This window comes from Corynebacterium sp. SA-MJD20WY100, from assembly GCF_039822565.1.
In the GTDB taxonomy this organism is placed as follows: Bacteria; Actinomycetota; Actinomycetes; order Mycobacteriales; family Mycobacteriaceae; genus Corynebacterium; species Corynebacterium phoceense_A.
Genome location: NZ_JBCJKS010000001.1, coordinates 112,727 through 170,397 on the forward strand (window position 1 = coordinate 112,727; position 57,671 = coordinate 170,397).

Annotated in this window: 52 protein-coding genes and 1 riboswitch (2 of these 53 running past the window's edge); of the genes, 17 read left to right on the forward strand and 35 right to left on the reverse strand. The window is 64.3% G+C overall.

Features of this window, described 5'->3' with window-relative positions; genetic code table 11:
- The 5 genes in view from ABJ196_RS00565 to hemL are tightly spaced (at most 26 nt apart) and all read right to left on the reverse strand, a layout consistent with a single transcriptional unit that may run on beyond the window.
- Positions 1-871, reverse strand: the 5' portion of a protein-coding gene (locus tag ABJ196_RS00565; protein ID WP_347304762.1) for a cytochrome c biogenesis protein ResB. 761 nt of this gene lie to the left of the window's left edge; only the first 871 of its 1,632 coding nucleotides appear in the window; it begins with the start codon at positions 869-871; its stop codon lies beyond the left edge, outside the window.
- Between the two features lie 26 nt (positions 872-897).
- Positions 898-1,677 carry a cytochrome c biogenesis CcdA family protein gene (locus ABJ196_RS00570; protein ID WP_347304763.1) on the reverse strand — a complete coding sequence of 260 codons (780 nt, stop codon included), beginning with the start codon at positions 1,675-1,677 and terminating at the stop codon, positions 898-900.
- Entirely contained in the window at positions 1,678-2,265 is a 588-nt protein-coding gene (locus ABJ196_RS00575; protein WP_347304764.1) for a TlpA disulfide reductase family protein, read from the reverse strand.
- On the reverse strand, positions 2,255-2,863 hold the full coding sequence (locus tag ABJ196_RS00580; protein ID WP_347304765.1) for a histidine phosphatase family protein: 609 nt from the start codon (positions 2,861-2,863) through the stop codon (positions 2,255-2,257). Before ABJ196_RS00580 ends, ABJ196_RS00575 begins: the two co-directional genes overlap by 11 nt.
- A 14-nt stretch (positions 2,864-2,877) precedes the next feature.
- Complete coding sequence (gene hemL, locus ABJ196_RS00585) at positions 2,878-4,179, reverse strand: glutamate-1-semialdehyde 2,1-aminomutase (protein WP_347304766.1); 1,302 nt, start codon at positions 4,177-4,179, stop codon at positions 2,878-2,880.
- A gap of 727 nt (positions 4,180-4,906) precedes the next feature.
- Here hemL and ABJ196_RS00590 point away from each other — a divergent pair.
- A complete protein-coding gene (locus ABJ196_RS00590) occupies positions 4,907-6,145 on the forward strand; it encodes an HNH endonuclease signature motif containing protein (protein ID WP_347304767.1) in 1,239 nt (412 codons plus the stop codon).
- A gap of 6 nt (positions 6,146-6,151) precedes the next feature.
- Here ABJ196_RS00590 and ABJ196_RS00595 read toward each other — a convergent pair whose 3' ends face one another.
- Entirely contained in the window at positions 6,152-6,466 is a 315-nt protein-coding gene (locus ABJ196_RS00595) for an SMR family transporter (RefSeq protein WP_257069315.1), read from the reverse strand.
- Between the two features lie 9 nt (positions 6,467-6,475).
- Positions 6,476-6,540: riboswitch (guanidine-III (ykkC-III) riboswitch) on the reverse strand.
- A gap of 27 nt (positions 6,541-6,567) precedes the next feature.
- On the opposite strand from ABJ196_RS00595, the gene ABJ196_RS00600 reads away from it, so the two are divergent.
- The 3 genes from ABJ196_RS00600 (at position 6,568) to ABJ196_RS00610 (ending at position 9,442) form a co-directional block, all read left to right on the forward strand.
- Entirely contained in the window at positions 6,568-7,401 is an 834-nt protein-coding gene (locus tag ABJ196_RS00600; protein ID WP_347304768.1) for an NAD(P)-dependent oxidoreductase, read from the forward strand.
- 605 nt (positions 7,402-8,006) lie between these two features.
- The gene (locus tag ABJ196_RS00605) at positions 8,007-8,384 is read left to right on the forward strand and encodes a GntR family transcriptional regulator (RefSeq protein ID WP_347304769.1); all 378 of its coding nucleotides are present in this window, start codon (positions 8,007-8,009) and stop codon (positions 8,382-8,384) included.
- Complete coding sequence (locus ABJ196_RS00610) at positions 8,375-9,442, forward strand: DUF1648 domain-containing protein (RefSeq protein WP_347304770.1); 1,068 nt, start codon at positions 8,375-8,377, stop codon at positions 9,440-9,442. The genes ABJ196_RS00605 and ABJ196_RS00610 overlap by 10 nt, the downstream gene beginning before the upstream one ends.
- Here the strand turns inward: ABJ196_RS00610 and ABJ196_RS00615 are convergent.
- From ABJ196_RS00615 to ABJ196_RS00655, 9 genes are all read right to left on the reverse strand, one after another.
- Complete coding sequence (locus ABJ196_RS00615; RefSeq protein WP_347304771.1) at positions 9,399-10,763, reverse strand: protoporphyrinogen oxidase; 1,365 nt, start codon at positions 10,761-10,763, stop codon at positions 9,399-9,401. The two genes, ABJ196_RS00610 and ABJ196_RS00615, sit on opposite strands and share 44 nt — an antisense overlap.
- A gap of 15 nt (positions 10,764-10,778) precedes the next feature.
- Positions 10,779-11,801 carry a uroporphyrinogen decarboxylase gene (gene hemE, locus ABJ196_RS00620; protein WP_347304772.1) on the reverse strand — a complete coding sequence of 341 codons (1,023 nt, stop codon included), beginning with the start codon at positions 11,799-11,801 and terminating at the stop codon, positions 10,779-10,781.
- Positions 11,802-11,829: 28 nt separating this feature from the next.
- On the reverse strand, positions 11,830-12,306 hold the full coding sequence (locus ABJ196_RS00625; RefSeq protein ID WP_347304773.1) for a tellurium resistance protein TerC: 477 nt from the start codon (positions 12,304-12,306) through the stop codon (positions 11,830-11,832).
- Entirely contained in the window at positions 12,303-12,992 is a 690-nt protein-coding gene (locus ABJ196_RS00630; RefSeq protein ID WP_347304774.1) for a hypothetical protein, read from the reverse strand. Before ABJ196_RS00630 ends, ABJ196_RS00625 begins: the two co-directional genes overlap by 4 nt.
- Before the next feature lie 4 nt (positions 12,993-12,996).
- Entirely contained in the window at positions 12,997-13,983 is a 987-nt protein-coding gene (gene hemB, locus ABJ196_RS00635; protein WP_066489668.1) for a porphobilinogen synthase, read from the reverse strand.
- Positions 13,984-14,018: 35 nt separating this feature from the next.
- A complete protein-coding gene (locus ABJ196_RS00640) occupies positions 14,019-15,689 on the reverse strand; it encodes a uroporphyrinogen-III synthase (RefSeq protein ID WP_347304775.1) in 1,671 nt (556 codons plus the stop codon).
- Positions 15,690-15,828: 139 nt separating this feature from the next.
- A complete protein-coding gene (hemC, locus tag ABJ196_RS00645; protein ID WP_347304776.1) occupies positions 15,829-16,707 on the reverse strand; it encodes a hydroxymethylbilane synthase in 879 nt (292 codons plus the stop codon).
- A 12-nt stretch (positions 16,708-16,719) separates the two neighbouring features.
- Entirely contained in the window at positions 16,720-18,036 is a 1,317-nt protein-coding gene (locus ABJ196_RS00650) for a glutamyl-tRNA reductase (protein ID WP_347304777.1), read from the reverse strand.
- Positions 18,037-18,121: 85 nt separating this feature from the next.
- On the reverse strand, positions 18,122-18,361 hold the full coding sequence (locus ABJ196_RS00655) for a glutaredoxin family protein (protein ID WP_257035638.1): 240 nt from the start codon (positions 18,359-18,361) through the stop codon (positions 18,122-18,124).
- Between the two features lie 99 nt (positions 18,362-18,460).
- Here ABJ196_RS00655 and ABJ196_RS00660 point away from each other — a divergent pair, with 99 nt between their 5' ends.
- The gene (locus tag ABJ196_RS00660) at positions 18,461-19,474 is read left to right on the forward strand and encodes an HAD-IB family hydrolase (RefSeq protein ID WP_347304778.1); all 1,014 of its coding nucleotides are present in this window, start codon (positions 18,461-18,463) and stop codon (positions 19,472-19,474) included.
- A gap of 96 nt (positions 19,475-19,570) precedes the next feature.
- On the opposite strand, the gene ABJ196_RS00665 is transcribed toward ABJ196_RS00660, so the two are convergent.
- The 5 genes from ABJ196_RS00665 to ABJ196_RS00685 form a co-directional block, all read right to left on the reverse strand.
- Positions 19,571-19,672, reverse strand: a complete 102-nt coding sequence (locus tag ABJ196_RS00665) for an AURKAIP1/COX24 domain-containing protein (RefSeq protein ID WP_003855542.1) — start codon at positions 19,670-19,672, stop codon at positions 19,571-19,573.
- 321 nt (positions 19,673-19,993) lie between these two features.
- Complete coding sequence (locus ABJ196_RS00670) at positions 19,994-20,182, reverse strand: helix-turn-helix domain-containing protein (RefSeq protein ID WP_005527601.1); 189 nt, start codon at positions 20,180-20,182, stop codon at positions 19,994-19,996.
- Positions 20,183-20,399: 217 nt separating this feature from the next.
- On the reverse strand, positions 20,400-21,215 hold the full coding sequence (gene proC / locus ABJ196_RS00675; protein ID WP_257071546.1) for a pyrroline-5-carboxylate reductase: 816 nt from the start codon (positions 21,213-21,215) through the stop codon (positions 20,400-20,402).
- Between the two features lie 99 nt (positions 21,216-21,314).
- The gene (locus ABJ196_RS00680) at positions 21,315-22,220 is read right to left on the reverse strand and encodes a hypothetical protein (protein ID WP_347304779.1); all 906 of its coding nucleotides are present in this window, start codon (positions 22,218-22,220) and stop codon (positions 21,315-21,317) included.
- Between the two features lie 6 nt (positions 22,221-22,226).
- Positions 22,227-23,180, reverse strand: coding sequence for a Ppx/GppA phosphatase family protein (locus ABJ196_RS00685; protein ID WP_347304780.1), 954 nt, complete (start codon positions 23,178-23,180; stop codon positions 22,227-22,229).
- Between the two features lie 33 nt (positions 23,181-23,213).
- On the opposite strand from ABJ196_RS00685, the gene ABJ196_RS00690 reads away from it, so the two are divergent.
- Positions 23,214-24,104, forward strand: coding sequence for a hypothetical protein (locus tag ABJ196_RS00690; protein WP_347304781.1), 891 nt, complete (start codon positions 23,214-23,216; stop codon positions 24,102-24,104).
- Here ABJ196_RS00690 and ABJ196_RS00695 read toward each other — a convergent pair.
- From ABJ196_RS00695 to ABJ196_RS00705, 3 genes are all read right to left on the reverse strand, one after another.
- Positions 24,101-24,796, reverse strand: a complete 696-nt coding sequence (locus tag ABJ196_RS00695) for a response regulator transcription factor (protein WP_347304782.1) — start codon at positions 24,794-24,796, stop codon at positions 24,101-24,103. The genes ABJ196_RS00690 and ABJ196_RS00695 overlap by 4 nt on opposite strands.
- Positions 24,797-24,801: 5 nt before the next feature.
- Entirely contained in the window at positions 24,802-25,956 is a 1,155-nt protein-coding gene (locus ABJ196_RS00700; protein ID WP_347304872.1) for an ATP-binding protein, read from the reverse strand.
- 167 nt (positions 25,957-26,123) lie between these two features.
- Positions 26,124-26,870, reverse strand: a complete 747-nt coding sequence (locus ABJ196_RS00705) for a phosphoglyceromutase (protein WP_257035633.1) — start codon at positions 26,868-26,870, stop codon at positions 26,124-26,126.
- 209 nt (positions 26,871-27,079) lie between these two features.
- On the opposite strand from ABJ196_RS00705, the gene ABJ196_RS00710 reads away from it, so the two are divergent.
- On the forward strand, positions 27,080-27,541 hold the full coding sequence (locus ABJ196_RS00710) for a hypothetical protein (protein ID WP_347304783.1): 462 nt from the start codon (positions 27,080-27,082) through the stop codon (positions 27,539-27,541).
- A complete protein-coding gene (locus ABJ196_RS00715) occupies positions 27,499-27,831 on the forward strand; it encodes a hypothetical protein (RefSeq protein ID WP_347304784.1) in 333 nt (110 codons plus the stop codon). Before ABJ196_RS00710 ends, ABJ196_RS00715 begins: the two co-directional genes overlap by 43 nt.
- On the opposite strand, the gene mshA is transcribed toward ABJ196_RS00715, so the two are convergent.
- The gene (gene mshA / locus ABJ196_RS00720) at positions 27,789-29,054 is read right to left on the reverse strand and encodes a D-inositol-3-phosphate glycosyltransferase (protein WP_347304785.1); all 1,266 of its coding nucleotides are present in this window, start codon (positions 29,052-29,054) and stop codon (positions 27,789-27,791) included. The two genes, ABJ196_RS00715 and mshA, sit on opposite strands and share 43 nt — an antisense overlap.
- Before the next feature lie 87 nt (positions 29,055-29,141).
- On the opposite strand from mshA, the gene ABJ196_RS00725 reads away from it, so the two are divergent.
- From ABJ196_RS00725 to ABJ196_RS00735, 3 genes are all read left to right on the forward strand, one after another.
- Positions 29,142-30,857: a long-chain-fatty-acid--CoA ligase gene (locus tag ABJ196_RS00725; RefSeq protein WP_347304786.1), complete on the forward strand. Its 1,716-nt coding sequence runs from the start codon at positions 29,142-29,144 to the stop codon at positions 30,855-30,857.
- 109 nt (positions 30,858-30,966) lie between these two features.
- Positions 30,967-32,682: a long-chain-fatty-acid--CoA ligase gene (locus ABJ196_RS00730; protein ID WP_347304787.1), complete on the forward strand. Its 1,716-nt coding sequence runs from the start codon at positions 30,967-30,969 to the stop codon at positions 32,680-32,682.
- 207 nt (positions 32,683-32,889) lie between these two features.
- On the forward strand, positions 32,890-34,404 hold the full coding sequence (locus ABJ196_RS00735) for an AMP-binding protein (protein WP_347304788.1): 1,515 nt from the start codon (positions 32,890-32,892) through the stop codon (positions 34,402-34,404).
- Between the two features lie 285 nt (positions 34,405-34,689).
- On the opposite strand, the gene ABJ196_RS00740 is transcribed toward ABJ196_RS00735, so the two are convergent.
- Positions 34,690-35,229: an NAD(P)H-dependent oxidoreductase gene (locus ABJ196_RS00740; protein ID WP_347304789.1), complete on the reverse strand. Its 540-nt coding sequence runs from the start codon at positions 35,227-35,229 to the stop codon at positions 34,690-34,692.
- Positions 35,230-35,497: 268 nt separating this feature from the next.
- Here ABJ196_RS00740 and ABJ196_RS00745 point away from each other — a divergent pair, with 268 nt between their 5' ends.
- Entirely contained in the window at positions 35,498-44,482 is an 8,985-nt protein-coding gene (locus ABJ196_RS00745; protein ID WP_347304790.1) for a fatty acid synthase subunit beta domain-containing protein, read from the forward strand.
- A gap of 445 nt (positions 44,483-44,927) precedes the next feature.
- Here the strand turns inward: ABJ196_RS00745 and ABJ196_RS00750 are convergent, their stop codons facing one another.
- The gene (locus ABJ196_RS00750) at positions 44,928-46,088 is read right to left on the reverse strand and encodes an RtcB family protein (RefSeq protein WP_347304791.1); all 1,161 of its coding nucleotides are present in this window, start codon (positions 46,086-46,088) and stop codon (positions 44,928-44,930) included.
- Between the two features lie 410 nt (positions 46,089-46,498).
- Positions 46,499-47,290, reverse strand: a complete 792-nt coding sequence (locus ABJ196_RS00755; protein ID WP_347304792.1) for a (S)-acetoin forming diacetyl reductase — start codon at positions 47,288-47,290, stop codon at positions 46,499-46,501.
- A 261-nt stretch (positions 47,291-47,551) separates the two neighbouring features.
- Between ABJ196_RS00755 and ABJ196_RS00760 the strand changes: the two genes are divergently transcribed.
- The gene (locus ABJ196_RS00760; RefSeq protein WP_347304793.1) at positions 47,552-48,634 is read left to right on the forward strand and encodes an alpha/beta hydrolase family protein; all 1,083 of its coding nucleotides are present in this window, start codon (positions 47,552-47,554) and stop codon (positions 48,632-48,634) included.
- Between the two features lie 38 nt (positions 48,635-48,672).
- Positions 48,673-49,131 (forward strand): S-ribosylhomocysteine lyase, encoded by a 459-nt coding sequence (locus ABJ196_RS00765; protein WP_257053002.1) that lies wholly within the window; start codon positions 48,673-48,675, stop codon positions 49,129-49,131.
- A 104-nt stretch (positions 49,132-49,235) separates the two neighbouring features.
- Here ABJ196_RS00765 and ABJ196_RS00770 read toward each other — a convergent pair whose 3' ends face one another.
- Positions 49,236-50,351 (reverse strand): UDP-N-acetylmuramate dehydrogenase, encoded by a 1,116-nt coding sequence (locus ABJ196_RS00770; protein WP_347304794.1) that lies wholly within the window; start codon positions 50,349-50,351, stop codon positions 49,236-49,238.
- Between the two features lie 24 nt (positions 50,352-50,375).
- Here ABJ196_RS00770 and ABJ196_RS00775 point away from each other — a divergent pair, with 24 nt between their 5' ends.
- Genes ABJ196_RS00775 through ABJ196_RS00785 form a run of 3 tightly spaced genes read left to right on the forward strand, consistent with a single transcriptional unit; the run spans position 50,376 to position 52,549 of the window.
- Positions 50,376-50,870: a DUF2505 domain-containing protein gene (locus ABJ196_RS00775; protein WP_347304795.1), complete on the forward strand. Its 495-nt coding sequence runs from the start codon at positions 50,376-50,378 to the stop codon at positions 50,868-50,870.
- 15 nt (positions 50,871-50,885) lie between these two features.
- Positions 50,886-51,716, forward strand: a complete 831-nt coding sequence (locus ABJ196_RS00780) for a class I SAM-dependent methyltransferase (protein ID WP_347304796.1) — start codon at positions 50,886-50,888, stop codon at positions 51,714-51,716.
- A 20-nt stretch (positions 51,717-51,736) separates the two neighbouring features.
- Positions 51,737-52,549, forward strand: coding sequence for a DUF2993 domain-containing protein (locus ABJ196_RS00785; RefSeq protein ID WP_347304797.1), 813 nt, complete (start codon positions 51,737-51,739; stop codon positions 52,547-52,549).
- Here ABJ196_RS00785 and ABJ196_RS00790 read toward each other — a convergent pair.
- The 7 genes from ABJ196_RS00790 to ABJ196_RS00820 all read right to left on the reverse strand — a co-directional run.
- The gene (locus ABJ196_RS00790) at positions 52,546-53,085 is read right to left on the reverse strand and encodes a deoxyribose-phosphate aldolase (protein WP_347304798.1); all 540 of its coding nucleotides are present in this window, start codon (positions 53,083-53,085) and stop codon (positions 52,546-52,548) included. The two genes, ABJ196_RS00785 and ABJ196_RS00790, sit on opposite strands and share 4 nt — an antisense overlap.
- Positions 53,079-53,360, reverse strand: a complete 282-nt coding sequence (locus tag ABJ196_RS00795) for a DUF2516 family protein (protein WP_257035816.1) — start codon at positions 53,358-53,360, stop codon at positions 53,079-53,081. Before ABJ196_RS00795 ends, ABJ196_RS00790 begins: the two co-directional genes overlap by 7 nt.
- Before the next feature lie 54 nt (positions 53,361-53,414).
- Positions 53,415-53,810, reverse strand: a complete 396-nt coding sequence (locus ABJ196_RS00800) for a hypothetical protein (RefSeq protein ID WP_347304799.1) — start codon at positions 53,808-53,810, stop codon at positions 53,415-53,417.
- Positions 53,811-53,904: 94 nt separating this feature from the next.
- Positions 53,905-55,212, reverse strand: a complete 1,308-nt coding sequence (locus tag ABJ196_RS00805; RefSeq protein WP_347304800.1) for a DUF445 domain-containing protein — start codon at positions 55,210-55,212, stop codon at positions 53,905-53,907.
- Positions 55,213-55,341: 129 nt separating this feature from the next.
- Positions 55,342-55,716, reverse strand: coding sequence for a hypothetical protein (locus ABJ196_RS00810; protein ID WP_347304801.1), 375 nt, complete (start codon positions 55,714-55,716; stop codon positions 55,342-55,344).
- Between the two features lie 86 nt (positions 55,717-55,802).
- Complete coding sequence (locus ABJ196_RS00815) at positions 55,803-56,552, reverse strand: succinate dehydrogenase/fumarate reductase iron-sulfur subunit (protein ID WP_347304802.1); 750 nt, start codon at positions 56,550-56,552, stop codon at positions 55,803-55,805.
- On the reverse strand, positions 56,552-57,671 hold the 3' portion of the coding sequence (locus tag ABJ196_RS00820) for a fumarate reductase/succinate dehydrogenase flavoprotein subunit (protein ID WP_347304803.1). 896 nt of this gene lie beyond the right edge of the window; the window shows 1,120 of its 2,016 coding nt (coding positions 897-2,016); its start codon lies beyond the right edge, outside the window — the gene reads right to left on this strand; the stop codon is at positions 56,552-56,554. The genes ABJ196_RS00815 and ABJ196_RS00820 overlap by 1 nt, the downstream gene beginning before the upstream one ends.

The following is a 57,671-nucleotide window of genomic DNA, read 5'->3' on the forward strand; positions in this document are numbered from 1 at the left end:
GACGCAACGGGTGGTTGACCTGCAGCTGGTAGTCCGTCCACTCGGATTCGTCCTTGTAAATGTCCTGGCCCTCGGCATACGAGATATTTGAGGTGAACATCTCGGCCTGGCCATTGGACAGGTACTTCGCGGTGAAGTCGTGCGCGATGAAGCAGAAGGGGTTGAGACCTGTGCCGTCGAAGAGCGCGCCCGCACGGAAGGAGTCGAAGTTCGACGTTGAGGTGTTGCAGAACTCCGTGGACTGGTCGACCTTCGTCGCGTTCTCGTAGGAGCCGGACTGCGTCACGACGATGACCATGCCTTCGTAGGAGAAGAACTTGCCCAGCGCCACCGCGGCAAGGATCGCCACAAGCCCGATATGGAAGATAAGGTTAAACAGCTCGCGGGCATAACCGCGCTCGGCGGAAATGGAGTAGGCACCCGCGCGATCCTCGTCCGGCTGGACCTCCGTGAAACGCCACGTGCCCAGCATCTTCTTTGCGGAGGCCTGCAGCTCGTCGAAGGAGCGTTCCGAGGTCGCGGCCGCATGAAGCGGCATCTTCTCCAGGTAGCGCGGGGCACGCGTGGGCTTGGAACGCCACGCCTTGTAGTGCTCCCACGAGCGCGGAATGATGCAGCCGATAAGCGAAATGGCCAGCAACAGGTAGATGGCTTGGAACCACACGGATTCGAAGACATCGAAAAGCTGGAGCTTGTCGTAGATCTCCGCGACCTTGCCGTTGGAGGCGATGTACTCGTTGACGTTCGTCTCGTTGAGCGAGCGCTGTGGCAGCAAGGAGCCCGGAATGGCGGCGGCGGCCAGCAAGAAAAGCAGGGCCAGTGCCGTGCGCATACTGGTGAGCCAGTGCCACGCCTTGCGCAAATATTTCACGAAGTCTCCTTACATAGACGCGACTGCTAGATAAGCGTCGCGCCGTAGTTGAAAGTCCACTGCTGGATGAGGTTAATAAACTCTGCCCACAGCCCCGTCACAAGGGAGAGGCCGACGAGGATCATGAGCACGCCGCCGAAGATCTGCACGCCGCGGGCGTGGCGGCGCAACCAGTCAACGGAGCGCACCGCCTTCGCCGAGCCCAACGCCACGAGCACAAACGGCAGGCCCAGGCCGAGGCAGTAGGCAACAATGAGGAACGTGCCACGCACCGCCGTCATGCCCGCGGTGCCGGCGCTCACCGAAATGATGGCGGCGAGCGTCGGGCCCAAGCACGGGGTCCAGCCCAGCGCGAAGACGCCGCCGAGTAACGGCGCGCCGAGCCACGTAGTCCAGCGCTTCGGCGCCATGCGGGTGTCCTTCTGGAGAACGGGCACGATGCCCATGAAGACGATGCCCATGAGAATCGTGATGACTCCGCCCACGCGCATCAAGGAGTCAGCATTGAGCCGGAGCGCCGAGATCGCGCCGAAGACGGAGACCGTCGCGAGCACGAAGATGACGGTAAAGCCGAGCACGAAGAGGAGCGCCGCGAGCGTCACGCGGCCACGACGACCCGACACGCGCACGCCCGCTGCGTCGTACTCCACCGAGCCGCCGACGACAGAGGCAAGGTATGAGATATAGCCCGGCACGAGCGGCACGACGCACGGCGACGCGAAGGACACGAGTCCGGCCGCGGCGGCGGCGAGCAGGCCCAGCAGCAGCGGGCCGCTCGCCGCGGCGTCAGCGAAAGCCTCGCCCATTTATTCCTTCTCCAGTTTGTCGATGATTCCCAGCAGCTCCTGGTCCGTCGTCTCCTTGAGGAGGACCGCAGCCGGGCGATGCTGCTTGTCGAGCACGATGGTCGTGGGCACGACGGACGTGGGCACACCGCCGAGCGCGGCGGCCGTCTTGAACGGCGGATCGTAGAGGGACGGGTAGGTAATCCCGTTGTCCTTCACAAAGTCGCGCGAGATGTCCGGGTTGTAGTCGCGGACGTTGATGCCCAGGACGGTGCCGGTGCCACGCTTGTCCAGCTCCTCCTGGACGCGCTGTAGGTCATCCGACTCCGAGCGGCAGGGCGCGCACCACTGGCCCCACGAGTTGAGCACGACGATCTCATCTTTGAAATCCGAGAGCGAAATCGTCTTCCCCTCTTCTTGGAGGGACTCGCCCGAGAAGTCCTGCAGCGGCTTGCGCTCTTCCACGGGATACTCGATGACGGTCTGGCCGCCGGGCGAGATGAACTCGAAGGTTCCACCCTGGGCGACGGCTTGGTCTGCGTTCTCCGAGGTGCAGGCGCTCAAAGAAAGGCCGGCGACGACGACAGCGATAGCGATCTTAAATTTCATGTGCCGGCGCGGAGTAGAAGATATCAGTGATTTCGGAGCCCTTAAACACGAGCGAGGTCACGGAGGCGAGATCGCACTCGCGGTTCCAGGGGGCATGGGCCAGGCGCTTGCCCAGCACTGTGCGCTGCACCATGACGATGGGCAGCTGGTGCGACACCAGAATGGCTTCGTGGCCCTCGGCGGCGACGCGGCCACGCTCGACGGCGGCCATCATGCGATCCGCGATGACGTCGAAGTGCTCGCCCCACGACGGCTCCAGCGGGTTGCGCATGAGCGGCCAGCGCTTGGGGTTCCACAGCTGCGAGTTCCAGCCCTTGGTGCGCAGACCCTCAAACTGGTTGCCGGACTCGATAAGGCCCTTGTCCGTCTCCACGTCGAGGCCCACGACCTTGGCGATCTCACCCGCGGTCTCCTGGGTGCGCTGCAGAGGCGAGGCCACCAAGTGCTCCACGTCGTGACCTAGGAAGGACTGCGCGGTGCGCGCAGCCTGGGAGAAGCCGCGCGAGGACAGGTGGTAGCCCGGGATGCGCCCGTAGAGCAGCTTCTCCGGGTTGTGGACCTCCCCGTGGCGTACCAAGTGCACGATGGTCGTCGACATAGTGTGTTCTCCTTTTAGGATGCCGGCTGCGCAGCGGCCGCGGCCTTCGCCGCCACACTGGCAGCCTTCTCGATTACCTCAAAATCATCGTCGGTGAGCGCGTCAGATACAAACCACGTCTCGAACGGCGACGGCGCAGCGTAGACGCCGTTGTCCAGCAGCGCGTGGAAGAACGGGGCAAAGCGGTACGTCTCCGCGGCCTTCATCTCCTCGAAGTTGTGGCCCTCGCCCTCCGCGAAGCGCAGGGAGAACATCGTGGACGCGCGCTGGATATGGTGCGCGACGCCCTCGGCGGACAAGGCAGCCGACAGGATGCCGGTGAGACGGTCCGCATGGGAAGCCAAGCGGTCGTAGAGGGGGGCATCGGCAAGCTCCAGCGACTTGAGGCCAGAGGCCATCGCCACGGGGTTACCGGAGAGGGTGCCCGCCTGGTAGACGGGGCCCAGCGGCGAAAGGTAATCCATGATCTCGGTGCGGCCGCCAAAGGCCGCGGCGGGCAGGCCGCCGGAGATGACCTTGCCGAAGGTGACGAGGTCGCCTGCAACGCCATCCACGCCGTACCAGCCCTTGTAGGAGGTACGGAAACCGGTCATGACCTCGTCGAGGATAAGCAGCGCGCCGTCCGCGTGCGCAATCTCCTTGAGCGCCGCGTTGAAGCCCTCGGCCGGAGCGACAGTGCCCATGTTGCCGGCGGCGGCCTCCGCGATGATGCAGGCAATCTCGCCCGGATGCTCAGCAAAAGCTTTTTTCACGGCCTCCAGATCGTTGTAGGGCACGACGATGGTATCCGCCGCCGTCGCACCCGTCACGCCCGGGGAATCCGGGAGCGCAAACGTCGCAACGCCGGAGCCCGCGGCGGCAAGCAGCGCGTCCACGTGGCCGTGGTAGCAACCATCAAACTTGAGGACCTTAGAACGGCCCGTAAAACCGCGGGCCAGACGCACGGCGGACATGGTGGCCTCCGTGCCGGAGTTGACCATGCGGACCTTCTCCGCAGCGGTGCGCTCGACGATAGCCTCGGCGAGCAGGGCCTCACCCTCCGTGGGCGCGCCGAAGGACAGGCCATCCACGGCCGCCTTCTGCACGGCCTCGACAATCTCCGGGTGTGCGTTGCCGTGAATCATGGGGCCGTAAGAGCTCACCAAATCGACGTACTCGTTACCGTCCACGTCCCACAGGCGCGAGCCCTTGCCCCGTGCGATAACGCGGGCTTGACCGCCCACCGAACCGTACGCGCGGACCGGCGAATTCACGCCGCCGGGGATGACTTGGGAGGAACGCTCGAACCACTGCTGGGACTGGGAGATATTAGGCATGGGAATCATTGTAACTATTTAAGCGCCATACGAAAGTCTGATATTGCCGCCGCGTCTCACCTCGCTTAATCTGGGGTCACACACTGTCACATACCCGGGGGGATATCGTGCTCACACGCACCGTCACTTTTTCTGCCGTTACCGCTCTCACCTTGTCCTTGTGCGCCTGCGCTGCACCTGCGCCGTCGCTCGCACCGCGCCACACCACCACGCCCGTCTTCGCCGAATGGACGCCCTCTCTTTCTCCCACTCCCCTGCGCCCGCGTCCTTCCGCACCCCCACCCACGCTTTCCGATGCCCCTTCTCCCACCCTCGCGCACACATCCACGTCTGCACCGGTCCGCACATCTGCGCCGGCCCTTTCGACGCCTCCGCCCGCCCCGGCTCCGGCTCCGGCTCCTGCGCCGAAGCCCGCACGCCCCAAGGCTCCCGCGCTCCCTCACATGCCCGAACTTCCTGCCCTGCCCACCGTCCCCACCTTGCCGCCGCCACCTCCCGCTCCGACCCTGCCGCCGCTTCCTGCGCCGCCCACCCTGCCGCAACCTACTCTGCCGCCACCACCCCAAATGCCGAACATCCCTGCGCTTCCTGCCCCCCGCATGCCAGACCACCTGAACTTCACATAACCGCTGTTCAACGCATATACATGCGTTCATGTTGACCCCCTATTTTAGAGTGGCATTCGTACGTTAGTTCCCCTCCTTCATATCTCTCCCGGAGCCGAATCATGACGACCGCCACCACTACTTGCACCCCGCCCACCCGTTTCTACGCTCCCACCAACCCCGACTGCCCCGAGACCCGCGAAGCCGCCCGCATGCGCCGCGAAGAATTCGCATTCTGGGAAAAGCATCTCCCGGAGCCCTCTCTCGACATCGATCTCGTCCTGCGCCGCCTTCAGGCCATCACGGGCAAGGATCTCACCGAAATCAATAACTACATCTCCGCCCTCTACCGCCTGCGCGAGCTGCCCAAGCTGGCTGCCCTCCAGGCAAAGTATTTCTTGCTCGACTTCAATCGTCTCATCGGCATTGACAAGGCGCTCGACCGCCTCGGCGTCGCACCGCAGTTCCTCTACGACCAGGTCGATCAGGCGCTCATCGACTACCTCACGCCCCGGCGCGCCAACCAACATCTGCCCACGCGCGCCAATATCGTGCGCCGGGTCCGCGAAATCATCACGGCGCTCGATGACACCATCGCCATGCGCAAGGGGCACAAGAAGCGCCGCTTCCGCTCCGATTCCGAATTCATCTCCCTCGAGGTCGAGGAAGAAACCCGCGCCATCATCGACCAGCAGGTCCGCGAGATGGCCAAGGAGCTCGGCGTCCCGCTTGCCGATGCCGCCGTGGCGCTGCTTACTGGCGCCGTCAAGCCCACCGCGCACGTCATCCTCCACACGTACCGCGCGACGGACGTGGAATTCGCGCCCACCTTCATCGAGGGCTATGGCACGACGTTAGAAAATCTAACGCCCACCGTGGTTCGCGACGAGTCCCAGGTCGAGGAGTCTTGTTCGTACAAGACACCGGACGTCATGGCGAAATTCATCGAGGGCCGCGACGGCACGTGTCGCTTCCCTGGATGCAAGCGCCCCGCACACACGTGTCAGAAGGATCATTGCGTCGATTTTTCTGACGGTGGCCCCACGCACCCGTCGAACCTGTTCTCCTTTTGCCAGCATCACCACAATATGAAGACGGACGGGCGTTTCTATTACATCCCGCACCCGGAAACGGGCGACCTTGTCTTCCTCTTCGAGGACGGCACCTGGGAAATCACGGAGCCCTCGGGCCCGCTCTCGCCCAAGCAGAAGCACTGGGTCCAGTCCGTCTCCCAGAACATCCAGGCCCGCCGCCGCAGTTCCCGCGCCGAGGCCCAGGCCCTCAAGATCGAGCTCGACGGCCAGATTGTTGAAATTTACGAGGCCCCGCAGCCCGACCCGGAGGAGCCCGCGCCGTTCTAGTTCCGCCTAGCCGGTGACCTTCAACCCGATAATTCCGCCCACGATCATCGCCACGAACAGCAGTTTCACCGCGGTCATCGTCTCAGCACCCGTGAGGAAGGAGTAGCCCAGCGTCGCCACCGCGCCGATGCCTACCCACACGGCATACGCAGTTCCCACCGGGAGCGACTTGAGCGCCCACGCGAGCCCTCCCATGGACACCGCGAGCCCCGCAAAGAAAATGACAGTGGGCCAGAGCTTTGTCATGCCTACCGAGCGGTCGAGCGCCGTCGCCCACACCGCCTCAAACAAACCGGAGATTACCAACACGAGCCAAGACATAGCTATCCTTCTGGCCGTCTTGTCGCGTGGCCGGGTACGGCTCCCTCGTCCGGGGCGCAAACCTCTGCGCGCCTGCGGATCATTCTGGCACACTCGATTCCATGAAGATCGCATTTTTAGGGACTGGCCGTATGGGCACTGAATTGGCCCGTCATCTTTTGAAGGACCACGAGGTCACCGTGTGGAACCGCACCGCCGAGCGCGCGCAGCCGCTCGTCGACGAGGGCGCGACACAGGCCGCGACTCCGCAGGACGCTGTCAAAGACGCCGAGGTCATCATCACCTCGCTCTTCGGCCCTGACGATGTGCGCGAGGCCGTCATTAAAACTGACGTTATCCCCGCCAGCATCCCGTGGATCGACACGACGACGGTCTCCCCTGCTGCCGCCCGCGAGTTCGCAGAGGCCGTGCCCACGTACGTCCACGCGCCCGTCGTGGGCTCGCTCGGTCCGGCCCGCGCCGGCGAGCTGGGCGTCTACGTGGGCGGCGCGAATCGCGAGATCAGGGATCTCGCCGTCGAGATCGCCCGCCCCTGGGCCCACCCAGACAAGCTCATCCCCGTCGACTCCGGCGCGGCCGCCGCGACCGGCAAGCTGCTCGCCAACATGGCGCTCTCTGTCATGGCCGAGGGCGTCAAGGAAGCCCTCGCGCTCGGCGACGCCGAGGGCTTCGGCGAGGCGGAGGTCCTTGACATGCTCTCCATCACGGGCCTCAACTTCATGGCCACCATGAAAGGCCCGTTCATCCGCGGCGAGCGTTCGACCGATCCGGGCGACTTCACGGTGGACGCACTGTGCAAGGATTCCAAGCTCATGGTCGCCACTGCCAACGAGCCGCTGCCCGCCGTCGAGGCCGCCATCGCGCGCTTCGAGCACCAGCAGAAACTCGGCCACGGCAACGAGGACTTCTCGTCCATCTTCGTCCACAAGGATTAAAAAGAACGAGTGCCCGACCGTCAGAAAAAGTGACGCCGGCAGTCACCTCACTACTAACCCTCGGCACAAGGCCACTGCCCCGACAAAGCTGTACCGTGTGCCGCGCGAGATGATCCCCCTCCAAATCTCAAGACGTCGGGCAGTGGTTCCGATCTCTGCAGCCTGCAACTTACCCATCTGACGGGCACTAGCCGTTGCCGATCGCTCGTCGTCCGGCAAACGATCGAGCAACCGCGCACCACTTCTTCGTCGCGGATGACGTGGCCGTCACCTGCGAGCCACGCGCATTCGCCAGCACGCTGGAATAAGAACGGTTCACCACGCGACAGATCGGCAATGCGACGTTGCGCAGCAGGATCGATATGGACGGCGTCAAAACTTCCACTCGGCAACGAGACCGGCCATCCCTCGAGAACCAGCGGTTGCAACGCTGACAGACACACCACTAGGAGCAACGATATCAACCGCAGCGGCAAGCGCATCTCCTGTTGTTAACACTTACAAAAATCGGACACTTGTTAATGTCAACAAACCCACTCTGTACCAGTTGAAGCAATACAGTCTGTACTATAAGGTGTGGCACAAAACAGATTGGGGAGTTTCGCATGTTTATTACCCTCGAACCCGACTCCGAGGTCCCGCTGTACCAGCAGATCCACGACCGCATCCTAGAAGCCATCGCAAGCGGCGAGCTTAAAGAGGGCGACAAACTCGATCCGGTGCGCCGCGTCGCCGCGGAGTTCGGCATTAACCCGGCCACAGTGAAAAAAGCCTACGACGCACTCCAAGCAGACGGCGTCATTGAGACCCGCGGTCGCTCAGGCAGCGTCATTAAAAAGCGCGTTCCTACTCCACAGCAGCGCGCACGTCTTGCGAGCGACGCACTTCGCTTGGCCACGAAGGCCCGCGCCCAAGGGTTGAGCGACGCCGATATTGAGGCCATCCTTGCCACCATCAAGAAGGGGTTCGTCCGGTGTTCGTAATCTCTATGGCCGCGCTCACCCTCGCGCTCACATTCATCCTTGCAGCAGCGCCGCGGTTCACCCCGACCGCCCCGCTCGGCGTTCGCGTCCCGCATGCCCAGCTTTCCGATGCCGCCGTCACCTCCGCGCTGCGCTCCTACCGCACCATCGTGTGGAGCGTTGGAATCGCAGCCACGGTGCTCACGGTAGTGCTGTGGGAGTACCCCGTTCTCGCCTCGCTGACCTCGATGCTCGTCGTGGCGGGATCGCTCGTTGCTTACGTCATCGAACGCCACACGATCCTCAAAGCTAAGGCCGAAGGCGGATGGTTCGAAGGCGTCGACACCGTCATCGCTGGCAGCGTCATCTCCGAGCCACGGTTGTCTTTTCCTTGGGCTGGCATCGCGGCGTCACTTTTTCTGACTGCGGCGGGTGCACTCATTGTGCTCGCGCGGTGGGACGAGATCCCGGATGTCGTCGCTACGCACTGGAACGGGGCCAACGAGCCCGACGCGTGGGCCGATAAGTCTGTAGGCTCCGTCTTCCTGCTGAGCTTCGTTGCTCTGGGAATGGTAGTGACGTATGCCCTGGTCGCGTTGCTCATTCGCTCCTCATTCGTGCACGTGCGCTCGGACCGCACGCCGGCTGGGCAGGCGCGCACGCACGCGATGCTCGCGGCGAGCATCGATGGCACGGGCCTCCTCTTCGTCCTACTCAACGCGGCGTTCGCGGTGGCGCAGGTTGTCACGGTGCTGCCACGGTACGCGGACTACACGTGGGTGGGGTTCACGTCGATTATGGCGGCGAGTGTGCTGGGCATCATCGGGATGCTCGTGGTCTTCATCAACGCGCAGAAAGACATGCCCGCCGCCGAAGCCGAATCCCCCGATAACGACCATCTCTACAAGGCAGGCATGTTCTACTACAACCCAGACGACCCAGCCGTGCTAGTGGAGAAGCGTTTCGGGGTGGGCATCGACTTCAACTACGCGCGCTGGCAGGCCAAGGCGTTCTTGGCCGCCATTGCGTTGCTCATTATTGGATCAATCGCGCTGCCGCTGCTCGTGAGTCAGCAATAACCGCGGGCACGCCCACGCCGCCGGCCCAGGCGCCGGTGACGTCAATGCCGGGAACCTCGGCGATGGCTGCGCGCGTGGCCTCTACCGTTGCAAGGTGGGTCTCGTCGTAGCGCGGCAGGCCACCGAACCAGCGCTGGGTGTAGATTTCGTTGACACCAGTCGCGCGGCCATCGAAGCCGGTAATCTTCTGCAGATCGTCGAGCGCGTAGTCGACGAGGTCGTCTTCCTCGGCGCGAACGAGGGCGTCATCACCGTAGCGGCCGAAGGACGCACGGACGATGAAGCCAGGGCGCTCGCCGATGTGCGGCCACTTGTTGGACGAGATGGTGAATGCTTTTGCATGCAGGTCGGGCTCGTCAGCGGCGATGAGGATACCGGTGGCGTCCGGAATCTTATTGCCCTCCGGGTCGACGTTGGAGGTGAAGTTGAAACCAACGACGGCGGAGCTGGCGAGCTTGATGGACTTGAGGGCATCGGCAGCCTTGGGAGCGACCTTCGGCAGCAGGCGCGCGGTGGTGGGAGCCGGGGTTGCGAAGAGGACGCGGTCGAACTCGCCCAGCTCAGCGGGGGCGCCGACGACCTTGAAGCCAGCGTCAGTTTTTGTGACACCCGAAATGAAGGTGTCGAGGTGGATCTCGGCGCCAGATTTCTCGGCGAGAGTCTCGTACAGCGTCGCGTAGCCGCCCGGGAACGCGGCGAAGACAGAGCCCTCGGCCGGCGAACGGTTGGACTCGATGTGCTTGATGGCAGCGGAGAGGGTGACGGGGCCCTCGGCGGAGAGGGTGTCGAGGGCATCGGCAAGCTGTGGCACCGTTGCGCGGACGCCAAGGTCATCAGCGGTGCAGGAGTACACGCCGCCAAGCAGCGCCGAAACCACGTGGTCGACAACGTCATCGCCATACTGCTGGCGAATGAGTGTGCCCACGGAGACGTCCTGGCCCGGGGTCCACTCGAAGGGCTGCTCGTTTTCGATGCGGGCGTTGGTCTCGTCAGAAACCAGGTCAATGGGCTGCGACGGGATACCCATCATGCCGCCCTTGGGCAGGAAGTGGAGCTCGCCGCCGGAATAGATGCGGGGGCGCAGCTCTCGATTCGGACGCGCAAAGTCAGTGAGGCCGAGTTCCTCGAAGAACGCGACGGCGTCCGTGCGGCGAGCGATGAAGGCCTCGGCGCCCATGTCCATAGGACCGTCGTTGAAGGGCACGGTGTGCAGCTTGCCGCCGATGCGCCCCGCCGCCTCGAACACGTAGACCTCGTGGTCGCGCAGCTCATAGGCTGCAGTAAGCCCGGCGACGCCGGCTCCAATGATGGCAATCTTCATTATTAGCCTTCTCCTCTAGCCTTCCTGGTGAATAATGGCGACGGCGCGAGTGATGGCGTCGGCGTCGGTGGTGGGCAGAACCCCGTGGCCGAGGTTCCAGATGTGGCCGACGCCGGCGGCGTCGACCTCGCTCTTGATCCTTTGTACCTGTGTGCGGACGGCATCGTCGCCGGCGAAGAGCACCGCCGGGTCGAGATTGCCTTGGAGGACCTTGGTGTTGACTCTCTGCGCAGCAGCGTCCATGGCGACGCGGTAGTCGACGCCCATGACCTCGGAGCCAGCCTCAGACATGGCCGTAAGCAGCTCACCGGTGCCGACGCCGAAGTGAATGCGGGGAATCCGGTCTGCGGCGGTAGCGAGAATGCGGGTCGAGTAGGGCAGGACAAACTCGCGGTAGTCCGCCTCGTTGAGGAAGCCCGCCCAGGAATCGAAGAGCTGCATGGCGTCGATGCCGGCAGCCATCTGCTGCTCGAGGAACGCGATGATGGTCGGCGTAAGGCGTTCCATGAGCGCATGCCACAACTGGGGCTGGGAGTGCATGAGCGCCTTGGTGCGCTCGTGGTTCTTGGACGGGCCGCCCTCGATGAGGTAGCTGGCGAGAGTAAACGGTGCGCCGACGAAGCCGATGAGGGCTTGGGTCTCGGTGAGTTCATCGTTGATGATCTGGATACCTTGGGCGACCTCGGTGATCTCGTGGTCAAGAATGGGCAGGTTCGCGATGTCGGCCTCGGTGCGCACCGGGGCGGCCATGACGGGGCCGCGGCCAGGGACGATCTCGACATCGACGCCCGCCGCCTTAAGCGGGACCACGATGTCCGAGAAGAGGATGGCAGCGTCCACGTCGTGGCGACGCACCGGCTGGAGGGTGATCTCAGCGAGTAGCTCCGGCATGAAGCAGGAGTCGAGCATGTCGATGCCCTCGCGCACCTTCTTGTACTCCGGCAAGGAACGCCCGGCTTGGCGCATGAACCACACCGGCGGGCGGGACGGCGTGCGGCCATAGGCGGCCTCGATGATCGGGGCATTGCGAGTGGTCATGCGGGGATCCTTTGTGTTGTGAAATGAGTTAATCGAGCGTCGGGCGGTTGTTTTCGCGAATGAACTCATTCGCGTCGGGACGGTACATGAGCACCGTCGCACCGAGGAGGAGGAACGGGATGGCGACGAGCAGCAGGCCGCCCGCGCCGATGGCGATGGCCGCGATATTGAAGAAGCAGGACAAGCCGACGACGGCTGCGAGAATGGTGCGCGCGTGCTTCATTGCGCGGGCGAGCTGCGGCGCGACGAGCGCGATAATGATAGCGGCGGCGAGATTCGTCCACGACACGAAATAGCGATTCTCGGCGAGGAACTGGGAGAAGGCGGTATTCGACGAGTCGCCCGGGCCGAAGAAGCCGGCGAGTCCGGTGAGCGCCAGGTAGACCGCGGCAACGACGAATACCCAATAGGCGTACTTCAGTGAGTTAGGCCAGACCTCAAGATCGACGGGTTTCTTCTGTCCGCGCGCAGCTCGGTTGTAGTCGTAGGGAAAGGCGTTCGTCATCGCGGGGCGTCGTCTTTCTGCTTCTCAGCGTTGCTTTTTTCAGCGTTGCTTTTCTCTTCGGCTTCGCGCCTCTTTTCTTCCTCGCGCTTCTTCTGCTCCTCCTCAAGTTCCTTCTGGAGCTTGCGGATTTGCTCGTACTCGCCGGTGTACTTGATGACCGGCTCGCGGGAACCGAAGTAGACGCCGAGACCACCGGCGACGCCAGCGACGATTTGGATCATGCCATCAATGGCAAAGAGCCAATCGGGGGCATCGGAGCCCGCGGGCGAGGTGACGAAGACGAAGACGACGCGCAAGGCGTAGTAGAGCCCGAAGATGAATAACAGGCGGCGCGCAGTGCCCGCCCACTTGTGCTTCGCACGGAAGAGGGTGAGCATCCAGGCGAGAACGCCCAAGATCACAAACGCGACGAGGGCGGAAAAGCCGATGGACAAGTACGCCGAGAGCCGCACGAGTCCGTCCGAATACGCGGTGGGGTCCTCGTCGCGCAGGAGCTTCGACATCTGAGCGACCATGACGTCACGGTTGAGAATGCCGAGGATGACCTGCAGGATCTGATGAACGACCTCCGCGCCGAGAGCGACGGCCCACACGCCCATGGCGTAGACCGCGGCCTCGGGCCACGGGGACTTCTCTTGTTTCTTGGCACGAGCCGTGTCTGGGGTCTGGTCTGGAGTCTCGCTCAAAGTGTTAAGCCTTCAGCTCGCGGGCGGCCTCGACGGCGTAGTACGTGAAGATTTGGTCAGCGCCCGCGCGCTTGATGGCGGTCAGCGACTCCATCATGACGGCGTGCTCGTCGATCCAGCCGTTCGCACCGGCTGCCTTGACCATCGCGTACTCGCCAGAGACCTGGTACGCGGCGACAGGCACGGAGGAGAACTCGGCGATGGCGGAGAGCACGTCGAGGTACGGCAGGGCGGGCTTGACCATCACGAAGTCGGCGCCCTCATCGATGTCGAGCTCGACTTCAAGCATGGACTCGCGGAAGTTGCGCGGATCCTGCTGGTAGGTGCGGCGGTCGCCCTGGAGGGAGGAGCCGACGGCCTCGCGGAACGGGCCGAAGAACGCGGAGGCGTACTTAGCGGAGTAGGCCATGATGGCGACGTCCTCGTGGCCACCCTCGTCAAGAGCTTCGCGGATCACGCCAATCTGGCCGTCCATCATGCCAGACGGCGAGACGATGTGGGCACCAGCGCGGGCCTGAGCACGCGCCATGTCGGCGTAAAGCTGCAGGGTGGCGTCGTTGTCCACGCGGCCGCGGTCGTCGAGGACGCCGCAGTGTCCATGGTCGGTAAATTCGTCAAGGCAGGTATCGGCCATGATGAGCAGGTCGTCGCCGAATTCCTCGCGCAGGGCCTGAATGCCGCGGTTCAAGATGCCATCCGGCTGCCAGGCAACGGAGCCCGTGGCGTCCTTGTCCTCGTCGAGCGGCACGCCGAAGAGATCGATGCACGGCACGCCCGCGTCGAGCGCTTCGTGGGCGGCGGCCTTGAGCGAGTCGATGGTGTGCTGGTAGACGCCCGGCATGGCGGAAATCTCGCGCTTTTCGGAAATTCCATCAGCAACGAACATCGGGAGGATGAGGTCGCTGGGGTGCAGGTGCGTCTCGGCAACGAGCTCCCGCATGGCGGGCGACTGACGTAGGCGGCGCGGACGACGGACAGGGAAGGTGCTCACAGCGTGAATGCTCCTTTTACTCAAGTAGTTAATGCCTAATCGACTTTAGTAGCCTTTTTGCGCGCGCGGCGCTTCTTCCGCGGCGCGGGAAGATTGCCGGCGGCGCGCAGGGCAGCGACGTGCTCCGCGAGGGCATCGATAAGCGCGGGCACTTCCGCAATCTCCGGGACGACGTCGACGCGCAGGCCCATCTCTTCCGCGGCGGCCTGCGTAGAGGGGCCGATGCAGGCGATGATCGTGCGGGCGTGCGGTTTGCCGGCGATGCCCACGAGGTTGCGCACGGTCGAGCCGGACGTGAACGCCACGGCGTCGAAAGCGCCGGACTTAATCATGTCGCGGATTTCCGCTGACGGCGGGGCGGCACGAACGGTGCGGTAAGCGACGACGTCGTCGACTTCCCAGCCGAGGGCCTCGAGGCCCTTGGGCAGTCCCTCGCCAGCAAGATCGGCGCGCGGCAGGAGGATGCGGCCCACGGCGTCGATGTCTTCCACGTAATTGGGGAAAACCTCGAGCAGGCCTTCGGCATTCTGCTTCGTGCGGTCCGGGAGCAGCTCGGGGACCATGCCCTTTTCACGGATGGCGTCGGCCGTCTTCTGGCCCACGGCGGCAAGGTGAACGCCGGCGAAATCGCGGGCGTCGAGGCCGAGCTCGAAGATCTTGTCCCAGACTGCTTTCACCGCATTAACGGAGGTAAAAATGATCCACTTGTAGCGGCCTTCGACAATGCCCTTGATGGCGCGATCCATCTGCGCCGGGTTGCGCGGCGGCTCGACGGAGATAGTGGGCACGGACTGCGGAATGGCGCCGTAGCCGGCGAGACGCGCGGACATCGCGGCGGCCTGCTCTTTGGTGCGCGGCACGAGCACGCGCCAGCCGTAGAGCGGGCGGTTTTCCCACCACGAGTATTTCGTGCGGTCATCGAAACTGCGGCCCAGGGTCACGACAAGCGGGCCGGGAAGTTCGGCGCAGAGCTTGCCCAGGGTGCCAAGCGTGGTCTCGTGAGTGCGCTGGAGACGCGTGGTGCCATGCACCGTAACGTAGGCCTCCGTGTCCGCGGGCATGCCGCGGGACTGCAGCTCGCGCGAGATATCCGCGAGCTGCTCCTGCGTGGTCTGCAGGACGAGAGGCTGGGTGGCGTTGGCCAGGGCGTCCCAGTCGGCACCGTCGCTGAGATCAGCTTCGGTGTAGGCCGAGCCGAGCGCGAGGCCAGCGAAGGAGGGCACAGTGGACGGCAGAGACATGCCCGGCACGACCTGGAATTCCATGCCTGCTGCGGCGACGCGGGAAATCTCGTCCTTAATGGACTCGCGGCCCAGCGGGTTGCCAGCCACGAGACGGATGACGTCCCCGCCTTGGTCGAGCGCGGACTGGAACTGCGCGAGGAGATCCTCTGCCGGGTCTTCGATGATGGCGGCAGTCGGGGCGGCGGGGCGCGGCGGCTTGCGACGCGCGCCGTTGGCCTTTGCCTCGGCGCAGATGCGGGCGTACTCCTCCTCGGCGGCATCAAGAAGCTCTTGCGGAACCGGGAGCGCGGACGCGATGGTCTCGCGAATACCGCCCGTGACCTCCGGATCGACGACGGCAAGCGCGTTATGCGCGAGCACCTCACGGGCACGAATGGTCAACAGGTCTGGGTTGCCTGGACCAGCGCCGACGAAGATGACTTTGCCCAGTGGCTCCGGGGAGTCAGAAATAGACGCTGACACGGGGTTGCTCAATGTGAAGGTTCTTTTCTATGTACGGGCTTCAAGTTCAGGGCGACACGCTCTTACACGGGGGTCATGCCGTGATCAGATCGCGGCATATGGTATCCACACTTTAATTTAAAACCTGCAGTAAGCGAAATTAGCTCAGGAGCTCTGCCGCGCCGCGCGCGAAGAGATCCTCGGCCACGCGGTGGCCCAAGGCGCTGGCGTCTGTGCCCGTCGCCTCGGAAATGAGCTGGCGAGATCCGTCGAGCGCGAAGACGCCGCCGCGGACCGTGAGCTGGTCGCCGTCCCAGTGGGAGGTCGCCGCGACGGGCGCGGTGCAGCCAGCCTCCAAGCGGGCAAGCACCTGGCGCTCGGCGACGGCGGCGGCGTAGGCACGCTCGTCCGCGATGGCGTCGAGGGCGTCCGCCCCCGCAGTCCCCACCTTGGCCTCAATCGCCAAGGCACCCTGCGCCGGGGCGGGCATGAACGTGTCAGGATCGAGGACCTGGGTTGCCGCGTCCGCACGACCGGCGCGGACGAGACCGGCATAGGCAAGGATGACGGCGTCGAGTTCACCGGAGGTCACCTTGCCCATACGCGTATCGATGTTGCCGCGGAGGGGGCGGATGTCCAGGTCGGGACGCAGGGCCTTGAGCTGCGAAATGCGGCGCGGGGCTGAGGTGCCCACGGTGGCCCCCTCGGGAAGCTCGGCGAGGGTAAGGCCATCGCGCGCGATGAGGGCTTCGCGGTTATCTTCACGCTGCGGCACGACGAGGCGGAAGCGCTCATCGGCCGCGGTGGGAAGATCCTTGAACGAGTGGACTGCGATATTACACTCGCCACGGTCGAGGGCCTCGCGCAGCGCCTGAGTAAATACGCCCACGCCAATACGCTCGACGGGCGCCATGTTGGTATCACCCGCCGTCGTCACGATGTGGAGCTGCGCCGGGTAGCCCGCCGCCGCGAGCCAATCGCGCACGTGGCCGGACTGCGTGGTGGCGAGCAGGGAGCCGCGGGTACCGATTTTGAACATGGTGTTTATCTCCTAAATTTCGGTGGGCAGCTCGGCAGCGTTGACAGCAACGCCCTCGGAGCCGGTGTCTTCGAGGTTGAGGCCAAAGAGCTGTTGCAAGGCAGTCTCGTGGCTCACGGTGCCGGACGTCGCGGCGAGCTGTTTGGCACGCACCGTCGGCTCATGGAGCAGCTTGTCCACCACGCGCTTGAGGGCGCGGTTGACGTCCTTGAGCTGTGCTTCTGTGAGTTCTGGGTGCTTCTGCTCGAGGCGCGCAGCCTCACAGTGCACGAGGTCCGCGGCATGCTTACGTAGAGCGGAGACCGCAGGTGCCACGTCGCGCACGCGCTGTGCCGAACTGTAGGAATCCAGCTCTTCACGCACGATATCGCGCGCCTGGGAGTGCGGCCCCTCGTGGACCTCGCCGCTGGTGAGGTCGTTGGACAGGCGGTCGATATTGACGAGCTCAATGCCGTCCTTCTCAGCGCAGGCATCATCAATGTCGCGCGGAAGCGAGAGATCGATGAGCATGAGTTCGCGGTCCGGCATGTCGGACGCAGCGATGGTAAAGCCCTGCGCGCCCGTGGCGGAGACGGCGACGTCGACGCGATCAAGGACAGTGGCGCGATCCGCGAAGTCGACGACCTCGGCCTTCACGCCAGCCTGAGCGGCGTGGTCGGCGACGCGCTCGGCGCGCTCACGCGTGCGGTTCGCGATGATGAGGTTCGCGCCCAGTCGACCCGCGTGCGTCGCGGCGAGCGAAGCCATGGCGCCGGCACCGAGGATGAGCACGGTCTTGCCTGCGAGATCCGAGGTACCCATGACCTCCAACGCACGCTCAAAGGAGAAGGAGACCATGGACGCGCCGGCGTCATCGATGGCGGTTTCCGAGTGCACGCGCTTGCCGGCGTGGAGCGCGGACTGCGCGAGCGCGTGAATGCGCGGGCCCACCGTGCCCTGCTCCGCGGCGTTCTGGTACGCCGTGCGCACCTGGCCAATGATCTGCTGCTCTCCCACGACCATCGAGTCCAGGCCCGAGGTGACGTTCATGAGGTGCTCCGCTGCCGCGTCCGCGTAGCGAACATACAGGTAGTTGCGCAGCTCATCAGCCGTCACGCCGGACTGCTTCTCCAGCACGTCGACGACATCCTTGACGCCCGTGTGGAAGGAATTGGTGACGGTGTAGACCTCCATGCGGTTGCATGTGGAAATGATCATCGCTTCACTGAGGGAGCCCTGTCCCACCAGCTTGCCGCATGCGTCGTTCTGGATCTCATCGGCCATACTCAGCCGCTCCAGCAATGCGACCGGCGCCGACTGGTAGGACATGCCTACGACCAGCACGCTCATGAACGCTCCTTATCAACCCTTTGGATGAGAAAAATCAACCAAAAGACTACTAGCTGTGCCCACCCTAGGGGTAGTAAGGGTGAGCTTAGTCTACCGCGAGTTCGGCAGCCAGCTCATCGTTGTCGACTTCCCAGCAGGCGAATTCTTCGCCATCTATCACCACAACAGGAACGCGGTCGCCATATTCCATGGCCAGCTCTTTGTCCTCGTCAACGTCGCGCGCGGTCAGGCTCGCGCCAGCGGCTGCGACCACGGGTTCTATCTGCGCATAGACGCGCTTGCACGATCCACATGTGGCGCGCACCATGAGTTCGACCTGTCGCATTATTCCTCACCCTTCGCGCTGAGCTGTTTCGTCCTAAGATGAACACGATACCGCCGCAGTCCAAGGAGCCCCGTGTCCGCCACCCCTACCCCACCATCCATGCCGCCCTCACCCCGCGATTTCCTCGCGAATTGGACGGCCAGCCGCGGCAATCTTCGCAATTTCCTCGAGAACACGGCGCTCGCCCCGCTTGACGATGCCGCCCAGCGTACGGCCGGCGAAGCCGCCGCGGCCGCCGCAGCGGATCTCTTCGACATCACGCTTGATAACTACACGGCCGGAGTGGACTCGGTCGAGGGTTCGTTCACTTCGGCCGGACGCGCCCGCATTACCCCGCCCGACCCCGATATCCCGCAGGATGCCGGGGCGGCCGCGTTCTTCGACGTGGATAACACGCTCATCCAGGGCTCCTCGCTCATCGTCTTCGCCATGGGACTGTTCCGCCGCCGCTACTTCCGCATCCGCGAAATCGCCCCCATCGCGTGGAAGCAGGCGAAGTTCCGCTTCTTGGGCCGCGAGAACGCCAACGACGTCGCCGCCGGGCGCATCCAGGCCCTCGAGTTCATCAAGGGCCGCTCCGTGGAGGAAATGGTGCAGCTCTGCGAGGAAATCGTGGACGAATCGCTCGCGCGCAAGGCCTACCCCGGCACACGCCAGCTCGCAGAAATGCACTTGGACGCCGGCCAGCAGGTCTGGCTCGTCACCGCGACCCCGGTCCAACTCGCACAAATTCTGGCACACCGCTTCGGGTTTACTGGCGCGCTCGGCACCGTCGCAGAGGTCAAGGATGGCAAGTTCACCGGCCGCCTCGTGGGTGACATCCTGCACGGCCCCGGTAAGAAGCACGCCGTTGCGGCGCTCGCGACGATGGAGGGGCTCGACCTGGATCGCTGCACCGCCTACTCAGATTCCGCGAATGACGTGCCCATGCTGTCCATGATGGGCACCGCCGTGGCGATTAACCCGGACGCCAAGCTGCGCGATATCGCGGAGGCTCGCGGATGGCTCATCCGCGACTACCGCAGCGTCCGCAAGGCCGTGCGTACCTACGGCGTGCCTGCACTGGCCACCGCGCTGTTTTCCTACGGCGGCTGGAAGGCTTTCAAACGCTAGACGCTAAGGAAACCTTTCAAGAGGAGGCATCGGCAAGCGCATGCGAAAGGTCCCGGCCACACCGAGGTGTGACCGGGACCTTTCGTCGACCAAGATTTACTTGCCGAGCTTACGGCGCTGGACGCGGGTGCGGCGCAGCATCTTGCGGTGCTTCTTCTTGGACATGCGCTTGCGACGCTTCTTGATAACAGAACCCATAACGGTTTCCTCACTTTCACGATCAGTACGTACTAGACCTGCCGGCGCCGCCTGGATTACTGGGCCGCGAAGGTGCACTCTTTGCGTCCACCGCCCGCCACCAGAACCGAAGTCCTTGAGACACAGGCGAAAGTCACAGGCATGCAGATGCCGACACGAATGGTCACCATCTTACCTACCGGCCCCAGTCCAACAAAAATGACCACCGACAACGCAGACGCGACCGTCACTTTTTTTGACGGCGAGATTCAGCACCAGCACGCATGAAAAAGGCGCCCACTGTGAGAGACAGTGGGCGCCTTCTGGCGGCTAAAAGTAACTCTAGGCTCCGTAGACGGAAGCCTCGAGGTACTCGTTGACGGCAGACTCGTGGACGCGGAAAGAGCGACCGACGCGGACTGCCGGCATTTCGCCAGCGTGAACCAAACGGTAGACCGTCATCTTCGAGACGCGCATAATTTCCGCGACCTCAGCGATGGTCAAGAAGGTTCCTTTATCTTCATTAGCCATAGTTGTATAACCCTTCAGCTCGTGGCGCGCTGCAAGGCTTCCCCTCCTGCAGGAGTACACGCACGTGCTTGTTCTAGCTTAGCGTGAAACCTGTGACTAATGCGACTCAATAGCCGATAATTTTCGCATTAGTTTCTCACGACAACTTCTTACCGGGCAGACGCATGCGTCACAGGCTTCCCGACCCCCCACGCGGGGGCTGTTCTTCGCGGCTGCACTAGCCCAATTCGGCCGCTCGGTTCGCGCAGGCCTCCGCGGCACGATAGAAGGCACCACGCAGGCCCGACTCCTCAAGCTCGCGGATGGCTGCGGCCGTCGTGCCGCCTGGGGAGGTGACGTTGGCGCGCAGCGTCGACGCGTCAGAACCGGAGTTGATGAGCATCTCGCCCGAGCCAGCCAACGCATAATTCACGAGCTTCGACGCCGTATCCCTCGGCACGCCGAGCGCGACGCCAGCGTCAATGAGGGCGTCGGCCACGAGGAAGAAGTAGGCGGGCGAGGAGCCCGACAGCGCCGTTGCGGCATCCATGTTCTTCTCCTCGACGATCGCGGTCTCCCCCACCGCATCCATAAGTTCGCGCACGAGGGCCAGCTGCTCGTCGCTCACGCGCGAACCCGGCGTCACGATGGACATGCCACGGCCCAGCAGCATGGGCGTATTGGGCATGACGCGCACCACAGGGTTGGCAACGGCGGCCTCCAGGGTCTCCAGACGCACGCCCGCCGCCAGCGACACCACAACAGCGTCCTGCGGCAGCGCGTCCGCAATCTCCGTGGCGACGTCGACGATGGCATAAGGCTTCACGCACAGGAAGACGACGTCGGCGTCTTTGACCGCCGCCGCGTTGTCGTCCGTCGTGGACACGCCGTAATGGTCTGCAAGCTCGGCGCGACGTTCCGCGCGGCGGTTAGTCACCGTCATGGCAGTCTCACCCGACGCGGCAAGACCCGAGACGAGGGCCTCGCCAATCTGTCCGCCGCCAATGACGGTGATGGTGTGCTGGGTAGTTGAAATTGATGCGTTTTCAGTCATGGTGCCACCCTATAGCGAAACCCCCGGGGCCGTACACATGGTGTCGGTCCCGGGGGTTAGCCGCGGCGGCGCTGTATGTCGCGACTTTATGCCGTGACGTTATGACGTAAGCAGCGCGCCGAACGTGAGCACCAGGCCCACGATGATGGACAAGACAATCGCCGCCTTGTCGCGATCCGTGCGCAGGGCGTGCACGACGCCAGCCATCGCGGCCGTCACAGCCACGGCGAGCGCGGCCACGAGGCCCTTGTTGAAGTTGGCCCACAGGATTTCGAAGCCCTTGTAGACCACGGCACCCAGCACGATGCCCACGAGTGCGAGCAGGATGATGGACACGGGGTTGAGCTTGCCGTCATCCTCGGCATCCTCGGCATCCTCGTACTCCGCAGGATCGGCGTCGTCCACTCGGTCGATTTCGGTGGTCGCAGCATCCTCGAGCTGCGTCTCCGGCTCGTCCTCAACCTTCTTGATGACGGTGGTATCCCCCGTCGACGGCGTGGACACTGCCTTCACAGCATCGCGCTCGCGCTTCTCGGCGAGAATGCGGCGGTCTTCCTCAGCCTTGGGGTCCAACGGTGCCTCGTCGATAGACGACGCAGCAGCCTTGTCCTCGGTCGCCTTCTTTTCGGCTTCCTTCTTTTCGGCAGCCTTCTTCTTGGCTTCCTCCGCCTTCTTCGCGAATTCGGCCTTCTTCAGGGCTTCGATGCGTTCAGCTTCGGACTGCGCCGGAGCAGACTTCGCAGTGTCCGACTGTGCGGCATCGGACTGCGCGGCCTCAGGCTTGGGCGCCGGGATGACCGGAGCGGTCTCGTCAATGTCGACGTTCGAGTGCTTCGCCTGCGCCGGAGTAGCCTCGACCTTCTTGAGCGAGCCGGTGAGCTCGGCGACGGAAACGCCGCCTTCTTCCAGGCTGCGGCGGCGACGGCGCGGCTTGTCGCCGCCCGTGCGCTCCTGCTTGTTGCGGGCAAGGAGCTCCGCAACAGTCAATTGCTTCTCTTCAGCCATGTCTTACTAAACCAATTCTTTCTCAGGGTCTGCGGCGAGACCTTTGTCGAGACGTCTCAGGATAACACCCTCGCGCAGAGCCCAGGGACAAATCTCCAGTTGTTCCAAGCCTAGAGCGCGCATGGACGCTTCCGCTACTAAGGCACCGGCAACAATCTGGTGCGAGCGGTTGGCGCTGACACCTTCGAGGTCCGCGCGGTCCGCAGCCGTCATGCGCGAAATGAAGGAAATGAGCTGGCGCAGACCCGCAGCGGTAAGGGTTCGCTTGACGAAAGGACCCGCTGAAGACGGTGCGGCGCCGGTAAGGCGGGCTAAGCTGCGGAAGGTCTTCGAGGTCCCCACGGCTAGGCGGGCGGAGCCCACGGTCTTCATTGCCGCGGTGGGCTCGGCAAGCTCGGCGTCGATGTAGTCGCGCAGGGCGTTGACGTCCTTCTTGCTCGGCGGATCCGTCTCAAACCAGTTGTGGGTCAAGCGGCCAGCACCCAGGTCGAGGGAGAACGCCATGTCCGGCTCCTCGTCCGTGCCGGTGGACAGCTCCAACGAGCCGCCGCCGATGTCGAGGTTGGTGATGCGGCCAGCAGACCAGCCGTACCAACGGCGCACGGCAAGGAAAGTAAGGCGCGCCTCATCCTTGCCGGAGAGGATCTCCAGGCGGACGCCGGTTTCCTTCTCCACGTGGTCGAGAACCTTGGCGCTATTGGGCGCCGAGCGCACCGCAGACGTCGCGAATGGAATAAGCTCGTCGCAGCCCAGCTTCTTGCCGAGCTCAGAGGCTTCTGCCACCGAGTCCGTGAGCGCCTTGAGGCCCTTGTCATGGATATTGCCCTGCTTGTCGAGCTGCTCCACGAGGCGCAGAGGGGTCTTCCAGTCGCTCATCGGGGTTGGACGGCCACCCAGTTTGGCGTCGACCGCCACGAGATGGACCGTGTTGCTTCCCACGTCTAATACACCTAATCGCACACATACAGAGTAATGGGTCTACCGTGGTTTAGTGTGAATCGCCCGAAAACAAAACCCGTGTATCTTGGCTTTCCTGCCACCTCACCTGCGGGAATATCGATTGCATCCGGTCGCGAAAAGGCTCCGGATTTTCCGCGCGAATGGTTCGAATTTACCGATCCGAACGATCCTGAGCACGTCTTTTCCATCGATCTCACGTGGCTCGAGTCCCATTACGCGTGCCAATTCGGCACCGAGCGCTGCCCCGGCATCGACTCCAACAATCCTGATGTCGGCTGCTGCGGGCATGGTGCCTACATGGCAGACGAGCAGGACCGCGACCAGCTTGCCGATGCCGTCTCGCGCATGCCCGCCACATACTGGCAGCGTCGCGAGGAGGTGACGGGCCGCACGCCCTCCGAAGAGATTGTGCTCGAGGGCGACGAGCTGGAGCCGTGGCTCATATGGGACGAACTCGATGGTGACGATGGCGAGCCGGAGCCCGCGTTGAAGACCCCAGTCGTCGAGGGTGCCTGCATCTTCGCCAACCGCGCGGGCTGGGAGACGGGTGCCGGTTGCGCCCTCCACCAATGGGCGCTCGCCGAGGGCGAAGACCTCACCGTGGTCAAGCCGGAAGTGTGCTGGCAGCTGCCGCTGCGCCGCTACGAGGACTACGAGGAGCGTCCCGACGGCGTGGAGATTCTCCGCACGCAGATCGGCGAATACGACCGCCGCGGCTGGGGAGGCGGCGGCGAGGACTTCGACTGGTATTGCTCGACGGACCCCGCCTGCCACAACAACCCCGAGCCCCTGTGGAAGTCACAGAAGAACGAGCTCGTAGCCCTCATGGGCGAGGACTCCTACGCGATCCTCGCCGAGCACTGCGCCAAACGCGCGGCCGCCGGGCTCGTCTCCGTGCACCCCGCCAGCGAGCGCTGGGTTTAAAGCTCGAATTTATACCCGAGGCCGCGCACCGTGACGAGGTGCTTCGGGCGCGACGGCGACGCCTCAATCTTGGAGCGCAGGCGCTTGACGTGGACGTCGAGCGTCTTCGTGTCGCCCACGTAGTCCGCGCCCCAGATGCGGTCAATGAGCTGGCCGCGGGTGAGTACGCGTCCGGCGTTGCGGAGCAGGTATTCGAGGAGGTCAAACTCCTTGAGCGGCATGTTGACGGGCTCGTCGTCGACTGTCACGATGTGGCGCTCGACGTCCATGCGCACGCGGCCGCCTTCGAGAATCTGCTCCTCGAATTCTTCCTCGTCCTCGTGGTGGCGGACGTCGCCACGGCGCAGGACTGCGCGGATGCGAGCGATGAGCTCGCGGGAGGAGTAGGGCTTCGTCACGTAGTCGTCTGCGCCGAGCTCCAGACCCACGACTTTGTCGATTTCCGAGTCGCGCGCGGTAACCATGATGATGGGCACGCTGGACTGTGCGCGCAGCTCCTTGCACACATCCGTGCCGGACATGCCAGGCAGCATGAGGTCGAGGAGCACAATGTCGATGTCCTCGGCCTCGAACTTGGCGAGCGCCTCAGGGCCGTCGTAGGCGATGACAGGCTCGAAGCCTTCCTTCCGCAGAATAAACGCGAGCGGATCCGCCAGGGATTCTTCGTCTTCAACGATGAGGATGGTAGTCATGTGCTTTACTCTCTAGTCCTTCCGGCCGTCGCGGAAGCGACGCCGTGTCCATTATCCCCCGCCGAGGCCGCATCTGTCTCGCTAACAGGGTGATGAACGGGCAGTTCAATGGTAAAAGTCGATCCCGTTCCCGGGCGCGACCACAGTTTAATGTTGCCGCCGTGGTTCGCCACGACGTGTTTGACGATGGACAGGCCGAGACCCGTGCCGCCAGTCTGGCGCGACCGCGCCTTGTCGACGCGGAAGAAGCGCTCGAACACGCGCTTTTGGTCTTCCGGCGCAATGCCCACGCCGCGGTCCGTGACGCGGATGAGCACGATGTCCCCACCTACGACCTTCTGCGATACGGACACCGGCGCCGCCTCCGGCGAGTAGTTGATGGCATTGGAGATGAGGTTGGTCACGGCCGTGACCAGCAGCGGCTTGTCAGCAAGCACCTCCACGCCGGTGTCCTCGCCGCGAATGAGCTCGATGCCATGCGAGTCCGCTGTGAGCTGGTTGCGCGAAATAGCCTCGGAGACGATGTCGTCGACGCGGACCGGCTCCATTCTGGGCAGACGCTCGGCGCCCTGCAGCTTGGACAGCGCGATGAGCTCCTGGACCATGTTGCCCATCCGCGAGGCTTCCTTCTGGACGCGCTCGCCGAAGTACTTGACGTGCTCCGGGTCATCCGGGTCCTGCAGGAGTGCCTCGGCGAGCAAGCCGATGCCACCCACCGGCGTCTTGAGCTCGTGCGAGACGTTGGCCACGAAGTCGCGGCGCGCGGCTTCCATACGCACCGACTCGGACTCGTCCGTGCCGTAGATGATGACAAAGCGGTCGTCGCTGGGGGTAAGCGGCCTGACCACCGCCTGGACTTGGGTGACGCGGTGACCGGTGCGGCGCTTACGAATGACAACGTCGAGGCGACGATCCTCGCCGTCCTCGAAGACCTCCTGAGCTACCTTCCACACGTCCGGGTTGAGGACGCGATCGTGCACGAGCGACATGCTGTGCGCCGAGCTATTGGACAACACGACGTCGCCCGACTGCGCCACGACGATAAGCCCCGTGGGCGATCCCTGCACGGCAAGGTGCAGCACCTGGCTGATGGTGGTGATCTGGTTCGGGGCGTCGACGACGCCTTGCCGCATGAGACGTGCGGTGACAAGACGCCACACCAGCTGCGCCAGCAGCGTCACAATCACGCCTGCGACCAGGCCAAAAAGAATATCCACTAGTTCTGTATAAGTTCGTTTCTCTTCTCCCGGCGTAGTGTGCCGGGGACACAAATATATCCCCAGGGAGTATAGGCCCCCTGGGGATAGTTCGCAGCGCGAGCTGTTATTTACTTGCCGCCCTGTGCCGCGACAGCGGCGGCGCCGGCAGCGGCTGCCTCCGGGTCGAGGTAGGTGCCGCCCGGGTTGACGACGGAGCCGTCTTCCGCGATTTCGTAGACCAGCGGGATGCCGGTCGGGATGTTGAGGCCCGCGATGTCATCATCAGAGATGTTGTCGAGGTGCTTGACCAGCGCGCGCAGCGAGTTGCCGTGCGCGGCGATGAGGACGGTCTCGCCCTTCTTTGCACGCGGGAGGATTTCCTCGGTGAAGTACGGCACGAAGCGTGCGACGACGTCCTTGAGGCACTCGGTGCGCGGGACCTGGTCGAGGTCCGCGTAGCGCGGGTCGTTCGCCTGGGAGTACTCGGAGGAGTCCTCGAGCTCCGGCGGCGGGGTGCCGTAGGAGCGGCGCCATGCCATGAACTGCTCCTCACCGTACTTGTCCTTGGTCTCAGCCTTGTTCAGGCCCTGGAGAGCGCCGTAGTGACGCTCGTTGAGACGCCAGTCGCGGACGACCGGGATCCAGTGACGGTCCGCGGCGTTGAGAGCGATGTTGGCAGTGCGGATAGCACGGCGCAGCAGGGAGGTGTAGACGACCTCAGGCAGGATGCCCTGCTCGCGCAGCAACTCGCCGCCGCGCTTGGCCTCGCCCTCGCCCTTGGCGGTGAGGTCAACGTCGACCCAACCAGTGAACTGGTTGGATTCGTTCCACTGGGACTGTCCGTGACGAAGAAGAATGAGTTTTCCGTTAGTCATGCCTCCCAGCATGCCAGGTTTTCATGCGGCGTGCGTGTCTGATCGGTTACTCTTTTGCCCGAACGTGCAGCCTGTAACGCACCTCACACAAGAAAGCTCCCCTGCCCCTTACTCGCATCTGCCCACCGCACCGCGACACTAACGACCAGCCGTCGACCGCCATTGCGCTCACTGGCCGCGATGACTTCGCAACAAGCGCCGATCGCGCCGTGGGCACGCTGCGCCCCGCCTCTCAGCGCCGCGCCGAGCTCTACGCGCTCACTGGCCGCGACGGTGCACTGCGCACCCAAGACGACGCAACGGGCCTCGGCTTCCGTGGTTTCCTTGCCCTTGCCTATCCTCTCGACAGCCGCACGGACGCCATGGAAGCAGACCTCTACCCCATCGCCGAGGGTGCCTTTCCCGAGCTGGTCCGCACAGTCGAGACCCTCGTCGAAGACCGCACCTTTCTGTCGCTGTGGGTGAAACTGCCTATCAGCGACAACCTGGATGACGGTCTGCACGCGCACGCCCTCCGTGCGGAAGGCTACGAGCTGGCGATGGTGGAGCAAGCGGCAGAACAGGGCATCGGAAAGCTCGGCACCCCGCGGTCCCGAAGGGACTGCGCGCAGAATTCTTCACCGGAATCATGCCACCCACAGACCTCATCGACTCCTTCCTGGAGATTATGACGGTCGCCGACACGGACGTGCCTTCGGCGGAGCCTGCCCCGGCGCGGGAGTGGACGCGCGAGAGGCTCGGGGAAGGCGCCGAGGCTGCGGTGCGCGCACAGAGAGCCGAACTCGAGGAGCAGCCGACCGCCCGCGAGAAATTCGCGCAGGCGAGCGCTGCCGTATCCGCTAAGGACGACGAAGCCTTCGCCTACGGACTCGTGTCCACCCTTACCGATACAGGGTTAGCGAAGGATCCGGCCGCTCATCAGTACCCAGTAGCCCGGCGCTCGTGGCAATCCGGGATCTGAATGCTCATGGCATCGGCGTAGATGGCTTCGAGCTGGGTCGCGGCGGCGGCCCAGCTAAAGGTCGCGGCATGATCCACGGCGGCCTCGCCCATCGCGATGCGCCGCTCATCGTTGTCGAGCAGCTCCTCCAACGCGTCCGCCCACGCGACCGGATCATGGCTGTCAACGAGCAGGCCGGTCTCCCCGTCGTCCACGGCAATGGGCAGCCCGCCCACGCGCGCGGCGATGACGGGCGTGCCGGACGCCTGCGCTTCCACGGCAACAAGGCCGAAGGACTCGTTGTAGCTGGGCACCGCCACGATATCCGCGGCCTGGTAGACAGAGACGAGCTCGGCCGGCGGGCGTGGAGCGATAAACCGTACGAAGCGCTCCACACCGAGGTCGCGCGCCATAGCTTGGTAGGTCTCCGGGGTGGCGTACGGGCCGGAAGGCCCGCCGCAGAAGATGACGCGCACATTACGGAAGGGGTCACGCTTGATGAGCTCGGCCGTGGCTTCCACGAGCACGTCTGGCCCCTTGAACTTCTGAAGGCGCCCCACAAAGGCCACGACTTTCGTGTGCAGCGGAATGCCCAATAGGCGGCGCGAGCGCTCCGTGTTGCGGTCCGTGCCGGGAGTAAAGAGCTCGGTATCAGCGCCGGGCGAAACGACGACGATACGCTCCGGCGGGGCATCATAATGCTCGATGAGATCCTGGGTCTCCTGGGCGGTGTTCACCACGAGTAAATCCGCGTTATCCACGATTTGTTGCTCACAAATGCGGCGGGCCTCAGACTCCTGCGTGTCGTCCGTGGTGCGGTGCGCATTCTTGACCGCGGCGAGCGTATGCGCGGTATGAACGAGTGGGACTTCCCACAGATCCCGCAGCAGCCAGCCCACCTGGCCCGAGAGCCAGTAGTGCGAGTGGATGACGTCATAGTCCAAGGCGAAGCAGCGCGCGAAGGTAATTATGCCGCCGGCGAACGCGGCGAGCTGCGTAGGCAACTCCTCTTTGCTCAAGCCTTCGTAGGGACCCGCCACGATGTTGATGACGCGCAGTCCCTCTTCGACCTCCACGATCTCGCCCTGCGAGGGCCGCGTGGCGAGGGTAAAGACGTCTACCTCGATGCCCCGGCGCGCGAGTTGGCGTGCGGTGTTGAGGACGTAGACATTCATGCCGCCCGCATCCCCAGATCCGGGCTGTTCCAGGGGCGAGGTGTGCATGGAGATCATCGCGATACGCATAGACTCCCATCCTAGCGCCCCGAGTCCGCCAAGCTTGCGCGTTATACTGGGAGGCCGCTAGAACCTACGCAACCGAAAGGTCATTTTATGTCGGCTTATGAGTCCAAAGCCTGGCTCCAGTACTACCCCGAGTGGACGCCGCACACCCTCGACTACGGCGACACAACGCTGTTGGACATCTACGACAACAACCTGGCCATCAATGCGGACAAGCCGGCCACCTACTTCTTCGGTAAGACCCAGACCTACGCGGAGCTCGACCGTCAGGTGCGTCGCGCCGCCGCGGGCCTGCGCGCCTTCGGCGTCCGCGAGGGCGACCGCGTCGCCATCGTCGCCCCCAACGCCCCGCAGACCGTCGCCGCGTTCTACGCCGTGCTCAAGCTGGGCGCCACGGTGGTGCTCCACAACCCGCTCTACACCGCCCACGAGCTCGAGGGCCTCTTCCAGGATCACGGCGCCCGCGTCGCCATTTCCTGGGATAAGACGGCCTCCACGCTGGAGAAGCTGCGCGCCACCACCCCGCTGGAGACGGTCGTATCCATCAACATGATCGACGCCATGCCCACAGTGCAGCGCCTCGCCCTGCGCACGCCGTTCCTCAAATCAACGCGCGAGCAGCTCACTGGCGATGCCCCCAATACCGTCCCGTGGGACACGCTCATCGGCAACGCCATTGGCGGCGACGGCTCCGACGTAAAGACGCCCGAGTCCATCACCAAGGACTCCATCGCACTCATCCTCTACACCTCCGGCACGACCGGCAAGCCCAAGGGCGCGCAGCTCAGCCATGGCAACCTCTTCGCCAATATTCTGCAGGGCAAGGCATGGGTCCCGGGCCTGGGCGACCAGCCCGAGCGCATGCTCGCCGCGCTCCCCTTCTTCCACGCCTACGGCCTCACCATGAACCTGACCCTCGCCCAGCTCATTGGCGGCGAGCTCGTACTTCTGCCCAAGCCGCAGATCCCGCTCATCATGGGGCTGATGAAGAAGCACACCCCCACCTGGATTCCGGGCGTGCCCACGCTCTACGAGCGCATCGTCGAAGCGGCGGAGAAGGATTCCGTGGAGATCAAGGGCGTGCGCGCAGCCTTCTCCGGCGCGTCCACTCTGCCGGTCCAGACCGTTGAGAAGTGGGAGGAGTACACCGCCGGCCGCCTCGTTGAGGGCTACGGCCTCACCGAGTGCTCGCCGATCATCGTGGGCAACCCCATGAGCGATGACCGCCGCCCTGGCTACGTGGGCATCCCCTTCCCCGATACCGACATCCGCATTGCGAACCCCGATAACCTCGACGAAACCATGCCGGACGGTCAGGAGGGCGAGGTCCTCGCCCGCGGCCCGCAGGTCTTCAAGGGCTACTTCAACAATGCTGAGGCTACCGATGCCGCCTTCCACGACGGGTGGTTCCGCACCGGCGACCTCGGCATCATGGAAGAGGATGGCTTCGTCCGCCTCGTGAGCCGCATTAAGGAAATCATCATCACCGGCGGCTTTAACGTCTACCCGGGCGAGGTCGAGGAAGTCCTGCGCACCCACCCTGACATCGATGACGTCGCCGTGGTCGGCCGCCCGCGCTCCGACGGTTCCGAGGACGTCGTGGCCTGCATCGATCTGGCTGACGGCGCCGCGCTCGACCCCGAAGGCCTCAAGGAATTCTGCCGTGAGCGCCTCACCCGTTACAAGGTCCCGCGCACCTTCTACCACTTCGAGTCCCTGGCCAAGGATCAGATGGACAAGATCCGCCGCCGTGAGGTTCAGGAGGACCTCATCAAGCGCCTCGAAGCCGAAAAGCAGCAAAAATAAGTCTGCACGAATAGGCCGCCCCAGCGCACAGAATGCGCAAGGGCGACCTTTGTCATGGCTATACTAATCGTGATAGATAGTTCACTTTAAGAAATAAAAGGGGATCGCCATGGGCGCCTACGAGTCCAAGGCCTGGCTGCAGCACTACGCAGACTGGACGCCGCACACGCTCGAGTACGACGACACCACGCTCATCGACACCTACCACGAGAACCTCGCGGCCCACGGCACGTGGCCGGCCACCTGGTTCTTCGGCCGCACGCAGACCTATGCCGAGCTCGACGCGGAGGTGCGCGCCGCCGCCGCGGGACTCAAGGCCCTCGGTATCCGCAAGGGTGACCGCGTAGCCATCGCGCTGCCCAACTGCCCGCAGCACATCGCGGCGTTCTATGCCATCATCAAACTCGGCGCAGTCGTGGTCGAGCATAACCCGCTCTATACGGCACGCGAGCTCGAGGAGCTTTTCATCGATCACGGAGCCCGCGTCGTCATCGCGTGGGACAACCGCTCCGAGGTTTTCGAGGAACTGCGCGAGACCACGCCGCTGGAAACCATCGTCTCCGTGAACATGACGGACGCCATGCCGCGCATGAAGGCGCTGCTGCTGCGCATTCCGCTCCCACCGATTGCGGAAAAACGCGCGCAGCTCACCTCGCCAGCCCCGAATACCGTGCCTTGGTCCACCCTGGCCAGCCCCGCAATGGGTGGCGACGGCCACGCCTTCATCGACGCCGAGGACGTCAGCAAGGATGACCCGGCCATCATCCTCTACACCTCCGGCACGACAGGCAAGCCCAAGGGCGCGATCCTCACGCACGGCAATATCGTGGCTAACGCCAAGATGGGCGTCGCTTGGGTGCCTGGCCTGGGCGAGAACCGCGAACGCATGCTCGCGGCGCTGCCCATGTTCCATGCCTACGGCATGACGCTCATCGCGGCACTCGGTGTTACCATCGGCGGCGAGCTCGTGCTCACCCCGGCGCCGAAGATGGATCTCATCATGGACATCATGAAGAAGCACACGCCCACCTGGATTCCGGGTGTGCCCACGCTGTACTCGAAGATCATCGCCACCGCGCATGAGAAGAACATCAGCATCCACGGCGTGCGCAATGCGCTCTCCGGTGCGGCCGCCCTGCCCACGGAGACCGTGAAGGAGTGGGAGGAGCTCACCGGCGGTCTTCTCGTCGAAGGCTATGGCCTCTCCGAGACCTCACCCGTCATCGTCGGTAACCCGATGAACAGCAACCGCCGCCCTGGCTACATCGGCCTGCCTTTCCCGGATACCGACATTCGCATCGGCAACCCCGATAACCTCGACGAAACGCAGCCCGACGGCACGCCCGGCGAAGTCCTCGTCCGCGGTCCGCAGGTCTTCGCAGGCTACCTCAACAAGCCGGAGGCCACCGCCGAGTCCTTCCACGGCGACTGGTTCCGCACTGGCGACATGGGCATCATGGAAGAAGACGGCTTCATCCGCCTCGTCTCCCGCATCAAGGAAATCATCATCACCGGCGGCTTCAACGTCTACCCCGCCGAGGTCGAAGAAACCATGCTCGCCCACCCCGACGTCACAGACGTCGCCGTGGTCGGCCGCCCGCGCGACGATGGCTCCGAGGACGTCGTGGCCTGCGTCATCCTCCGCGACGGCGCCGCACTCGATCCTGAGGGCATGAAGGAATTCGCCCGCACGCGTCTCACCCGCTACAAGGTCCCGCGCACCTTCTACCACTTCGAGGAGCTCGCCAAGGACCAACTGGGCAAGATCCGCCGCCGCGAGGTCCAAGCAGACTTGCTCAAGCTGCTGGAGAAGAACGAGAAGTAGTGTGGACTTACCCGCGCGACGCACGCCGGTGATGATCCGAACCAGGTCGCCGGCGAGTGGTCGCGTGAGTGTGCCGAAGTACGTCTCCCGCGGAAAGAGTGGTTCCGATAGCGCGGCATGTGCCATATCTGAAATCGTCTTTTAAGATCGTGCCCTAGGTTGCCCGCGCGTTAAGATACTTTCGTCCAACCACAAGAAAGGCGACGCGTGGAAACTCACCCCTGGCACCGGTTCTACGGTTCGTGGACGCCCGCGTCCCTCGACTACGGCGACGCAACCTTGGTAAGCCAGCTCGCCGAGGCCGTCGCCACCCACCCAGACCGCATCGCACTGCGCTACGTAGACCAGGTCGTCACCTACGCCTCATTGGATCACGAGATCGATCGTCTCGCCGCAGCACTCGCTCAACTGGGCGTCAGGCCCGGCGCGTTCGTCGCTCTCGCGCTGCCCAACCGCCCCGAGCATGTCATCGCCTTCTACGCCGTACTCCGCCTCGGCGCGACCGTTGTCGAACACAACCCCCAGTTCACCGCGCACGAGCTCGCCCCCATGGTCGCCGACCACGGCGCACGTGTCGCCATCACAGCGGGCCCCGCCGTGACCATCTTCCAGGATCTGGCTGAGATCGAGCACGTCATCAACGTCGACGATGACTGGAATGAGTTCCTCTCCCGCGGCACTGAACTGCCGGAACGTGTCACCGTCACTAAAACTGACGTTGCACTCATCCTCTATACCTCGGGCACGACAGGCACGCCCAAGGGCGCCATGCTCACGCACGGCAACCTCGCGGCCAATGCCCTCCAGATGGCGGCGTGGCGCCTGCCCGAGGAGCACCCACAGGCGCTGGCCGTCCTGCCGCTCTTCCATTCCTACGGCCTCACCATGTCACTCACCGTCGGAATCCTCTCCGGCGCAACAATCACCTTGTTGCCCGCGCCACGGATGGAGTTCATTCTCTCCGCGCTCTCTGCACACCCACCCACGTGGATGCCCGCCGTGCCGACCATCTATCAGCGCGTCATTAGCGCGGCGCCGCAGGCACACGGCATTAAGCAGGCCATCTCCGGCGCCGCCACGCTGCCCGCCGCGACCGTCGCCGAATGGGAAAAACTCACCGGCGGCATCCTCGTCGAAGGCTACGGGCTCACCGAGGCCGCACCCGTTGTCGCCTGCAATCCCCTCAATGAACACCGTCGCGCCGGATGCATTGGCCTTCCGATGCCCGATACCGAGGTCCGCATCTCTCCGGAGTCCGGCGAACTCCTCGTCCGCGGGCCCCAGGTCTTCGCGGGCTACCTCCACAACGAGGAAGCCACGCGCGCCGCGTTCGAGGACGGCTGGCTACGCACGGGCGACGTCGCCACGCAGGACGCGGACGGCTTCCTCACTCTCCACGCGCGACTCAAGGAGACCATCATTACCGGCGGGTTCAACGTCTACCCCGCCGAGGTCGAGAACGTCCTCACCGCACATCCCGCGCTTTCCGATGCCGCCGTCCTCGGCCGCCCACGCGAGGATGGGTCCGAAGACGTCGTCGCATGCATCGTCATTAAAAGTGACGGTGCACATTCCGCGCCCACCGATGACGAGTTGCGCGCGTGGTGCCACAGCATGCTCGCCCGCTACAAGGTGCCGCGATCTTTTGTGCGCGTCGACGATCTCGGCCGCGATGCCCTCGGCAAGCTGAGGCGCCGATCCGTCGCGGAGCGCTTTCTGTGATTCCGCCCAGATGAGGCCGTCAGAAAACTGACGGCGCCCAAACCCCACCCACAATTCGGAATTGTGTACAGGATTCCAGAGTTGTGGTGGGGTTTGGGCGCGACGTTGAGGGGCTAGCCTTCCACGAGCTCGCGGACGGCCACGGAGATCGCGTTTCAGGCCTACGCCGTGGAGGACGTTAGAAAAAATGACGGTGCCCAGGATCAGCACAACCCACCCATAACTCAAAGAATTTGACAGATTTCGGGAGTTAAGGGTGGGTTATGCAGATGTGAGCGGAGGCGCTTACTTGACGGCAGCCTCAACCGCAGCGAGGATGCTGTCCACGAGTCCCGCCTTGAAGTCGGCCGGGGTGAACTCGCCGTCGGTCATGTCGGTGATGAGGTTGACCTCAACCTGGGCACGAATCTGGTGCATGGAGAAGTTCGCGACGGCTAGGCGCCATGCCTCGACGGCACGGACGCCACCGGAGAAGCCGTAGCCGATGAAGGCGACGGTCTTGCCCTGCCACTCGGCGATGGAGTCGAAGGCGTTCTTGAACGGGCCCGGCACGGAGTGGTTGTATTCCGGGGTGACGAAGATGAAGCCGTCGCAGGACGTGATGGCGTCGGCCCAAGCCTGAACGTTGGCGTTATCGTACTGACCGTTGGCCATGCCCGGGACGATGGCGGACTCGAGCAGCGGGACGTTGAAGGACTTGAGGTCGAGCAGCTCGTACTCGACGCCGGACTCGCGCTTGTCAGCGATCTCCTTGACCCAGTTCGCGATGGCCTCGCCGGAGCGGCCTTCGCGGATGGATCCCAGGATGATGCCAATCTTTGCCATATCTCTAAAGCCTTTCAGTGCTTTTAACCTGCATAAATGCGCAGTTTCTAACTTGAATCCTTAAGTCTACCCCTCATGGTCGGGTTGCGCACACGACAACTAAGTTTCTAAAGATTTCCTGAAAGTTGAGTAAAACCTCACGTTTTAGGCCGTCATAGCTAGAAAGTTACGGAGCAGTAGGCTACGGTGGCGTAATTGCGATTTATTTGTTGTTGCTAACAATCCTTTTATCGCGCACGATCCCCGAGAATCACAGAGGTTTCCTTCCATGCCGCTTTCGTCGTTGACACCGCTCAACTCCATGCAGCGCCCCGCCCTCCTCTTCGCAGGACAGGGTTCCGCATGGCAGGCGTCGCTTGCCCAGGCCACCACAGCCCCGCACGTTGCCACGCGCTTGCGCGAGCTTCTCACTGCCGCCCGCGCCACCGCCGCTCCCATCGCCCGCCAGATCGCCTCGACCTGCCCGGGCGTTTTCGATCGCCTAGAGGAGCTCCTCGCTGGCGACGCAACGGTCAAGCCGGTGGACGTCTTCCCGGCGTACTCCATTCCCGGCATCGTCCTCGGCCAGATTGCGGCCATCGAGCACCTCGAGCAGCTGGGGCTCAAGCCAGAACTCGCCGCCGGCCACTCCCAGGGCTCCCTCGGCGTGCTCGCGCTCAAGGATCCGCAGGAAGCCCTGACTCTTGCCATCCTGATGGGGACGGCGGCATCGGCAAGCCATGGCGGCTCGGACGCACGCTCGCACATGCTGGCTGTGCGGGGCCTGTCCCGCGAATTCATCGAAGCCAATATCGCGGGCGATGCCGCCATCGCCGTCATCAATGGCCGCCGCGCGTTCGTGCTCGCTGGCGCGCCGGAGGACCTCCTAGCAACGCAGTCCGCGCTCGAGGCCGCCGCCCAGGCCTTCAACGACAACTTGGAAGAGCGTCCGGTGGGTGGCGACGAACTCGTCGCGACCTTCAACGAGCTGCCGGTAGCACTGCCCTTCCACCACACCTGCCTGCGTGACGCGGCCACGCTCACCGAAGAGTGGGCGAAGGCCTGCGGCATCAATGACCATGCGCTCGCACGCGCTATCCTCGTCGAGCCGCACGACTGGCCCGCACAGGTCCGCGCCCTCGACGCGGATTATTTCCTCTCCCTGGATCCCTCCCTCACTCGCCTCACCACTCCCCTCATCGCCGGCTCCGGCGCCGCCGTCGTCGAGGTTGCGTCCCCTGCACAGCGCGACGCGCTGGCCACGCCGGGCAACTGTCTGCCGGAAGCGGTGAACTACGCCGATTTCGCTCCCCGCCTCGTCCGCCTGCCGGACGGCCAGGAGTATACGCAGACCCGTTTCTCGGATCTCACGGGCCTGTCCCCCATCATGCTTGGCGGCATGACGCCGACCTCTGCCGACGGCGAGATCGTCGCCGCGGCCGCCAACGCCGGTTACTGGACGGAGATGGCCGGTGGCGGCATGTACTCCGACGAGGTCTTCACCAAGCACCGTGAAGTCATGGAGTCGAAACTCAAGCCGGGCCGCACCGCCCAGTTCAACACCATGTTCTTCGACCGCTTCCTGTGGAACCTGCAGTTCGGCCAGACCCGCATCGTGCCCAAGGCCCGCGCGGCCGGCGCTCCGTTCAACGGCGTGTGTGTGTCCGCCGGTATCCCGGAGGTCGACGAGGCCACCGAGCTCCTCGCACAGCTGCACGAGGACGGCTTCCCCTTCATCTCCTTCAAGCCGGGCACCGCGAAGCAGATTCGCGACGTGCTCAAGATCGCCGCCGCGAACCCGGAGGATCAGATCATCATCCAGGTCGAGGACGGCCACGCTGGCGGCCACCACTCGTGGGTCAACCTCGACGACATGCTGCTCGAGACCTACGCCGAGGTCCGCCTGCACCCCAACGTCTACCTCGCCGTGGGCGGCGGCATCTACTCCCCGGAGCGCGCCGCGACCTACATCACCGGCTCCTGGGCTTCCCAATATGATCTGCCCGCCATGCCTGTCGATGCCGTCTTCATCGGCACCGTCGCCATGGCCACCAAGGAGGCCAAGGCCACGGACTCCGTCAAGGAACTCCTCGTCAACACCCCGGGCATTGGCTACGACACGAACGGCGGCTGGGTTGGCCGCGGCACCGGCACTCACGGTGTGGCTTCCTCCCAATCCCACCTGCTCGCGGACATCCACGACCTGGACAACTCCTTCGCCGCGGCATCGCGTCTCATTACGTCGCTGCCGATCGAAGAGTACGACGCCCGCCGCGACGACATCATCGCGGCACTGAACAAGACGTCCAAGCCCTACTTCGGCGACGTCGAGACCATGACGTATGCGCAGTGGCTGAACCGCTTCGTCGAGCTGGCGCACCCCTTCGTCGACCCGACGTGGGACGACCGCTTCTTCGACCTTCTTCACCGCATCGAGGCCCGCCTCAACGACGCTGACCACGGCGAGATTGAGACCCTCTTCCCTTCCATCGAGGAGATCGCGGATGCCCCGGCCGCCGCGGCAAAGCTACTCGCGGCGTACCCGTCCGCTTTCGAGACGACAGTCTCCCCGCGCGACGCCGCATGGTGGATTTCGCTGCACTACAAGCACGTAAAACCCATGCCGTGGGTCCCCGCCATCGACGGCGACCTCAAGGTCTGGTTCGGCAAGGACACCCTGTGGCAGGCCCAGGACGAGCGCTACACTGCGGACCAGGTCCGCATCATCCCGGGTCCCGTCGCCGTGGCCGGCATCACGAAGAAGAACGAGCCGGTCGCTGACCTACTCGGTCGCTTCGAAAAGGCTGCCACGGACGAACTGCGTTCGTCCGAACACAAACCGGAAGAGATCTTCGCTCGTCTCCACGCCGCTAAGACCGCCGAGGACTACATCCTGAACGCGCCGACCATCCAGTGGCACGGCCACCTCATGGCCAACCCAGCCTACGAAATGGACAACGACGCCTTTGACCTCATTCAAGACGAGGACGGTAACTGGGAAATCCGCATCAACGCGGACTCCTACTGGGACGACCTGAAGCCCGACGATCGTCCGTTCTACGTCAAACACGTCTCCGTGCCGCTCGACCTCCCGGCGGACGTGTCCACCGGCGGTTCCCCGGTCGTCTCCGACGAGCGCCTGCCTCAGGCCGTCTTCGAGCTCCTCGAGGGCCTCGCCGGCGTCGGCTCCACCGCCGAGCAGGGCGACGAGATCACGACGATGCCGGTCATCGAGCCGAATTCCGAGTCGCCAGACTCCCCTTTCGGCGTCGCGCACTACTCCTTCACCCTGCCGGCTTCTCTCCTGCAGGCCCACACCAACGTCACTGGCGCCGCCCTCGACGGCGAGTCCCCGGTAGGAACGCCGGATGTGTTGGTCGGCCCCTGCTGGCCCGCCATTTACACCGCGCTCGGCTCCGGCCAGCTCGCCGATGGCTACCCGGTCATCGAGGGCCTGCTCAACGCGGTGCACCTCGACCACGTCGTCGACGTCAAGCTGCCGCTTGACGAATTAGCGGATGGTCGCACCATCGACGTGACCTCCAAGTGCACGGCCATTGACGAGTCTGTTTCCGGCCGTATCGTCACCGTCGAACTCGAACTGCGCGACCATGACACCCAGGACGTCGTCGCTACGCAGATGCAGCGCTTCGCCATCCGCGGCCGCGCCACCGGCACCGCGATGCCGGTCCCGGCTCCGGAGTGGGGCGGCGGCAAGTCGGCCTCCAAGGTCGAGTCCACGCCGCGCTCCTTCGTGGATCGTGCGACCGTCACCGCGCCGCACGATATGACGCCGTTCGCGCTGGTCTCCGGCGACTACAACCCCATTCACACCTCCTACAACGCGGCGCAGCTGGTCAACCTGCAGGCACCGCTCGTTCACGGCATGTGGCTGTCGGCCACCGCGCAGCACCTCGCCGCGCGCCACGGCGAGGTCGTGGGCTGGACCTACTCCATGTACGGCATGGTCCAGCTCGATGACGAGGTCGACATCACCGTCGAGCGCGTGGGCCGCAAGGGCATCCACGCCGCGCTGGAGGTCACCTGCCGCATCGGCGGCGAGGTCGTCTCTCGCGGCCAAGCGCTGCTTGCCGCACCGAAGACCGCCTACGTCTACCCGGGCCAGGGCATCCAGGCCGTCGGCATGGGTCGCGGCGACCGCGACGCGTCCCCGGCCGCCCGCGAAATCTGGCGTCGCGCGGACCGCCACACCCGCGACAACCTGGGCTTTAGCATCCAGCGCATCATCGACGAGAACCCCACGACCGTCACGGTCAAGGGCACCCAGTTCCGCCACCCCAACGGCGTATTGCACCTCACCCAGTTCACGCAGGTGGCCCTCGCCGTCGTCGCCTACGCCCAGACCGAGCGCCTGCGCGAGAACGACGCGCTGGCACCAACCAGTTTCTACGCGGGACACTCCCTCGGCGAGTACACCGCCTTGGCTTCGCTCGCGAACATCTTTGAGCTCGAGGGGGTTATCGACGTCGTCTACTCCCGCGGCTCCGCCATGGGCTCTCTCGTCGAGCGCGACGCGGAGGGTAACTCCAACTACGCCATGGCCGCGCTGCGCCCCAACATGATGGGCATTTCCGGCGACGAGGTCGACGCCTGGGTCAACGCGCTCAGCGAAGAGACCGGCGAATTCCTCGAAATCGTCAACTACAACATCAAGGGTCAGCAGTACTCTGTGGCCGGCACCAAGGCCGGTCTCAAGGAGTTGGTCCGCCGCGCAAATGCCATCACGCCGCGCGCCGCCGTCATGGTCCCGGGCATCGACGTCCCGTTCCACTCCCGCGTCCTGCGCGACGGTGTTCCGGCCTTCGCTCAGAAGCTCGACGAGCTGCTCCCGCAGGAATTCGATCTGTCGAAGCTCGTGGGCCGCTACATCCCGAACCTTGTGGCCCGTCCGTTCGAACTCACCCAGGACTTCGTCGACGCGGTCGCGCCGCTCGCCCCGTCCGGCAAGCTCGACGGCCTCAAGGTCGAGGACATGGACGAGCAAAAACTCGCCCGTCTCCTCGTCATCGAGTTGCTGTCTTGGCAGTTCGCTTCCCCGGTCCGCTGGATCGAGACGCAGGACTTCCTCTTCGAGCATGTCGAGCAGATCGTCGAGGTCGGCCTCGCTGCCTCCCCGACGCTGGCCAACATGGCGAAGCGCTCCATGGCCGTCGCCGGCGTCGACGTGCCCATCTTCAACGTCGAGCGCGACCAGGACCAGGTCATGCTGCAGGACGTCCAGGCCGCCCCGGTCGAGGAGGCTCCGGAGCCTGAGCTTTCCGATGCCCCCTCGGCTGAGCCCGAGCCCGCCGCCCCTGAGCCCCAGGCTGCTGCGCCGGCTCCCGCTCCTTCCGCCGGCGGCTCCGCCGACGACGCGCCGGAGCTGCCCTTCGGCCCGGCACAGGCCATCGACGTGCTCTTCGCGTTCCAGAACAAGATTCGCGTCGACCAGATCGCCGACTCGGACACCATCGAGGAGCTCACCAACGGCGTGTCCTCGCGTCGTAACCAGCTGCTCATGGACATGTCTGCGGAGCTGGGCGTGCCGGCCATCGACGGCGCCGCCGACGCAGACGTGAAATCCCTGCGCGAGAAGGTCACCGCCGCCGCCCCGGGCTACGCCCCGTTCGGTTCCGTCCTGGGCGAGGCCGTGCAGGGACGCCTGCGCCAGATTCTCGGCGCCGCTGGCCTCAAGCCCGCCTTCGTCGGCGAGCGCGTCACCGGCGCGTGGGGCCTGCCGGCCTCCTGGACCGCCCACGTCGAGGCTGAGATTCTCCTCGGCTCCCGCGAGGAAGACTCCGTGCGCGGCGGCTCACTGAACACGGTCCCACCTGCGGCGACCTCCAAGTCCGCTGCCAACGACCTCGTCGACGCCGCCATCCACGCGGTCGCGGCGAATAACGGCGTGAGCGTTTCGCTCACCTCCGGCGGCTCCTCTGCTGGCGGCGTGGTGGACTCCGCCGCCCTCGACGCCTACGCGGATACCGTCACCGGCGAAAACGGCGTGCTCGCCACGGCCGCACGCCAAGTCCTCACGCAGCTGGGTCTCATGGACGAGCCGGAGGCCTTCGAGGCTCCGGACACCACGGTCATCGACACCGTCGAGGCCGAGCTCGGATCCGGCTGGGTCAAGTCCGTGACCCCGTCCTTCGACGCGGACAAGGCCGTCCTCTTCGATGACGCCTGGGCTATCGCGCGTGAGCAGCTCACCCGCGTGGCACTGGGCGAGGTAGACACCCCGGCGCGCTACTTCCGTGGCACCGGCGCCACCATTGCGGCTCAGGCCACATGGTGGGCGGCCAACGGCGGCCTGGGCGATCTCACCGCCATCGCGAAGGAAGCGGAAACGAAGTTCGACGGCGAATTCGCCGGCGAGGTCGCGCTCGTCACCGGCGCGGCACCGGGTTCGATTGCCACCGCGCTCGTCGAGCGCCTGCTCGAGGGCGGCGCCACCGTCATCATGACGGCGTCTCGCGTCTCCCAGGCCCGCAAGGAATTCGCGCGCAAGCTTTACGCCGCGCACGGAGCCGCGGGCTCCGCGCTCTGGCTCGTTCCAGCCAACCTCTCGAGCTACCGCGACATCGACGCGCTCATCGAGTGGATCGGCAACGAACAACGCGAATCCGTGGGCAACGAGGTGAAGATCCTCAAACCCGCGCTCACACCGACGCTCGCCTTCCCGTTCGCCGCACCGTCTGTCTCCGGCTCGCTGGCCGACGCCGGTGCGTCCACCGAGCAGCAGGCACGCCTGCTTCTCTGGTCCGTCGAGCGCACCATTGCAGGTCTTTCCGAGCTCGCGCAGAACGACGTCGACACCCGCACGCACATCGTGCTGCCGGGTTCCCCGAACCGCGGTATGTTCGGCGGCGACGGCGCGTACGGCGAGGTCAAGGCCGCGCTCGACGCCATCCTCGCCAAGTGGCACGCCGAAGCCGGTTGGCCCGCTGGCGTCACCCTGGCCCAGGCCAAGATCGGCTGGGTCGCGGGCACGCACCTCATGGGCGGCAACGACGGCCTCGTGCCTGCGGCCGAGAAGGCCGGCATCCACGTGTGGTCACCGGAGGAAATCTCCTCCGAGATTATGAGTCTCGCATCCGTTGAAAACCGGGCGCGAGCTTGCGAGCGCCCGCTCGAAGCCGACCTCACCGGCGGCCTCGAGGGCGTGTCCCTGAAGGAACTCGCAGCCCAGGTCGAGGCTCCGGCCGCCGAGCCGGAAGTTGAGGAAACGCCAACCATTAAGGCCCTGCCCAACACGGTGAGTCCGGTTCAGCCGGGCGGCCTTGAGGGCATCGGCAGCATCAGCACCGATCTGGACGACATGGTCGTCATCGCCGGTATCGGTGAGGTGAGCTCCTGGGGCTCCGGCCGTACCCGCTTCGAGGCCGAGTTTGGCCTGCAGCGCGACGGCTCCGCCGAGCTCACCGCCGCGGGTGTGCTGGAGCTGGCCTGGATGACGGGTCTGGTCCACTGGGCCGAGGATCCGCACCCGGGCTGGTTCGACGCCGAGGGCACCGAGATCGCCGAAGAAGAGATTTACGACCGCTTCCGCGACGAGGTCGTCGCCCGCGCCGGCGTGCGCACCCTGACGGACAAGTACCACCTCGTTGATCAGGGTTCTATCGACCTCACCACGGTCTTCCTTGACCGCGACATCACGTTCACCGTCGCCACCGAAGCTGAGGCCAACGACATCGCCGAGGCGGATCCGGAGTTCACCCAGGTCCGCGAGGCCGACGGCGAATGGGAGGTCACCCGCTTGAAGGGTGCGACCGCCAAGGTCCCGCGCAAGGCCACGCTCACCCGCACCGTCGCGGCCCAGATGCCGGACGACTTCGACGCTTCTCAGTGGGGCATCCCGGACCACATGCTCGACGCGCTCGACCGCATGGCGGTGTGGAACCTCGTCACCGCCGTCGACGCGTTCACGCAGGCGGGCTTCTCACCCGCGGAGCTGCTCCAGTCCATCCACCCGGGCCAGATTGCCACGACGCAGGGCACCGGTATTGGTGGCATGGAGTCCCTCCACAAGGTCTTCGTGGCCCGCTTCCTCGGTGAGGAGCGCCCGTCCGACATCCTGCAGGAAGCCCTGCCGAACGTCATCGCGGCGCACACCATGCAGTCCCTCGTTGGCGGCTACGGCTCGATGATTCACCCCATCGGTGCCTGTGCCACCGCGGCCGTCTCCATCGAGGAGGCCGTGGACAAGATCAAGCTGGGCAAGGCCGACTTCGTGGTCGCCGGCGGTATCGATGACGTGCAGGTCGAGTCCCTCCAGGGCTTCGGCGACATGAACGCCACCGCAGAAACGGCCACGATGACCGCCAAGGGCATCGATGATCGCTTCATCTCCCGCGCCAACGACCGCCGCCGCGGCGGCTTCCTCGAAGGCGAGGGCGGCGGCACCGTTCTCATGGTGCGTGGCTCGCTCGCCGCGGACCTGGGCCTTCCGGTACACGCCGTGGTCGCCCACGCCGCTTCCTACGGCGATGGCGCCCACACCTCCATTCCGGCTCCGGGCCTTGGCGCCTTGGGCGCTGGTCGTGGCCGCGAGAACTCCCCGCTGGCCAAGGGGCTGCGCGGCCTGGGCCTGACCCCGAACGACGTGACGGTTCTGTCCAAGCACGACACCTCCACCAACGCCAACGACCCGAACGAGTCCGAGCTGCACTCCATCCTGTGGCCGGCCGTGGGCCGCGATGCGGATGAGCCGATGTTCGTCATCTCCCAGAAGACGCTCACGGGTCACTCCAAGGCGGGTGCCGCGCTCTTCCAGACCGGCGGTCTCATCGACGTCTTCCGCACCGGCCGCGTTCCCGCGAACGTGTCCCTGGACTGCGTCGATCCGCTTATCGCACCGAAGGCGAAGAACCTCGTGTGGCTACGCTCCCCGCTCGACCTGGGGGCCGCTGGCCGCCCGGTCAAGGCCGCGGCGCTCACTTCGCTGGGCTTCGGCCACGTCGGTGCCCTCATTGCCTACGCCCACCCGGGCGTGTTCGAAGAAGCCATCAAGCAGCAGCGCGGTGCTGCCGATGCCGCCGCCTGGCGCGAGCGCGCCGAGGCACGCCTGGCCGCAGGCCACGCGCACTTCGAGGCCGGCATGCTCGGCCGCGCGCCGCTGTTCGAAGTCATCGACGGCCGCCGCCTGCCGCACGCCGACGCCAAGGTGATGATCGACGGCTACGGCCTCGTCGACGCCGACAAGGCCGCGGAAATCTCCATGCTCCTCGATGCCGATGCGCGCCTGGGCGCAAACGGGGAGTTCCCGGGTGCGTAGTCGTTAACTAACTGGCTGGCCAGACCAGCCAGTAGTAGATAGAGCTCAGGCCCGCTTCCTGAAAGGGGAAGCGGGCCTGAGCTTTTGTAGCCGCCACCGAATCGGCCACTACGTTTCAGCTAACGCTCGACCAACTTTTGCTTCTCAACTCCGTTAATCTTTTCCACTCATCCAGCGGCCGAGTGTCATACGAAGCAAAGGACCGTATCAAGCGTCTTTAACAAAACAGTGACTCACGATAAGAGTTATCTGGCGCATTGCGCTCGCAGTCCACCGGGATAACAGCTATCCCGGTGAACTAAGATATCGATCTACCGGGATAAGTCTTATCCCCAATGTGTCGAGCGCATGAGATGAGTCAGCTGTAATGCGACGCTGCAAGAGGGGCCATCGGAAAGCTCACAAGGGACCGTCACTAAACGTGACGGTCCCATCATGGCGCAGGTTAGGTGCCCTTGACGTTGAGGATCTGGCGCAGGGTGTGCTTGACCTCGACGAGCTGGGCGGCATCGGCCATCACGCGGTCGATGTCCTTGTAGGCGTCCGGAATCTCATCGACGAACTCGGCGCCGGGACGGTAGACGATGCCTTCCATGCGTGCGGCAAGGTCTGCCTCGGTGAAGCGAGCCTTGGCCTGGGTGCGCGACATGACGCGGCCGGCGCCGTGCGGCGCAGACTTGAGGCCCGGCGCGTAGCCCTTGCCTTCCACGACGTAGCTGGCGGTGCCCATCGAGCCGGGGATGAGACCGCGGTCGCCCTCATCCGCCTTGATGGCACCTTTGCGCGTGAGCCACACGTTCTTGCCGTAGTGGTTCTCGCGCTGGGTGTAGTTGTGGTGGCAGTTGATGCGCTCGAGTTCAAGCGTCTCCCGGTCCGCGCCGGCCCAGGTGGCGACGCAGTCGAGGAAGCGGTCCATCATCTCATCGCGGTTGAGCAGCGCGAAGTGCTGTGCCCAGTGCAGATCCGAGATGTAAGAGTCGAACTCTTCCGTGCCCTCGACGAGGTAGGCCAGGTCCTTGTCCGCGAGCTGGATCCAGTGCTTCTCGCAGTGGCGCTGCGCGGCCTTGATGTGCTTCTGCGCAATCTTGTTGCCCACGCCGCGCGAGCCGGAGTGCAGGAACAGCCAGACGCGGTCAGATTCGTCGAGGCAGAGCTCAATGAAGTGGTTGCCACCGCCCAGGCTGCCCAGCTGCTGGCGCCAGTGCTTCGAATGGCTGAGATCGACGCCGGTGTCCTGGGCCAGCTGCGCGAGCTCGCGCGTGCGGGCCTCGGTGCGCGGGTCCATGATCCAGCCGTTGTAGTTGCCGGGCGAGAGCGGAATGGAGTCTTCGACCGCAGTGCGCAGGTCCTCGAGAGCGAAGTCCTGGACATCCGCGTGCGTGAGGTGGGTCCGCACGGCAATCATGCCGCAGCCGATGTCCACACCGACGGCCGCCGGGATGACGGCACGCAGCGTGCCGAAGACGGTGCCGACCGAGGAGCCCTTGCCGAAGTGGGCATCGGGCATGAGCGCCACGTGTGGGTAGACGAAGGGCAGGTCAGCGACGAGTTGTGCCTGCGCCACCGTCTTGTCTTCAACAATGGAGGCGAAGTTGTGCAGGCGCATAAGAGAGCCTTTCTCTGCGTTTGCGTAACGCAGTTCGTGAGAAAGGGCCTGCTTGGGCGGCTGACTTATAGGTTTGCGCGCGGGTCGCGCGGCTGGCACCAACGTCCGGGATAAGCAGGGCCGCTTTCCCGAGACATGGTCAAGTCAGCCTGTTAGAAGAGTTGCTTAAAGAGGCGTCCTAGCGGCTGATTGTTATAGGTCATCATCGCGGTTCGCCTCCTTTGCGCTTTCTTGTTCTTCTTTCGGGCTGTTAGTGCTGCGTGTGAGCCTACACCATCGGTGTACAGAATGCGCGCATAAAGAAACCGGTTGATGCCCTTTCGAGTGCCAGCCGGTTTCAGAGGCGCACCGTCAATTTTTCTGACGTTGCACTCGCGGTGTGTTGACCTGAGGTTTAGCGGGACAGCGGTTTAGTGGAAGACCATGCCGCCGTCGACGATGATGGTCTGGCCCGTGATGTAGTCAGAGTCAGGGCCAGCGAGGAAGCCGATGATCTTGGCGACATCCTCGGATTCGGAGAGGCGCCCCAGGGAGATGTCCTTGGTGAACTGCTCCCAGCCCCACTCGGCGGGCTTGCCGGCATTTTCTGCGAGCTCCTCAGCCAGTCCCTTCATGAGCGGAGTCTTGACGATACCCGGCGCGTAAGCGTTGACGGTGATGCCGTCATCGGCGAGGTCGCGGGCGGTGACCTGGGTCAGGCCACGCACGGCGAACTTGGTGGAGCTGTAGAGCGGAATGCCCTTGTTGCCCTTGACGCCGGCCTGGGAGGTGGCGTTGATGATCTTGCCGCCGTGGCCGAGCTCCTTGAACTTTTTGGCCGCAGCCTGGGTGCCCCACAGGACACCCTTGTAGTTGACGTTGAAGATTTTGTCGACATCTTCTTCGGTGATGTCCTCGAGCGGGATCTGCGGAGCGATGCCGGCGTTGTTGACGATGACGTCGAAGCCGCCGAACTCCTTGGTGGTTTCCTCGACTGCGGCGTAGACGCTGTCGCGGTTCGAGGCGTCCACCTGCACCGGAATGATGCCCGCCTCCTTACCGCCGAGCTCCTGCGCAACGTCTTGGGCCAGCTCGAAGTTCCAGTCGCCGAGACCGACCTTGAAGCCATCAGCGAGCAGGCGCTCGACCGCTGCACGGCCGATTCCCTGGCCGCCACCAACGACGAGCGCAACCTTAGTATCCGAAGTCTTAATGTCTGCCATGATGTCCTCCTAGAGGTGGGGAAGTAAAAAGCTCTGTCAGGTCCCACACTATTGGTTTTCTGTGCATATGTCCGTCCAAAAAGAGTGAAAAACTCCTCATTCCTGGTTATGCCCGGTATGAGCAGAATTTTATGGGGTGTGGCTTATGCAACGCTGCAATTCCTTGCATGACTGAGCAAACGCTGCTCTAACAAATGCGCTGAGCACACCTGCACAGAGCCGCATTAGGAGACTGCTCGGCTCCCCGCTATGTTCTTGAACATGTCTTTCGCTCTCTCCCGCGCGGCCGCAGCCTGCGCTACTGCGCTCCTTGCTGCGTCGACCGCCGCCCCAGCACTCGCGCAGTCCTCGAACTTCGCGCCTTCAGAAATTCTGTCCGGACTCGCCCCGGGATTTGAGCCTTCGCAATTCCCGCAAGGCTCCTCAACGGTGCTGCCCAAGGTGGCCGGGACAAATGTCCCGACCACGGACGGCTCGGGCGCACACTTGGTCGAGACCCGCCACGTAGAGAAGAACGTCTACGAAATCGACGTCTATTCACCGTCAATGGATCGCACCATCACCAACTACTACGTGAAGCCGCTCACCGATGCCCCGCGTCCCACGGTGTACCTCATGCAGGGCTCCGAAGGCGGCGAGTTCGGTTCCACGTGGTACACGCAAACCAACTACGAAGATTTCTTCGCCGACAAACCGGTCAACGTCGTCTCCGCCGTAGGTGGGCGTGGCTCACAGTTCGCGGACTGGCGCCGCAACGATTCCGGATTGGGCATGAACAAGTGGATCACGTATTACTCCCAGGAGCTGCCCTACGTCATGGAGCATGAGTTCAACGGCGATGGCCGCTCGGCCATCGCGGGACTATCCATGTCCGGTTCGGCCGCGTTGAACATCGCGACGAAGTCCAATGGCAAGTTCGCAGCCGCCGTGGGCTTCTCCCCGTACCCGGCGCCGTCCTCAGCCGTCGGCCGTGCGTTTAACACCGTGATGACCGCGCGCCTAGGCGGCGACCTCGTCAATGCTTTCGGCTGGCCCGATGACGCAGCGTGGACGGATAACGATCCCTCTGCGCATCCCGAACGCCTGCGCGGAACTAAGGTCTGGGTGACCACCGGAAACGGCACGCCCATGACAAAGGACCCGTATGACTTCGACGACTTCCAGGAGATGCTCGCCGAGACAGTCTCGCGCCCCATGACGGATCAGTTCGTAGCCAAGGCCCGCGCCGCCGGCGTCGACATCACCTACGCGCGGGAGAATTACGGCTCGCACTCTTATGAGTTCTTCGAGCATCAACTGCCGAAGGCGTGGTCGCAGGCTATCGCCCCGGCACTGGGACTTTAAATCGAGCTTCGCGGAAGTCGAACGATAGACTCGATCCCATGACAAAGAGCAACGTGGAATCCTTCGAACTCGACCACCGCCTGGTCAAGGCCCCATACGTACGCGTGGCCAAGCGCGAGCGCCTCAGCGACGACGTGGAGATCATTAAGTATGACCTGCGTTTTTGCCAGCCCAACGAGGAGCACCTGGAGATGCCTACGATGCACTCCATTGAGCACATGATGGCCAACTTTATGCGCGACTACACGGATAAGCTCATCGGCTTCGCGCCGATGGGCTGCCAGACCGGCTTCTACGCCATTACATACAACATGGAGCAAGACGAGCTCCTCATGGCGCTCGAAAATGGCCTGGGCGACATTCTCAAGGCCACCGAAGTTCCGGCCGCCAACGAGCGCCAGTGTGGCTGGGGTGCCAGCCACTCCCTCGAGGGCGCGCAGGAAGCAGCCCGCGCGTACCTCGCGAAGAAGGACGAGTGGCTCGAGGTCATGGCGTAGCGCCACGACTTCACACCGAGCCGGATTTCAGAACAACGAAGCCTCAGATTTTCGAAAAATCTGAGGCTTCGTTGTCGTGAAATGCCGTTGCGAGCGCTTGAAAACTACTCGTCGATGGACACACCCAACCAAATGGGCTCCGGCACGAGCTCGACACCGAAAGCGGCGAGGACGCCAGCCCGGATGTCGCGGGCCAACGCCACGATATCGGCGGCTTTCGCATCGCCGCGGTTCGTGAGGGCGAGCGTGTGCTTCGTGGACAAAGTCGCGGGGCCGGAGCCCGGGTAGCCCTTCGCGAAGCCGGCGCGCTCGATGAGCCAGGCGGCAGAGAGCTTTATTTTCTCGCCGTCCGAGCCTGCGGGGACGGCGTGGCGGGGCATGCGGTCCGCATCCTCGTCGCCGCGGGCTACGCGCACTTTCGACTGAATCACGTCCGCCGTAGAAGAAGAAACGATCGGGTTGGTAAAGAAGGAACCAGCCGACCAGGTGTCGTGGTCGGCGGGGTCGAGGACCATGCCCTTCGAGGCGCGCAGGCGCAGAACGTCGTCGCGCACGGCTGCAACGGGGCGGCGCTCGCCGGGGTTCTGCGTGAGTTGGCCAAAGCGCAGGGGCGTGGACAGGCCGTCGGTGGTCAGTTGCACCTCGATGGCGAGCACGACGCCGCGGCCGGTGAACTTGAGGTTCGAGTAGCGGTAAGACAAGTCCAAAGACGAGGCAGGAACCCAGGCCGCGGAGCGGGTGGCAGATTCGTAGAGGTAGACCTGCGTCAAGACATCGGAGGTCTCCGCGCCGTACGCCCCGACGTTCTGGACGGGAACCGCGCCCGCGTCGCCGGGGATGCCGGAGAGGCACTCGATGCCGCCTAGGCCGCAGTCGACGGTCAACGCGACGACGTCATCCCAGGTAGCGCCTGCATCCGCACGTACGAGGCCGGAGGCGACGTGGACGTCGATGTCCTCGAAGGCAAGGCGCACGACGACGATGTCCTGCGGATCATCGGAGACGAGCAAGTTGGAGCCGCCGCCCACGACCATGTATTTCGTGGAGGTTGCGTCGAGTTCGCGCAGAGCGGACACGGCGGCTTCGGCGGACTCACAGACCACCGTGACCTGCGGCGCGCCACCCACGCGCAGCGTCGTGAGATCGGCGAATGTCTGAGAATCGTTCAAGGAAACGCCGTCAATTGCGGACAGTCGCTGGGTCAGAAATGAATCAAGCACGCCTACCAAGGTAGTCTGAAAACCATGTCAACCCGTAGCGAAAACACCGTAATCATCAATCAGCCGCTCGAGAAGGTCCACCAAGCCTTCACCACCAAGGCATACTGGGAGCACATCGTGGCTACCCTGTCGCCGGAGCCGGGCGAGGTCCACGAGTTCACCGAGAACCAGGCCGTCCTCTTCGAGGTTCTGCCCACTACCCTCCTGCCGGAGGCCGTGCGCGCCATGGTGTCCCAGTCTCTCAAGGTCAAGCGCACCGTCACCATCGGCGAGGTCGCCGCTGACCAGCTGTCCAACTCCTTCGTCGCTGACGTCAAGGGCACCCCGGTCGACTTCAAGGGCGATATCACGTACAAGGCAGAGGGCGAGGATAAGACCGTCGCCTCTTACGTCTCCGAGGTCTCCGTCAACATCCCGATGATGGGCGCTGCCATCGAGCCGAAGGTCGCCGAGGCTCTGGGCGAGCTCTACCAGAACGAGGCCGACCTCACTTCCCAGTGGATCGAAGCAAACCTCTAAAAATCTGTAACCCGAATGGCCGACCACGCGCATAATCTCCGGGCCGCCGCCCGCGCGGGTCGGCCTTTTGGCGTCATTACCCGCGGTACCACCAACCAGAATCGCCTTCGCAAGTGCGACCGCTGGATGGTCGCACACCCGCAGATTTCGTCTTTACTCCGGGCACAGCTTGCTGGGCCCGCCGATGCCGCCCCCTTGGCGTTGGATGTCGGCTACGGCGCGTCCCATACAACGACGTGTGAATGGGCACGGTGGCTACGCACCGTGCGCCCCGACGTGCGGGTCACAGGCCTAGAGATCTCACCGGAGCGCGTGTTGCCGCCGCGCGAGGGCGTGACGTTTGAGCTCGGCGGATTCGAGCTCGCGGGCTATCGTCCACAGCTGGTGCGAGCGTTTAATGTGCTGCGTCAGTACGACGTGAACCAGGTCCATAAGGCCTGGGAGACCGTCACCGAGCGCCTAGCGCCCGGCGGGTTCTTCGTCGAGGGCACGTGCGACGAGCTGGGGCGGCGGTGCGCGTGGATTCTGTTGAACGCAGAGGGACCACAGACGCTCACGCTCGACTGGGATCCGTTCGAGCTCGAGACGCCGTCGGAGGTCGCGGAACGCCTGCCCAAGGCGCTCATCCACCGCAACGTGCCGGGCGAGCCCATTCACGAGTTCCTCGCGGCGGCGGATCAGGCATGGGCGAATAACGCGGGCTGGGCGCCGCACGGGCCGCGGGTGCGGTGGCGACACACGCATGCGGAGCTCGTGGCCGACGGCTGGCCGCTCGTGCCGCAGCGCCGCCGCTACTGCGACAATTGGCTCACCATCGACTGGGCGGCAGTTGCGCCACGGGCGTAACACGGGCACCATTGTTAACCATGTCTGCTTCGTCTGGAAAGAATTCCGTGGGGGCACGCGTCTGGCGCGTTGTGCTCATCGTGCTCGTCGCTCTCCTCGTGCTCGCTCTTCTCGTGGAGTTCGGCCTGCGCTGGTTCATGTCTTCACAGATGACGAAGCAGTTCGACGAACAAGGCGCAGAAGGCGCCAGCGTCAGCTTTGGCGCGACGCCGCTCCTCTTCGGTCTCGCACGCGGCGAGGTGAGCGAGATGAACATGGATACGCCCTCGACGCTCATGATCGACAAGGAAGCGAAGACCATCGAGGGCCAGCCCGCCACGAAGATCCACATGGAGGGCATGACCATGAGCCAGGACCCGGTCGCGCGGTCGTTGCAGACGACCACGACGCTGCCCACGGACTACCTGCTCGTCACGCTCCAAAACCAGATTGCGGAGCGCTCCGGTCAGGACATGCTCGGCGATATCGTCATGACGAACCTCACCACGAATGACGCGGAAGACGTCGTCGACGTCGAGTTCGCTGGCGGCCTGTTCACGCTCACCCTCAAGCCGGAGGCCCGTGACGGCGCGCTCGCCTTCGAGGCCACCGGCTCCAAGCTGCTCGCGTGGGATCTGCCGGAAGAGGTCACCCACCAGATTTCGGATGCACTGAGCGAGGGTCTGAAGAACCAGGTTGCGGGCGATACCATGCGCATCGACCGCGTGGACGTTGGCGCCGGCGACATCACGATCGATATCTCGGGCGAGAACGTCAAGCTCAACGAGATGGGCGAGCAATTCGGCGGCGCAGCGCCGACGGAGGCGCCGGCCACCGCGCCTGCGAACGCCTAAGGACGAACGAGTGCCGCGGCGCCAGCCCCGAGCGCGGCGACGGCGGCATCGTCATCGTCGGCCCAGGCGACAACCTCAAGGGCTGCGTCGACTGGGGCGTACGCGATGACGCGCTCATAGCCCGCGGTCGCGGCGAGCTCGGCGAGCCTCGCTGCAGAAAGCGCTCCCTCTGCGGGGAGCAGGAGACCGAGCTCGGCGGGGCGGGGGCAGGCCTCGCGCACCGCGATGAGATCGGCGAGGACAGAATTGGGATCGGCGTTCGTGTCGTCGACGCTCACCCATGCTTCGTGCGCGCCTTGTTGGATGGCGAGACGGGCCTCGGAGGCCTTAATGAGGCTGTGGTGGCGGCCGGTGGGATAGCCTGCGACGGCGACAACGCGCTCATTACCGGCTCGCAGGGCGTGTGCGATATGCGTGGGCGGGACGACGATGCCGCGGTAGCCGGTGGCGTCCCAGGCGAAGCTCGCCTGGGCGTCTGCCGCCCAGCGGTAGGTGCGGGCGGCGAGCCAGGCGGCATCGGAAAGCTCGGCTACCATGCGTTGTTGGCGCCGCCGATGATGTCCTTGAGCTGCGGGCGCACGTCAAACCAGTACAGGCCGACGATGACGGCGCCGACCCAGGTGAAGATGGACAGGCCCGGCATGGGGATGAGCAACACGAAGGCGGACACACCCACGAGCGCGGCCCACACGGCCTTGGGCTGGCGGTCGCCGACCTCAAAGGCGTCTGGGCGCGTCATAAGGATGAGGACAAAGCCGACGAGACCGGCGATGCCCACGGCGGCGTAGAGGCCGTAATAGAGCAGGTTCATGCCGTTGAGGACGGCCGAGGTAAAGGACATACAGTGCTTCCTTTGCGAGAGGGTCTAGGCGTACGGGGACTGCCCGGGATCGTCACTAGAGATTACTTCGCCTTCGACCACGCTGTCATCTGCGCTGGGCTTGGGCTGCTGCGCCTCCTTGGTGCCGAAGGTAGTGCGCACCTCCGTGGCGGCCTCGGAGAAGGAGTCCTTGGCCTTGGCGACGGACTCGGAGCCCGCGGTGGCCTCGACGCTGCGGCGTAGGACGCCGCCCCACTCCTTGGCTGCGGCCGTGGCCTTGTCCTTCAGCGAGGCATCGGCCGGCGTGGCCTCCTGCGGGTGGGCGGCGCGGTCTGCCTTGACGTTCTCGCCGAAGGTCTTCGCGACCTCCGCGACGGAGGCGCCGGCGGCCTTGACTGTTTCAGACTGGGACAGTTTCTTGAGGTTGTCCATGACACTCATGGCTGGTCCTTTCTCTGTGGGTATCAAGTAGCAAGTAGTACCAAGTGTAGGCGGGACGCGGGCAGACGGGACGGTTTAAGCCATCCCAGATGACTTAAGTGAGAAGGAGGAAGAGTTGGTTCGCGCTGTAGATGGCCAAGCCCGCGAAGCCACCCACGAGGGTGCCGTTCAAGCGAATGAACTGGAGGTCCTTGCCCACCATGAGCTCGATATTCTCGCTGGCCTCCGTGGCATCCCAGCTCTTGATGGTCTCGGGGATAATGCTCACAAGGTCCGGCGCGAACTTCTCAGCGAGGTAGCGGGCAGCCTTGTCCACGAGCTCGCCCAGCTCCGCCATCTTTTCGGGGTCCGCGAGCAGGCGCTGGCCATACGCGTCGAGCTCGGTCTCGATCTTCGTGCGCAGCAGCGAGGTTTCGTCTTCGAGCATCTCCACGAGCGTGGCGGAGACGGACGCCCAGATGGCTTCAGGGGCGCGCTGCATGCGATCGGAGGCGAGAACGTCGGCCTTGATGCCCTCGACCTTGGCGATGAGCTGCGGGTCCCACTGAAGATCCTGCGCGAGCTTGGAGAGGTTCCGCCGGATGGCCAGGCGCGCGTCGTGGTTGGAATCCGCGACGACCTCGTCCGCGAAGCCGACGAGCTCCGCGTAGACCTTCTCGCCCACGAGGTTGCGGGCAAAACGCGGGGCCCAGCCAGGCATGCGTTCATCGATAGTCGTGACCACCGTGTCCTCCATGGTGAGGATCTTGGCGTGCGCCCAGGCAATAAGATCATCCTCGAGCGGACGAGCCTTACCTTCGGCGATGAAGGATTCCAGCACGCGCCCGGCGGGCGGTCCCCACTCCGGTTCCATGGCACGGTCGATGATCTGGGATTGGATGAGCGTCGCCGCATCCTGCGGATCGATGTCGCGGATAACGGAGGCCAAGCGCGTACCGATGACTTCCGAAGCGTAATGGGCATTGCCCTCCCCTGTGATCCATTCCGCAGCCTTGCGAGGCACGTCCCACTCGTGGATCTTGCCGCTCAGCGCATCAGGCGTCAGGAAATTCTCCTCGACGAACTCGCTCAGCGCGTCGCCCACCTTGTCCTTGTTTTCCGGGATGAGCGCCGTATGCGGAATCTTCAGGCCCATCGGATGCCGGAAGAGCGCGGTCACCGCAAACCAATCCGCGAGGCCACCCACCATGCCGGCCTCCGCGAAGGCGCGCAGGTAACCCACCCAGCCCGGGGCGCCCCCGGCCGTGTGCTGCCACCACGAGCAGCTGAGGAACACCACGGCGGCGAGCACGAGCAGCAGCAGCATGTAGCGCTTCCAACGGCGCAGCTCGGCGCTGCGGGCGTCCTGGTTACTCGGGGCAGGAACGAACGGAGAGGTGGGCTCGGCGGCGCGGTGCGTCATGGTCATCCTTTCGCGCCCTCGCGGGGACACGGGGCAGGGGTCCTTGTTAGTGGCGAAAATCTCGAAACTAGGGTGCATAAAACCCCCGCGCCCGGGGTGGGCAGCGGGGGTGAATGCGTGCGTGAGGAATTAGTTCACGCGGCCAGTCTCCTGACGGTACTGGCGGTAGAAGCGGCGACCAAAGGTCACCAGCGCCACAGCGGCGACGGAGACGATGATAGTCGCAGCGATACCGATATAGAGGGTGATCTGTGCCTGGTTCCCCTCGGATGAGGAACCGCCCCAGAACATGCCGGAGGACACACCCCAGATGATGGTGCCGGCTGCCGGCAGAATGCCCAGGATAAGGCCCATGCCGATCCACGTAGAGGCGCGCAGCAGGGAGGAGTGCGGAGCACCGAAGGAGACGGGATCGTAACCCTCGATGTAGCCGTCCTGGATCTTGTAGGAGAAGTCGGGGTAGGTCTCCTCCAGGTAATCAGCTACTGCATGATTGTCGCTCATGGCTGACACTTTCTCTCGTTTCTTTTAACTTCAGTAACAGACTATAGCACCCACGCGAAGGCTTTTCGCGCGGGTACAGCGTCATTTTAGTCGTCCTTGCCACGCAGAGCCGCGCGAGCGCGCTCACGGGTGACGGCACTCACTGCGGTCAGCGGAACGCCGGCCGGGCAGACATCGGCACACTCGCCGTAAAGAGAGCAGTGACCGAAGTTGGTCTCCAGGTCATCGACCATGTTGCGGGCGCGACGGCCACGCTCTTCCTTGCCCAGCGGCATGAGGGAGAGGTGCACCAGCTTGGCGCCAGTGAACAGGTGGGCTGCACCGTTCGGGCAGGCGGCGACGCAGGCGCCACAGCCGATGCAGGCCGCGTGGTCGAGGGCGTACTCAGACGTCTCGTGGTTGACGTGGAGGGTATCCGCATCCGGGGCGGTACCGCCCATGATGGAGACGTAGCCGCCCTGCTCCATGACGTGGTCCAGCGCGGCACGGTCGACGATCATGTCCTTGATGACCGGGTATGCGGCGGAGCGCATCGGCTCGATCTTCAGGGTGTCGCCGTCCTTGAATTGGAACAGACGCTGCTGGCAGGTCGGGGTGTTCTGGCCCGGGCCGTGGGGGCGGCCGTTGACCTGCAGACCACAGGTACCGCAAATACCTTCGCGGCAGTCAGAGGCGAACGCGAACGGCTCCTCGCCGCGCTCGATGTAGCCCTCGTTGACGTGGTCCAGCAGCTCCAGGATGGACATCTGCTCTGCTGCGTCATCGACCTGGACATCCTCAAAGTGTCCTTCTTCAGTCGGTCCGGCCTGACGCCAAATCTTCAGGTTAAGTTTCATTACTTGTAGTTCCTTGTCATCAGCGGAATCGAATCGAAGTACAGCGGCTCAGCGTGGCGAATGAACTCGCCCTCAGCTGCACCGGGCTCCCATGCAGACACGAAGCACCAGTTCTCGTCGTCACGCGCAGCCTCGCCATCCTCGGTGAGGTGGTCGTCGCGGAAATGGGCGCCACAGGACTCGTCGCGGTCGAGAGCGTCAACGCACATGAGCTCGCCCAGGTCGATGTAGTCGGCCACGCGCAGGCCGTACTCGAGCACCTGGTTCATGTCGTTGGCAGCACCCGTGATGCGGACGTTGGCCCAGAAGTCAGCGCGCAGGGCGCGGATCTTCTCGATGGCGACCTTGAGGTCCTCGATGTTGCGGGACACGCCGCAACCCCAGTAGAGGATCTCACCCAGCTGGCGGTGGTAGTACGCCGGGCCGTGCGGGTTCTCGCCGCGAATGCCCATGAGGCGGTCGATGCGCGACTGTGCGCGGTTCAGAGCCTCGACAGCCTCAGCAGAGTCCTCAGCCAGCTTGGCCTCGCCAAGGTGGTCAGCCAGGTAGTTCGGGATGGTAAACGGCAGGGTGAACCAACCATCGACGGAAGCGGACAGCAGGGAGTTGGCACCCAGGCGGTTCGCGCCGTGGTAGGTCCAGGAGCACTCACCGGCGGCGAAGAGACCGTCGATGGAGGTCATCTCGTTGAAGTCCGTCCACAGGCCACCCATGGTGAAGTGGCAGGTCGGTGCGATACGCATCGGCGTCTCGTACGCGGACTCACCGATGGCCTCTTCGTACATCTCGATGAGGTTGGAGTAGCGCTCACGGATGACGTCCTTGCCCAGACGCTCGATGGCGTCGCGGAAGTCGAGGTACACCGAGTTGTGCAGCGGTCCAACACCCAGGCCCTTGTTGATCTGCTGGGAGATGGCGCGGGACGCAACGTCACGCGGGACGAGGTTACCGAAGGCCGGGTAGCGGCGCTCGAGGAAGTAGTCGCGCTCCTCTTCCGGAATCTCGTTGGCCGGGCGGTCGTCGCCTTCCTTCACCGGCGACCAAATGCGACCGTCGTTACGGAGAGACTCCGACATGAGGATCGTCTTGGACTGCCACTCGGAGTTGACCGGCAGGCCC

Coding starts and splice junctions, on each gene's coding strand:
- ABJ196_RS00725 (WP_347304786.1), top strand. CDS start 29,142: ATGTCGGCTTATGAGTCCAAAGCCTGGCTCCAGTACTACCCCGAGTGG.
- ABJ196_RS00600 (WP_347304768.1), top strand. CDS start 6,568: ATGAAGATCGCATTTTTAGGGACTGGCCGTATGGGCACTGAATTGGCC.
- ABJ196_RS00660 (WP_347304778.1), top strand. CDS start 18,461: ATGCCGCCCTCACCCCGCGATTTCCTCGCGAATTGGACGGCCAGCCGC.
- ABJ196_RS00715 (WP_347304784.1), top strand. CDS start 27,499: ATGCCACCCACAGACCTCATCGACTCCTTCCTGGAGATTATGACGGTC.
- hemC (WP_347304776.1), bottom strand. CDS start 16,707: ATGTTCAAAATCGGTACCCGCGGCTCCCTGCTCGCCACCACGCAGTCC.
- ABJ196_RS00615 (WP_347304771.1), bottom strand. CDS start 10,763: ATGAAGATTGCCATCATTGGAGCCGGCGTCGCCGGGCTTACTGCAGCC.
- ABJ196_RS00790 (WP_347304798.1), bottom strand. CDS start 53,085: ATGGTAGCCGAGCTTTCCGATGCCGCCTGGCTCGCCGCCCGCACCTAC.
- ABJ196_RS00785 (WP_347304797.1), top strand. CDS start 51,737: ATGTCTGCTTCGTCTGGAAAGAATTCCGTGGGGGCACGCGTCTGGCGC.
- ABJ196_RS00745 (WP_347304790.1), top strand. CDS start 35,498: ATGCCGCTTTCGTCGTTGACACCGCTCAACTCCATGCAGCGCCCCGCC.
- ABJ196_RS00800 (WP_347304799.1), bottom strand. CDS start 53,810: ATGAGTGTCATGGACAACCTCAAGAAACTGTCCCAGTCTGAAACAGTC.
- ABJ196_RS00605 (WP_347304769.1), top strand. CDS start 8,007: ATGTTTATTACCCTCGAACCCGACTCCGAGGTCCCGCTGTACCAGCAG.
- ABJ196_RS00590 (WP_347304767.1), top strand. CDS start 4,907: ATGACGACCGCCACCACTACTTGCACCCCGCCCACCCGTTTCTACGCT.
- ABJ196_RS00795 (WP_257035816.1), bottom strand. CDS start 53,360: ATGAACCTGCTCTATTACGGCCTCTACGCCGCCGTGGGCATCGCCGGT.
- proC (WP_257071546.1), bottom strand. CDS start 21,215: ATGACTGAAAACGCATCAATTTCAACTACCCAGCACACCATCACCGTC.
- ABJ196_RS00580 (WP_347304765.1), bottom strand. CDS start 2,863: ATGTCGACGACCATCGTGCACTTGGTACGCCACGGGGAGGTCCACAAC.
- ABJ196_RS00670 (WP_005527601.1), bottom strand. CDS start 20,182: ATGGCTAATGAAGATAAAGGAACCTTCTTGACCATCGCTGAGGTCGCG.
- ABJ196_RS00705 (WP_257035633.1), bottom strand. CDS start 26,870: ATGACTAACGGAAAACTCATTCTTCTTCGTCACGGACAGTCCCAGTGG.
- ABJ196_RS00810 (WP_347304801.1), bottom strand. CDS start 55,716: ATGAGCGACAATCATGCAGTAGCTGATTACCTGGAGGAGACCTACCCC.
- ABJ196_RS00815 (WP_347304802.1), bottom strand. CDS start 56,552: ATGAAACTTAACCTGAAGATTTGGCGTCAGGCCGGACCGACTGAAGAA.
- ABJ196_RS00755 (WP_347304792.1), bottom strand. CDS start 47,290: ATGGCAGACATTAAGACTTCGGATACTAAGGTTGCGCTCGTCGTTGGT.
- ABJ196_RS00665 (WP_003855542.1), bottom strand. CDS start 19,672: ATGGGTTCTGTTATCAAGAAGCGTCGCAAGCGCATGTCCAAGAAGAAG.
- ABJ196_RS00730 (WP_347304787.1), top strand. CDS start 30,967: ATGGGCGCCTACGAGTCCAAGGCCTGGCTGCAGCACTACGCAGACTGG.
- ABJ196_RS00680 (WP_347304779.1), bottom strand. CDS start 22,220: ATGGCTGAAGAGAAGCAATTGACTGTTGCGGAGCTCCTTGCCCGCAAC.
- ABJ196_RS00780 (WP_347304796.1), top strand. CDS start 50,886: ATGGCCGACCACGCGCATAATCTCCGGGCCGCCGCCCGCGCGGGTCGG.
- hemE (WP_347304772.1), bottom strand. CDS start 11,801: ATGACCACTCGCAATGCCCCGATCATCGAGGCCGCCTATGGCCGCACG.
- ABJ196_RS00650 (WP_347304777.1), bottom strand. CDS start 18,036: ATGAGCGTGCTGGTCGTAGGCATGTCCTACCAGTCGGCGCCGGTCGCA.
- ABJ196_RS00765 (WP_257053002.1), top strand. CDS start 48,673: ATGACAAAGAGCAACGTGGAATCCTTCGAACTCGACCACCGCCTGGTC.
- ABJ196_RS00570 (WP_347304763.1), bottom strand. CDS start 1,677: ATGGGCGAGGCTTTCGCTGACGCCGCGGCGAGCGGCCCGCTGCTGCTG.
- ABJ196_RS00655 (WP_257035638.1), bottom strand. CDS start 18,361: ATGCGACAGGTCGAACTCATGGTGCGCGCCACATGTGGATCGTGCAAG.
- ABJ196_RS00775 (WP_347304795.1), top strand. CDS start 50,376: ATGTCAACCCGTAGCGAAAACACCGTAATCATCAATCAGCCGCTCGAG.
- ABJ196_RS00760 (WP_347304793.1), top strand. CDS start 47,552: ATGTCTTTCGCTCTCTCCCGCGCGGCCGCAGCCTGCGCTACTGCGCTC.
- ABJ196_RS00805 (WP_347304800.1), bottom strand. CDS start 55,212: ATGACGCACCGCGCCGCCGAGCCCACCTCTCCGTTCGTTCCTGCCCCG.
- hemL (WP_347304766.1), bottom strand. CDS start 4,179: ATGCCTAATATCTCCCAGTCCCAGCAGTGGTTCGAGCGTTCCTCCCAA.
- ABJ196_RS00740 (WP_347304789.1), bottom strand. CDS start 35,229: ATGGCAAAGATTGGCATCATCCTGGGATCCATCCGCGAAGGCCGCTCC.
- ABJ196_RS00695 (WP_347304782.1), bottom strand. CDS start 24,796: ATGACTACCATCCTCATCGTTGAAGACGAAGAATCCCTGGCGGATCCG.
- ABJ196_RS00625 (WP_347304773.1), bottom strand. CDS start 12,306: ATGACGAACGCCTTTCCCTACGACTACAACCGAGCTGCGCGCGGACAG.
- ABJ196_RS00750 (WP_347304791.1), bottom strand. CDS start 46,088: ATGCGCCTGCACAACTTCGCCTCCATTGTTGAAGACAAGACGGTGGCG.
- mshA (WP_347304785.1), bottom strand. CDS start 29,054: ATGCGTATCGCGATGATCTCCATGCACACCTCGCCCCTGGAACAGCCC.
- ABJ196_RS00575 (WP_347304764.1), bottom strand. CDS start 2,265: ATGAAATTTAAGATCGCTATCGCTGTCGTCGTCGCCGGCCTTTCTTTG.
- ABJ196_RS00595 (WP_257069315.1), bottom strand. CDS start 6,466: ATGTCTTGGCTCGTGTTGGTAATCTCCGGTTTGTTTGAGGCGGTGTGG.